Here is a 57,671-nt window from a genome sequence, read left to right on the forward strand (position 1 = left end):
CAGATCAACTTGGAACCACTCCAGAAAAAATTACCCTTAAGGGTATGAATCCAGGGGACTATTTTGTGGGAGTACAACAGGTAGAAGGAAATACGGGTTATACACTAGATTTGTTAGCAACACCCAATTCAAGCCGACCCCAATTTTTAGAGCCTTCTGGAATTCCAAATTATAGTTCCTATTATGGTTGGGGAATGGTTGATGCTGCCAAGGCTGTTGCTCTGGCGACAGGTCAAACGACACCTTATCCTGACTATCCCACCTCTACGCTGTCGGGGGATATTCCCACCTATGGTAACTTTGCAGATCTTAACGTGATGAATGTACCTGAAGTGTGGAATCAAGGCTATACCGGAGAGGGTGTAATTGTGGCAGTGTTAGATACCGGGGTGGATTTGAAACATTTTGATTTGGCAGATAATATTTGGGTGAATTCACAAGAAGCCAATGGTCAACCGGGAATTGATGATGATAATAATGGCTATATTGATGATGTCAATGGCTATGATTTTGTGGACAATGATCCTAACCCTAACCCCAATTTTAAGGAATTAGAAACTGATCACGGGACTCATGTTGCTGGGACGATAGCCGCCGCTGCTAATGGTGATAGCGCTTATTCAAATGGTCAATGGAATGTTAATGGAGTCGCTTTCAATGCTCAAATCATGCCTGTGAGAGTGATTAGTAATATGAAAAAGTTTGACGAAACCGTTGCTGAGGGAATTCGATATGCGGTTAAAAATGGAGCCAAAGTGATTAATATTAGTGCAGGAGAACATAGTCCTGATTCACAGCAAGGGCTAGTACCACAACCCCAAATCAAAGCAGAATTGGAAAAGGCGAAAGAACAAGGCGTTACTGTAGTCATTTCCGCAGGTAACGAACGTTCCAATTTTGCAGAAGGTTTAGTCACGTTACCAGCTTACCCCTCTCGCTTTTCTGAAGACGACCTTGCCATTTCGGTCGGTGCAGTTAATAGTAGCAACAGCAATAACCTGCAATTTGCCACTTTCTCTAACCCCGCAGGCGTTAAATCGTCTAATTTCGTCGTTGCACCTGGAGTTGATGTTTGGTCTACCGTACCCAAAATCATCTATACAACGAAGGGAGGAACTTCAATGGCTGCACCCTACGTTTCCGGGGTAATTGCCCTGATGTTAGAAGCCGATCCTAATCTTACTGTTGATCAGATTCAAGATATTTTAATTCAAACGGCTAATCCCCAAGCCATTACTGGAATTGAAATTTCAACGGTGATTCCGCCGGATGTAGCGATCGCATAATTAACAATAAAATGTCAGGGAATCGATCTAAAATTAATTAGAATTCCCTGCATTTTATCAGTCTAATCTAACTCTCGCCGCCCTTCTAACGCGCGTGCTAAGGTAATTTCATCGGCATATTCTAACTCACCCCCCATCGGTAAACCAAAGGCAATGCGGGTGACTTTAGTAAAGGGTCTTAACAGTTGACCTAAATATAATGTTGTGGTTTCTCCTTCAACACTCGGACTAATCGCAATAATCACTTCTTTAATTTGTTGTTGACTTACCCGACGAATTAACGGTTGAATGGTTAATTGTTCAGGGCCAATACCATCCATCGGAGAAATCACCCCCCCCAAAACATGATATTTTCCCTTATATTCCCGTGTTTTTTCTAAGGCGATAACATCACGGGAGTCGGACACCACACAAATTGTATCGGGGTCACGTTGGGGGTGACGACAAATCTCACAAACGGGTTCAGCCGAGAGATGGAAACAAACCTGACAAAAACCTACTTGCTGTTTCGCATCTAATAACGCCTGGGCTAAAGCTTGCACATCTTCATCAGGACGCTTAATTATATGAAGCGCCAACCGTTGGGCTGTTTTTGGCCCCACACCGGGTAAATGTTGCAATTGCTCAATTAATCGAGCTAAAGGACGAGTATAAACCGTTGGACTGCCTCCAATTCCAAACCGTAGTAAGCCCTTCATGGCTTTCTTAGAGTCCTAAAGGACTCACTACAAACCGTAGTCAGCCCTTCATGGCTTTCTTAGAGTCCTAAAGGACTCACTACAAACCGTAGTCAGCCCTTCAGGGCTTTCTTAGAGTCCTAAAGGACTCACTACAAACCGTAGTAAGCCCTTCAGGGCTTTCTTAGAGTCCTAAAGGACTCACTACAAACCGTAGTCAGCCCTTCAGGGCTTTCTTAGAGTCCTAAAGGACTCACTACAAACCGTAGTAAGCCCTTCAGGGCTTTCTTAGAGTCCTGAAGGACTCACTACATTTTACCGTAAAAATTCCCCCTCTCTGTCCCTAGACTATCTATTCGGTTTCCGCATAGAAACTATTCTGAATAAGTTTTGATTGTTTGAACCCGTGTGACTAAGCTAAAGACAACTCGCGAAAAACTAATATTTTAAATAGAGTGAATATGTTTGAATTAATCCCCTTTCATAAATTTCGTGATACTCCCAGTGTGCGTTTTTTTGATATTACAATTGCCAATTCAAACGCCCGTGATTTAGTCTTTCATGAAGGGCCAGCCATTAGCCCCAATAATACTGAAACCGGATATTGGCAATTTTATCTTCATCCCCATCAAGAAGATAATTTGTTAGCAGTAAGTGGGGGACGCACCTTTTATTTAGTTAATTTTGCTTGGAAAGATCCCTATCATATTGTTAGATTAGATGCGAACCGTCACATTTTGAGAATTCCCCCCGGAACCTTCCATCGTTCTGTTTCTGACCCCGATGGTTCGTTAGTTTTAAACCAAGCCGTTAGAGCAGCAGAAGCAACAATTCAAAGCGAGTTTCGCGTTTATAATAGTTTTGAAATTCCTCGTTTGCTGAAAGTTACTTCTAAATTCGGCCCCGAACCCATTTTACATGGCTTTGATCACGAAGAACGACAAGCCGCTTAAGTGAATTACTCAGTCATTCCTCTGTAAAATCAAAGGAATGGCTGGAAATTCAGATCACTAATGAATCTTGAATCTTTCTATTAAGAATTATTGACTCAGATCACAATATTTGAGGTTGATCTGTTCTAAATTTAGACATCTCAGATCCCCTTCCCATAGAGGTAATCCTGAAAAATCTGCTCCAGTTAAATCCGTGTTGAGAAAACACAATAAATTAATTAAATTTCCAGCAGCATAACCGTATGGGATTTTGATCTCTCGAAGTTTAATTAAAATCAAATTCAACTGTTCAGCAACATCTTCTGAACTTTTATATCGGACTAAAAGTTTTTGAATTAAAGGTTTAACAAAAGCCGAAATTTGATAATTTTGAACAGAAGCGTTTGCAGTTGTCTTGAAAATTGGATAATTTTGCAACATGAAAAATAACGGACAACAACGAGGAGTATTCTTTTGATTTTCACAGGTTAAATCTTGATAAAAATGTTCAATAATTCTTTCCGTAAGATAAGCTCTAATTAAATAGTTTTGAGTAAATCCTAAACTCTTTTTTTGAATTAGCGATCGCCGTTGCAAAGATTCTAAACTTTCTAATAATACGGGTTGAGAGACAGGCGGAAATAAATCCTCTACAAGTTGTGTACTAGAAACAGGTTTGCTTTCAATTGTTAACCAATACATTATCTTTTTTTCTAATTCGGACAAATGATTAAATTGCTGATCTAATATCGCTTTTATTCCATTAAAAATGATCTGATTTTCCTGTACAAATTCTGCTATACTATAGTTAAATATATCTTGAATTGATCCAGCAGCAATTTTTAATAAAAGCGGATTACCTGAATAATAAGTCACTAATTTTTTATAGTCTAATGAAGTTCCTTTAATCTCTTTAAGTTTTAAAGTTTTCTCTCCCGCTTCAAAATCTAAACCTTTTAACTTTAAGACTCGAACAGGTAAAGTATTCCCGGCTAAAACAGCAATTTTTTTAGGAGTTTCTCGACTGGTGATCAGAATACAACTTTGATGGTTAATTTCTCCCAGTTGTTGCAAAAGTTTCCGATAGTCTTCATATCCATTTCGGTAGTTCCCCGTTAACATTCTATCTTGAAAGACTGTATCAAACCCATCAAGAATAATTAAACATTTATGGTGTTGTAAATATTCAATAAACTGTAAAACTTTGACTTCGATTCTTTCAGAAAACTTTGGTGGGGGAGCATTAATTAAACAATTATCAAATATTTCTGTTAGTAATTCAGAGCACGATAAGCCTGTATTAAGATTATATAAAAACACAAATTCAAACTGTTGCTTAATTTCATGGGTTAGTTTAACAGATAACGCCGTTTTGCCAATTCCTGCCATCCCTACAATTGCAATTAAGCGACAATGTTCTTCTAAAATCCAGTGTTTCAGGGTCGAAAGTTCAGTGCTTCTGCCATAAAAACAGGAGACATCAATGGCTGCGGTTAAATGATAAGCGTTGGGAGACTCTCTCATTTTTTCTAATTCTAATCTTTCCGCTATTCTTTTCTTTTCACAGGAAGAACAATCATGAGTCGCTAATGGTTTTGATACAATGTCATACTGACTAGAACCCTGTTTTGATTGATGGGCGTAGCAGTTAATGACAGAATGTAAGTTGGCTTTAGTAACAGGTTTTCCTAAGATTTGAGAGAGCGATCGCCACAACCGAGAACCCACCACTTTAATATAGTCTGTATCGTAGTCGAAGGCTGTGGCAATTTGTCGATAGGATTTTCTTTGCCAAGACTCCCGCAACACCAGTTCTTGAGTATCGCTCAACCCATTTGATGGAAACAGAGGAGTTAATAGCGCTAAAACTTCATCAGGTGTCATCTCTGGCATAGTTTATTACCGTCGCACTCTCATTTGATTTGTATTTTATCACCTTTGATCACCTTTTTAACTGTTCTTCGTTTATCTTCAGGTTTCTTTACATAAAAGTGATCACCTTTTCTTACCGTCAATCAACAAGTGATCAAGTTAGTCTAAAAACAGAAAGCCAGAAACTCTAATAACTTAAGGAGAGTTAAGGATGAATAAGATTATGAAAACGATTTTTGGAGGAGCAAAAATGAAATTGCCAAAATTAATTTTCCTTAGTACCCTGGGGTGTTTAGCTTTTAATTTTTCCTTTTCTCCTTTAGTGAATGCGGGAGAAATATCCTGGGTATATGGCAGAAATGGTGCTTTGTCTAATAATCCAGTCAATATCAATAATGAACCATTCTTTGTCTGTCAAGTTAGCTTATCGGATTCTAAAGGTAATTTTGTTTTGCCTGGTAAACTATCACCAGGTCTTCAAAAGTGTCTCATTTCCTATGGCGGTCGGGAATTCGGTTATTCAAACTATAGAGTTCTCAATGTAGTTTCTGGTCAAGCAATTTGGGTAGCTAAAACTGGAAGTTTTGAGCCTGATGGTGCAATTATCGGCGGTCGTACTTCAGATGGAAACAAAATCTTTATTTGTGCTGTTCCTATTGGTGGTGGTTGGACAATAGGACGATATCATTCTGGTAGTGATCAATGCTATATACCTTATGGGGGTGATGAAAAATTTTTTACTGGAACTAACATGAAAATCTTAGTATTAAGATAATGATTGTGTAGCCAATCTAAAAAAGAAGCATCCTTGCTTTTACTGGTGGTGTAGGAAAAGGAAAGTTTCATATTTGAAACTATATTTTGTGAGAGATAACCCAATCAGTTCAGTCAATTGTAGGCAAAAATTAATCACAATTTTTCCAAACTATTCAATCAGTTCTAATTTCGATTATTCATAAATAGCCTCAAATCAATAGATGTTAAGGAGTAACTAAAATGTTTGAGCAACCTCGCCGAATTCTTTCATTTGATGGTGGCGGTATTCGTGGACTTTTAACTGCCGCAATGTTAGAAGAAGTTGAAGATAAGCTGAAAGCAATCAATCCTGATAAAGAATTGAGAGAGTATTTCGATATTATTGCTGGCACATCTTCAGGAAGTATTATTGCGTTAGCTGTTGCTCAGGGAATATCTGCACGAGAAATTAGAAGTTTTTTTAAATGCGACGGCGATAAAATTTTTCCTGACCCTAAATCTACGATATTCAGTTTGATTCAACGATTCTTAGAGCAAGATTTAGATTGGACAACCTTTAATCCTTTTAACATTTTAGATGTAGATAATGAAAATCTCAAAAAAATATTGACTCAGCCTGTTTATGATGGCAAAGGTTTAGAGGAGGTACTCAGAGAAAGATTCTCAGAACAGCTATTTGGAGAGCTTGAACCTTTACTGATTATCCCTAGTTATGATGTCTACAATCGTCGAGCCATGATATTTAAAAATAACGACGATCTCTACAAAAGTGTACCAATTTGGGAAATTTGTAAAGCTTCTTGTTCTGCTCCTGTTGCTTTTCCGGCTCATCTGATTGATAATGATAACTTTATTTATGGAGTTCAAAAACAAGCTAAAGAAGCTAAAAAAGCGGGGAAAAAGTCAAACTTAAAAGTTCCCAATGAAGGTCTTCCGTTTATTGATGGCGGTTTAGTTGCTAATAATCCAGTTCTTTGTGCCATTGCTGAATGTCGAAAAGTTTTCAAACAACTTCCCAATTTAGTTGTATCTTTTGGAGTTGGTGCAGGATTACATCGAATTACCATTCGACAATCCCAAGGATGGGGAGCTTTCAATTGGGCAAGTATTATTAGAAGTATTCCCTTAATGGATGTATTTGCAGATGGTTCTACTGATGCCACAGATTACATTGCTGAACAACTTCTTGAACATGAAACTGACTATGTACGATTTCAATCTTTTTTTGAAAAAGATGTCAGTACATTTAGTGCGGATAAAAAAAACATGATAGCTTTAGAAGAATCGGTTTCTGATTATATTACAACTAAAGATTATCAAGATAAAGTGCAAAAAGTCGTTGAAGAACTGACGTAATAAATTGGGGTTTTTAATCACCCTAATCTAGTCCAACCGTTTTACCTCAGCTATCAATATAATTCCCTTTTAATGATCCGACTTCTGAACCAGAGTTATCAACTAGAGTAGGGAATAAGTTAAAAGGGTTTTATTCGTTGATAGTTAGGGTCAATTCAGCCAGAGGATAACCCATCATGAAAATATTAACTTCATCATTATTAATTGGACTTGCATTAACTTTAGGAATCTCTAACGGTTCTTTATTAGCTCAACCCTCAGCACAATATAAAACCTTTGCTGAGTGGTGTGAGAATCAAAACCAATTAGGGGAGGAAACACAACATACGATTGAAGTGTTGTTACAAGTAGCAGAAACAACCGATTGTAATCAAGCTAATCAAATATTATCTCAATTGACAAGCCTTGACCTCATAAGCAATCAAATTAGCGATATTAGTCTCTTACCCTCTTTAACTCAATTGACTAGCCTTCGCCTCAGCTACAATCAAATCACTGATATTAAACCCTTATCCTCTTTAACTCAATTAACTGATCTTGACCTGAGCAACAATGAAATTAGAGATATTAGTCCCTTATCGCGTTTAACTCAATTGACTGATCTTAGTCTTGAAGCCAATGGAATTAGAGATATTAGCCCCTTATCGCGTTTAACCCAATTGGCTTATCTTAACCTCAGCACCAATGAAATTAGAGATATTAGTCCCTTATCGCGTTTAACTCAATTGACTAACCTTTACCTCTACAACAATGAAATTAGTGATCTGAGTCCCTTATCGCTTTTAACTCAATTGATTATCCTTTACCTCTACAACAATGAAATTAGTGATCTGAGTCCCTTATCGCGTTTAACTCAATTGACAGAGGTTCCCCTCAGTAGCAATCAAATTAGTGATGTTAGTCCTTTATCAAGTTTAACTCAATTGACAGACCTTGACCTCAGTGCCAATCAAATTAGTGATGTTAGTCCTTTATCAAGTTTAACTCAATTGACAGACCTTGACCTCAGTGCCAATCAAATTAGTGATGTTAGTCCTTTATCAAGTTTAACTCAATTGACAGACCTTGACCTCATCGACAATCAAATTAGTGATGTTAGTCCTTTATCGAGTTTGGCTCAATTGACATATCTTAACCTCGACACCAATCAAATTAGTGATGTTAGTCCTTTATCGAGTTTGGCTCAATTGACATATCTTAACCTCGACACCAATCAAATTAGTAACATTACACCTTTATCGAGTTTGACTCAATTGAAAGTGCTTCACATCAACTACAGTCAAATCAATGATATTAGCCCTTTATCAAGTTTGACTGAATTAAGAGAGCTTTACTTGCGGGGCAACCCAATAAAACAAAAAATATGCCCTTTACCTAATCCAGCACTTTGTTTTTTTTGAGATTAAAAAATGTGATCGCACTCCCTAAATACCTGTAAATTTTAGCAAAATCAGTCAATTCAATCAGAGAATAACCCACCATGAAAAGATTAACATCATCATTATCAATTGGACTTGCATTAACTTTAGGAATCTCTAACGGTTCCTTATTAGCTCAACCCTCACCACAATTTAAAACCTTTGCGGAGTGGTGTGAGAATCAAAATCAACTGCCTGAAGACACGAAACGTACAATTGAAGTGTTGTTAAAAGTAGCAGAAACAACCGATTGTAATCAAGCTAATCAAATTTTATCTGAAAAAACAGCACTTAGCCTATCTGTCTTTGATGAAGGTATTCCTTTCGCTAAAATTACTAAAATCAGTGATCTTAGCCCATTATCTAGTTTAAATCAATTGACAGAACTTACCTTGCATAACAATCAAATCAGAGATCTTAGTCCTTTATCAAATTTGACTCAATTGACTCACCTTAGCCTGACGACAAATCAAATCAGTGATATTAGTGCTTTATCGAATTTGACTCAATTGACAAGTCTTTTCCTGAGTGGTAATAAAATCAGTGATATTAATGCTCTATCGAAGTTGACTCAATTAACAGAGCTTGACCTAGGTTACAATCAAATTAGAGATATTAATGCTTTATCAAATTTAATTCAATTAACATATATTTATCTGGGTGTAAATCAAATCAGAGATATTAGTCCTTTATCGAATTTGACCCAATTAACAATGCTTCACCTCAATTCCAATCAAATCAGAGATGTTAGCTCTTTATCTAGTTTAAATAAATTGACTGGGCTTAACCTCATGGACAATCAAATTAGAGATATTAGTTCTTTATCCACTTTGACTCAGCTAGAAAGTCTTTCCCTAAGTGAAAACCCAATAGAACAGAAAATATGCCCTTTACCTGATCAATCAACTTGTGAATTTAAGTATTAAAAAATGCGATCGCTCACACACTCTCAAACACCTGTAAATCTTACCTAAAAAAAGGAAAACATCATGAAAGCTTACACTGACAAAGGAGAATTAACCCAAATCGGTTCCCCCAACCGTTGGGTTATATTAGGGTTAGGAACTGCCTTATTTATAATTTCAATGAGTTTAATTTATTCTTTGGTATCAAAGGACGGACTATTATTTATTGGCTTCTTTACTTTTCTAGTTGTCTCATTTATAATGATTGTAATTTATATCGCTTGGGCGGCTATTCTTAATCTCAAAAAAACTCAGATTACTGATCAGATTAACCGTCAACTAGCGGGAGATTTTATTAGCAACCCTGACAACTATTGGTATCACTGGAAATACACCGAACGAGATAGACAATGGATTGCATCTCATATTTTTTTAGAAGGACTGGGGATATTATTATTATGGTCTCCCTTTATAATAATTTTTATTCTAATCATTGAAGTTATAAACGGGAGAAAATTTCATTATCATCCGACGGGAAATTGGCTTCAAGATGTGATTAACTTACTTGGAGTAGAACTTTGTATTGGCTTCGGAATCGGATTAGTATGTTTTATCGGTGGGATTTTTCAAGCCGCCAAACGAAGCAAAAATATTTGTGATGTTTATATTGGTGAAAATGGGTTTTATGCGGATGGTGAATATTGGTGCTGGGAAGGAACTCCCTATCATTTATATGGCATCAATTTATCAAAACGAGTCTTAAAGTTTGAATTATTTTATCAATTGCTAGTACAAGAATCTGAACAAGATCAAGATTTTGTTCTGAACACTCGTTTATTTGCAGATGAACCCACTGGGGAGATTACTCGATCTATTTTTGTTCCTCTCGGTCAAGAACAAGCCGCTGGTCAGATCGTGCAAGAATTAGCGCCAAAATGTATTCCACGACCTAGAAGGAGGAGTAGTTATTATGATAGTAGCACTGACTATTATAGCTCTGGCGACTCCTATGATAGTAGTTATTCTGACTCTGATAATAGTTGTTCCTGGGGAGATTCTGGAGATTCTGGAGATAGTTGTTCTAGTGGCGATTAGTCGATTAACTTTTTCTTTCCCATGAGATTCTACATAGAACTCAAAAGTCCCCCTTTTTAAGGGGGATTTAGGGGGATCTAATCTCAGGGTACAAGCGGGGGTTTTCAGTATATATTATTTGTGTTTTCTAATCCATTTTTCAATCTCATCCAACGTTCGATAAATTTCCCGTACAGTTCCAAAATCAATTAATACTAATTTTCCATATAAGCTTAATATTTAACCCCAAAGACATCAAGAATATCAAGAAGTTGCCAGGACTAACCCTGGAAGACCCAGTAAACCAGGAAATCAAATAGCGATCGCACCTTTTTTGGTACAATAGCGGTGATTTGTTTGGTGCACCGAATAGCCGTTATTAACCGTGAGTAAAGATTTATTTGCCCGTGAAGCCTTGGCTCAAATTCCTAAAATTTTAACCTTATTGGATCGAAATCCCCATAGTCCAACTTATGGTTGCTTTGATCGAAATTTTTGGCATTATAAAATCAAAGATTTCGCTAATGGTAAAATGCAAGAATTAGTATTACCTCTGGCGTTAGTTTATGATCTTCCGATTTCCGATAATCCCTATTATCAACAACCTGCGATTAAAAACTGGGTAGAAGCGGGTATTATTTATACAACTGATACGGTTCATCCCGATAATTTTTGTGATCAAAATTTCCCCTTAGAACATTCTGCTAATGCAACGGCTTTTTCCCTATTTGCTTGTTTAGAAAGTTATCATTTATTAGGGTTAATGAATTATGAAGCGTTACAAAGTTTTGAACGTCGGGCGAATGGGTTAGCTTATTGTAAATTGAGCCAGAGTGCGAGTCAGGAGGCGTTAATTATTCTCTGTTTAGAACGGTTGGGACAAATGTTACAAACGTCTAAATGGCATCGCATTAAAGCTTCACGTTTAGATTGGTTATTCTCCTTACAAAGTCAGGAAGGATGGTTTAAAGAATACGATACTTTTGATCCCGGTTATCATAGCTTAACGATTTCTTTTTTAGCTCAATTGGATGATTTAAGAGGGGATTTACGCTTTAAAGAATCTTTGCTGAAGGCGGTAGAGTTAGCGTCTTATTTTATTCATCCTGATGGGTCGTATGGGGGTGAATATGGAAGTTTAAATACTTATCAATTTTTTCCGTATGGGTTTGAATTAGTCGGGGAATGGCTACCGGATGCGTTACGAATTAATGACCGATTTTTACAGGGTCTTAAGAATGGTTTATCAGCTTGTTATGGCGATGATTATTTATTAGGAAATTGGGTTTGGAATTATCTGCTGGCTTGGCGCGATTTTGTTCCTGGAAGACCCCAGCCTTTACCGCGAGATGTGGCGAGTATTGGTTTAAAGGAAGCAGAAATTTTAATTAAACGTCGTCCCCATGTAGAATTATATGTGGCTTTAAATAAAGGGGGCGTTTTTAAGTTATTTAGAGAAAATAAACTGATATTATCAGATACTCATTTTTCCCTACAAGTTCGTCAGGGTCGTCAGATTAAAAATGCTGTGGCGCATTTAATGAGCTCCTATACCATTCATGTTGAACAGGATGATGTTTTAATTGAAGGGGGATTAAGTTGGGTAAAACCTAATCAATTATCTTCGTTGAAATTAGTGTTAATGCGAATTTTAATATTGATTTTAGGGAGATTTTTCTCAAAGCAAATTCAGAGTTTAAATCCTTCTGAAATTGTTTGCGGAAAACAGGATGCACCTTTTCGATTTACACGACGATTTCGCTGGGAAAGAAATCAATGGCATATTATTGATGAATTATATGCTGATTCTTGGCGAGGAGTTGTTTCTGCTGGAATTGCTTGTGATCAAACGTCGATGGATATTCCTTCTAGTCGCACGTTTCAACGGGGACAATTACAACCTTGGTTAGATTTAACGGATGAAATTAGGAAGTTAACGCCGGGTCAATGTTTGAAATTAGAACGACGGTTTTAAGGGATTATTTATTCCTATAATATAATAGGGGTTTGGTGTCTGAGTGGTGCTTATAAATTCTAAAATAATGATGGTTTTTATTATTCCTATAATAAGGTTTTGGTGTGTGCGCGATGCTTATAAATTCTAAAATAATGATGGTTTTTACTATTATAATATGGGGTTGGTGCGTGCGCGGAGCTTACGCACCCTACGGATGAAGTATAATGATTAGTTTAGATTTTGTGAGGATTGTTTTAAGGGATGAAAATTACGAATAACCGATGGTTTCATCCGGTTTTATTGTTATTTTGGGTGGGACTGGGAATTTTATTGAGATTTATCGGTTTAGGAGATAAATCAGCATCGAGTATTGAAATTTCTACTTTAGTGTTTAGTTTGGGTCACGGACTGAAAACGATTCCGTTAGATCAAATGATTTCGGCGGATACTTTATTATCTCCTTTGCGGTTTGAAGCAACGACTCAACCGTCGGATGTGGTTTATCATTTGTTCAGTGAAAGTAATCATCCTCCGCTATATTTTTTGATCAATCATTTCTGGATGAAATTGTTTTCAACAGAAGGAGAATTTGTTTCTTTAACGGTAGCGCGATCGCTCAGTTCTATTTTAGGGGTTTTATCAATTCCGGCTATTTTTAGTTTAAGTTATTTTGCCTTTAAATCGTTGATTTTTGCTCAAATTACTGCTGCGTTAATGGCAGTTTCTCCTTATGGCATCTATTTATCGCAGGAAGCACGTCATTATACTCTAACGATACTCTGGATTATTGCATCTTTAGGCTATTTTGTCAAGGCGATCAGAAGTTTAGAGGGGGAAAAACCCTTATCTATTATTCAAGTCATCGGTTGGATTATGATTAATGGATTAGGAATAGCCAGCCACTATTTTTTTATTGTGTTCTTGGGTGCAGAAGGGTTAGTTTTAGGGGGATTGTGGTTAAAGAATTGGCAAAATAAATTAGGGATTTTAAGAACAGCTTGGCTAAGAATTTATGGAGTAATTTTAGGAACCTTTATCAGTGGGTTAGTTTGGATTCCAATTTTAAAAAGTATTCCCAATGATCAACTGACAGACTGGATTGAAACTGAATTTAAAGGCTTAGGATGGATAGAACCTTTATTTCGGTTACTCGCCTGGTTAATTACCCAGATCTTTCTATTACCCGTTGAAGGAACACCTTTGATGATTACGGTAATTTCAGCGTTAATTTTGTTAACAGTTTTAGTTTGGGTCAGTCCTGGAATTATTCAGGGAATTCGGTTCAATTTGACCGCCTCTGAAACTCAATTAGAAACTAAAATTTTTGGCGGTATTTTGAGTAGTATTCTGGTTCTGTTTTTAATTTTAATTTATGGACTTCAAAAGGATGTCTCTCTGGCGGCGAGATATCAATTTGTTTACTTTCCGGTGTTTATTTTAATTATAGGTTCTGCATTGGGTCGAATTTGGAAACAACCCGAAATCTTTAATCATTCTTGGGTTTCACTTCCGCCTATTTTACAAGCTAATAGCCAAAAAATCGTAATTGTCACCTTAATTATGGGATGTGTTGGTGCATTAACCGTTGGGGGAAATTATGGGTTTCAAAAATCCCAACAATCAGATCGTTTAGCCAGTTATATTATTAATGAAGCGAAAACACCTGTTATTATTGCTATGACTCAGCGAACCCATGCAGAAACTCGCGCTTTGATGGGATTAGGATTAGAATTTAAACGTCAGCAGGCTGAAAAATTACCTCAATTTCTGTTAGTCAAAAAAACAGATAATCCTTCGCCTATCGTAGCAACCGTTTTAACACAAGTTCAACGTCCCTTTGAATTTTGGAGGGTAAATTTAAAAGATAATACGGATTTTAGCCAATTTCGGTGTCAGGAAGATCCCCGTCCTCAACCGGATTTTAATGGATATCGATATCAACGATATTATTGTCGATAGTTGGGTTATGATTTGAGTTTAACAAACATAGGATCAGTTAAAATGCAGTTATATCTAACGCTTTCTCCCCTAAAATTAGCCAAACGTTTAACGATGGGAGTGGCATTTTTTACCCTAACGAGTATTGCTGTTCAAATTGGGAAATTTGTGTTTAATTATCGAGAAGATTGGACAGCCATGTTTAATGTAGACCGAGAGATGAATTTACCAACGTTTTATAGTGCGTTTATGTTAGCTTTTTGTGCTTGGTTATTGGGTGCGATCGCATCAGGAAAACAAGCAGAACTGGAACAACAAAAAACCTTAAACGATCCTGATGATAATACTCCGGTAAACTATCGTTATTTTCAACAGTGGAAATGGTTATCGATTATTTTTTGGTTACTAGCTTTTGATGAAGTAGCTACCATTCATGAAATCTTAATTATTCCTGATATTGCGGAAGCGTTAAAGTTACCTGCTTTTTTACATTCAATGTGGGTGATTCCAGGGACAATTATAGTTGCTATTTTTCTAAAACAATATTGGAAATTTTGGTTATATCTTCCCTTAAAAACTCGCTATCATTTTGCTTTAGCTGCATCTTTATATATTGGCGGTGCGTTATTCATGGAAATGCTAGGGAGTTATATTACCGTTATAGAAAATCAACAAAACCCGATTTATGCAGGAATGGCTATTATAGAAGAAATTATGGAAATGATGGGAGTGATTGTGTTTATGTATGGATTATTAGTTTATATTCGAGAATGGCAACAAACCATTGATGTTGAGATTAAAATTATGAGTTGATGGTTGACTATTCCCCATTTGTAATTCGTAATTCGTAATTCGTAATTCGTAATTCCCTAATTATGGAACAATTTCTTTATCAAATGAACCCTTTAACTCGGTTTTCTGACCGAGCATCTTATTATGCGAAATATCGACCAAGTTATCCTGATGAAGCGATTACAATGGTATTAGAGGGGTTAGGAAATACCTCGGAATTAATAGCAGTTGATATCGGTGCGGGAACGGGGATTTCTTCACGGTTATTAGCACAACGAGGGGTTAAGGTTTTAGCACTTGAACCTAACCCTCAAATGAGAGAAACCGCCACCCCCCATCCCTTAGTAGAATTTCGAGAAGCTACGGCGGAAAATACGAATTTAGAGGATCATTCTGTTGATTTAGTTACTGCTTTTCAAGCCTTTCATTGGTTTAACCCTGAACTTACTTTAAAAGAATTTAATCGAATTTTAAAACCATCAGGACGGTTAGCAATTGTTTGGAATCATCGAAACCGCAATGATCAATTTACTAAAGAATATAGCCAAATTTTGAAAAATGCAGCCAAAGATCCCCCTGTAGAAAAGGAAAAACGAAAACGAGTTATGGATAGGGCTCAAAGTTATTCTTATTTTACCAATTGGCGTTATCAAGCGATCGCTTCTCAACAAATATTAGATTTAGAAGGGTTAATTGGAAGAACTCAAAGTGCTTCTTATATCCCGACTGAAGGAGAAGCGGGTCAACAGATTATTACCGAGTTAGAAGCGTTATTTAAACGTTGGGTAGATGCTCAAGGATTTGTACATTTAATTTACCGTACAGATGTCTATTTAGCCGATGTTAATTTATAATAGAAGGATATGATATAATAGGAGAATTGTATGGTTGTGCAAACTAAACCTCTCCTCTATTCTCCAGAGGATTATCTCAAACTCGAAGAAACCGCAGAATCTAAGCATGAGTATCGAGATGGAGAAATTATTCCGATGACCGGAGGAACAACCAATCATAATCAAATTGCTGGAAACGCTTACTTTCAACTCAAATTAGCCTTAAGAGGTCAAAATTATCGATTATTTATCGGGGATGTCCGTTTATGGATTCCTGATTATCGGTTATATACCTATCCTGATTTAATGGTAATTCGAGGAGATGTAAGCTATCATGAAAATCGCACGGATACGGTTTTAAATCCCTTAGTCATTGTAGAAGTTTTATCAAAATCAACGGGAAATTATGACCGAGGAGATAAATTTAAGTATTATCGGTCTATTCCCGAATTTCAAGAATATATTTTAATTGATCAATATCAATATTCAGTTGAACAATTTATTAAAACAGAAACGGGAAAATGGCAACTCAATTTTTATGAGTCTGCTGAGTCTATTTTAACCTTAAGTACCGTTGAGTTTCAAATAAATTTAACCGATCTTTATGAACAAGTGAATTTTGAACAATCAGAGGAATAAAATTTTAACGTTTCATATTTCGCTTTAACTGGTCTAATTCATCATCCATTTCCCATTGTTTAAATTTCGATTCTAAAGGATCACCCGAAGAACTTGAACTACTATAGGATGTACTTTGATTCCACCCTTGAGTTTCCCAAGGATTTTGAGCTTTTTGTTGAGCCTGGGATTTCACACGGTTGGCTTCCATTTCTGCCGCTTTGACTTTAACTTCTTTGTGGCGTTGTTGCACTTGATAATAGAGTTCTTTGGATTTTTGAATCCGTTCTTTAACGCCTTGCATTTGTCCCCAACGTTGATTTCCCTGACGCAGTAAAGCCGCCTCTCGTTCTTGTGCTGCTGTCACTAAATCTAACCGATTGGCGGCTTGTGCTTTTTGTACCCGTTCATGCCATTTTTGAATATCCTGAGCAATTTCTAAAATTTCCGCTTGTAGCTTTTTTTCTTCTCGGTTCAACTCTGCAATTAACCGTAATGTATCCTCTTCTTGTTCCCGCAATTGTTCTTCTAGCGCTTGTAATGCTAAATTAGGATTATCTTTGAGAAACTCTTCTAAACGAGTCTCTAAAAATCGATTAAAATCTTCAAATAAACCCATAATTAAAAGTTAAATCTAAGGGGACAGGGGGAACAACTCTACCTAGATTTGATCCCCCTAAATCCCCCTTAAGAAGGGGGACTTTGACTGATCTACCGCTACAGTTTAGAACTGTTGTCCGACAAAAAGGGTGCGAACTTCCCCATTACGACGAATGACAGCTTCTTGGTTAGCGACTTCAACCAATGACCAACCACTGGCCCCAACGGTTTCACCCACATAGATGCGACGAGCGACGCCATTAATTTCAAACAAAGCCGCCGAACGATCTCCCAATTCCAAAATTCCTACTAAGGTATGGGTGGTTGCAGGGGCTGGGTTAACGGCTGTAGGCTGTTCTGCGGGGGGTGGAGTCACCGCAGGCGGTGGTGGCACAGGACTACTTTCGGGAACAGCTTGTTGAGGTTGGGGGGTGGGAGTAACCACTTCCACAGCAGGGGCAGGTTTGGCTTGCGCTTCCGGTTTGGGGGCTGGGGTGGTTGTTTTCGGAGCAGGTGCGGGGACAGAACCCGAATTCCGGCCACCGGGAACCGCCGTTGAGACAGGCGGCGCGGGTTGTTGTCCCTTAGACAAACTCTTCATCACCTCTTGTGAGAGAGAGGCTGTTTGATTGGACGCATCTTGAATCGCCCCCGCCACACGGTTAATTGCGGCGACGAGGTTATTGGTATCCATCACAGGAGCCACCTGAGCAACGGGAGGAGTCCCCGGAACTGGAAGGGTGGGTAAGGCTGTGTTAGGAACCGGAGGAGGTAAAAGGGGCAACCCTAACGGGGTTTGTTGATTCTGTTGTTGAATATTGCTCAGGGATCGCTCAATATAATTGGAAAATTGAATATCCGCTTTAGTTTTGGCATCTAAAACCGGTTCCGGGGCTATAGCGACAGGTTCTGGGGCAAATAACCGCCCTAAACCGCCCCGGCTTGCTAACCATAATAATAAGGTAATCAATAATGATGAAAACGCGGCGATGAGCAGAATCCGATCCAGGGATGGAGAGGATTTTTCCGCACTGGCATCGCGTAATTTTTCGGCGTCTTCTTCCTCCGACCGGGGCATGGGAGGCAGAATAATCTGAGGAACTTTAATCGATTTTAGCGAAACAAATTCCGGTTGTGCGGGTTCCTGGGGTAGCCGGGATTCTCCCTGCATCACACGTTCGACATCGGAAAAAATGTCGTCCATGAGTTCATCGGCATAAGCTTCTACCGAGATCGGTTCTTTGGCGATTGGCACTTCGGAGAATTCCAATCGGGTTTTACTCATCGTTTCTTGAGCCATTAATCGCTCCTCTCCCTGTAAATCGTTAACCTCGATTTATTGATGATACAGCTATATTATTGATATTTTTATATCATTCATTGTGGCGAATCCGATCTCTATCTCAGAGAAACTTTATGCAAATTTTAGAATATCTGTCAGTTTAAATACACATACCACAGAATTTTAAATTTGTCAACTTTCCTGGGAAAGATACCGGATACTCAAGTCATCCTTTTCGGGAAAACGATTTAGAAATCCATCATTTTCTTGGAGGCGATCGCGACACCCTTGCCAATATTCGTTGATTTGCTTATAATATTGACGAAGAAGAAAGGTTAAAATTAAGGGCATTCCCGGCAATTCTATCTGGAATTCAAGGTTTAATTAATCAAGCTAATTATATTTGTATTATTTTTTAAAATATCCGTAAAAAATTAATCCGATAGGCTTTAGCTACAGAATCTAATATTTTCCTTAAATTTTAGAAAAAATTACCCAATTTCTAGGAATTTACCCCGCCCATTTTCTGAAATTGTGGGATAATTTACCCTAAGCTGAAATCGTGAATTGGAGTTGCCTAAGATTCCCCCATGAAGAGGAACACAAATCACTGAATTCAAAAGTTTAGGAGGCAATGACTATGAAAATTCTAAAAACCCAGACCTTATGCGGGCCGAACTATTGGAGTATTGAGCACCATCACCTGATTATTATTCACCTCGATTTAGAAAAGGATAATCGCTACACCCCTGAAATTCCAGAGTTCTACGAAGGACTACTAGAAATCTTCCCCCATTTCAATCAATCCAAATATCAAGATTTCATGACAAATGTAAAAACCGGAATCTTGATGAGTGATGTCGTTCTACAAGTTGCGTTAGAATTGCAAACCTTAGCGGGAATGCCTGTGGAATTTGGTTGTACTCGTCCCAGTTCTCAAACCGGAGTCTACCGGGTCATTTTTCAATATAAAATTGCTGAAGCGGGACGCTATGCAGCCCGAGCCGCCGTGAGGTTATGCCATCGTTTAATTGATGATGGATATTATCGCAAAACAGAACTGCAACAGGATTTACAAGACTTACAAGAAATTTTCCTAGACGCTCAACTCGGCCCAACAACGGAAGCTATTGTCCGCGAAGCGGAATCTCGTGGAATTCCTTGGAGAGAATTACCCGCCCGCCATGTGATTCAACTCGGTTATGGCAAAAATCAACGCCGAATTCAAGCCTCACAAACCGATGGTAGTAATATTTTAGCCATTGAATTTGCTTGCGATAAAGAAGGCACAAAAACCCTCTTAGACGCAGCCCGTTTACCCGTTCCCAAAGGCACGGTCATTAATAGTTTAGATGATTTAGAAAATGCCATTGATAATATTGGGGGATTTCCCATTGTTTTAAAACCTTTGGATGGAAATCATGGTCGTGGTATTACTCTGGATATTCAAACTTGGCATGAAGCTGAAGATGCTTATCAAATGGCAAAAAATGAATCTAAAATCGGCAGTGTGATTGTTGAACGTTACTATAAAGGCAATGATTATCGCGTCTTAGTTGTCCAAGGAAAAGTTGTGGCAGTCGCTCAACGAGTTCCGGCTCATGTGATTGGAAATGGTCGTTCCACCTTAGTCGAATTAGTCGAAGACACGAACCGTGATCCTCGTCGCGGAATGGGTCACGAAAATATGTTAACTCGTATTGAAATAGATCGCCAAAGTATTGATATTTTAGATCAACAAGGTTATCATTTAGATAGTATTCCTAAATCGGGACAGGTTTGCTATCTTAAAGCAACTGCCAATTTAAGTACCGGGGGTATTGCCATTGACCGCACCGATGAAATCCACCCGGAAAATATTTGGATTGCAGAGCGGGCGGCTCAAATTATCGGTTTAGATATTGCCGGGATTGATATTAGCGCCCCCGATATTAGTCGGCCATTGCGAGAAGTGGATGGAGTGATTGTGGAAGTTAACGCCGCACCGGGGTTACGGATGCACATTCAACCCAATGAAGGCAAACCCCGCAACGTGGCAGCCCCGATTGTGGATATGCTGTATCCTCCCGGAACCTCCGCCCAGATTCCGATTACCGCCATTACCGGAACCAACGGTAAAACCACCACCACCCGTTTAACGGCTCATATTTTCAAACAAACTCAAAAAGTTGTCGGGTATACCACCACCGACGGGACTTATATTGGAGATTTTTTAGCGGAAGCGGGAGACAATACTGGGCCTGCTAGTGCCGCTTTAATTTTAAATGATCCGACGGTTGAAATTGCCGTATTAGAAGCCGCACGGGGGGGAATTCTCCGGTCTGGCTTAGGGTTTAATCGCTGTGATGTCGGGGTGGTGTTGAATGTGTCTGAAGACCATTTAGGGTTACAGGATATTAACACCGTTGAAGAAATGGCAGACGTCAAAAGTGTTGTGGCAAAAGTAGCTCACAAGTATGCTGTGTTAAATGCCGATGACCCGTTAGTCGCCGCGATGGCATCACACTTAAAAGCGAAAGTTGCTTATTTTTCATTGCAAGCTGATAACCCGATTGTGAATGAACACGTTGCCCAGGGAGGCGTTGCTGCGATTTATGAATCCGGTTATTTATCCTTTTTAAAAGGAGAACAAATGATCCGCGTTGAACAAATGGCCAATGTTCCCCTAACGTTACGCGGGTTAGCGCCCTTTATGATTGCCAATGCCCTCGCTGCGAGTTTAGCAGCTTATCTCCAGGGCGTGACCATTGCCGAGATTAGTCAGGGGTTGCGGACGTTTGAGATGTCGGTAGAACAAACCCCCGGACGGATGAATTTAATTCCCTATCAGTCTTTCCATATTTTATTGGATTATGCCCATAATCGAGCGAGTTTCCAGGCGATTCTGGAGTTTGTTCGCAATTGGCCCGATGGTAAACGGATTGGGGTTGTTGGTGCACCCGGAGATCGCCGTCAAGAAGATTTTATCGAATTAGGACGCTTGGCGGCGCAAATGTTCGAGCGCATTATTATTAAAGAAGATGAGGATAATCGCGGATGTCCAAGGGGAGACGTGGCTAAATATATTCAGATTGGGGTTAAGAAAGAAAATCCTGATTTTGACTGTGAGATTATTCTCCAAGAAACAGCAGCCCTGGAAACAGCCTTCAAGGAAGCTTCTCCTGGTAGCCTGGTTGTGATTTTCCCCGAAAGCGTTAAACAAGTTTTGGCGTTGCTTCAGTAACAGTAAACCCCAACAAAAAAATGAGGGTGTAGGGAATTCAACTCGAAAATAATCACTTCATCCCTATTCCCTTAATATTTAATAACTTCAAATGTTCTGGATATTCTGTTCTTTATTTCTTCTTCTCTCTGGTGATCACAATTGCGATGGTTGAATCAGATTTGAAAAAAGAGCTACATGAGATCGTCTAAATTGATTTGTTTTAATGTAGAGAAAATCTTCCCAGGAGCTTGATCCTTCTGTAGAGAGATGCAATCCTTCTAAGATTTAAGTAGGATCTTGATTGTAACACAAAAGTAACGAAACACCTCGATTTTCACCCTAAAATTTTTATTTTTAGAAAAAATTATCAGGGACAAGGGCATTAATTGAGCAAGCAATTTTGCTCTTGCACTGACACTGCTGTTAAATCAAAGCCTAGATGTCCGTTAACTTTTTTTTAATTTTCGTTAAAAAAGTCAAAATTTAATGATGATAATCGTAGAATATATAGGGAGGAGCAGATAAAAACCCTTGGTGCATCGAATACTCTGCCAGTGAGCGATAACCACGAGTAATCGAACCAAAAATGCTGGAACCTAGTTGATGCTCAACAAACACGAGACACAGGGAGATCAAGAACAACTTTATCCCATTGCATCCATTGATCGCAGATGGGTCATGGATTCGGATGTGGAGGTTGCATTGCAAGACAGCCAAGCCCTAATACAAGTTATTGCAGAATTATTGCAAGTTCCCTTGCTAATCAGCCGGGTGACTGATGGCCGAATTTATTATTACAATTCTTGCTTTCAAAACACCTTTGGATTTCTGATCGGCGAACCTTTAAATTTTACTGATTCCGATCTATTTGCCAATCTCACGGATCGAGAAATCCTGCTGGAAACACTGCGAAAAAAAAATTCTATTCAACAACAACCCCTACAAGTCAAGAAGGCTGATGGAGCGCTTTACTGGACAATGATCTCCATGCGGTTATTGACGCTGAATGGGGAATCATTGATTGTATCCACCTACTCGAATCTGATTCCAAATTTCTCCCATCATCCCCTACCGTCACGCCCTATCCCCAGTTTTGACCATTGGCAAGACGGGGTAATTTTAATTAATGCACAAGACCAGATTATTGAGTGGAATACCACAGCCACACAGATGTTTGGTTATGACAAATCTCAAGTTCTGGGTAAAACCCTAGAAGCCTTAAATTTTCCCCTGTTTCATCATCTGGTTACTGACCTCTGCGCTCAAAATCATTGCTATAACTGTTCCGGCTGTACCCGTGACCTGCCCTGGCAACGCCAAGATGGAACATTAAGCCAGTGTCGGACAACGATTTTACCTTTACGCAATGAATTTGGCCAGTTAACAACCCTGTTAATCAACGTTCAGGAAATCTTGGCAGAAATTCCAGCCCTTCCAGTTCAACATCAACTCTTAGCCACTTTACAATCCAAGGTCAGTCAGCAGGCGACCGTTGCTTACCTGGGTCAACAAGCTTTGATTCAGTCCGACCTGGGCACCTTGATGAATGAAGTGGTTTCTGCCGTCGTCAAAACCCTGGATGTAGAATATTGTAAACTCTTAGAACTCATGCCCGGTGGCCATGCGTTTTGGTTGCGGGCGGGCGTCGGTTGGCGACGGGGACTGGTGGGGAATGCCCGGGTTAGTGCCCATGTCACCTCTCAAGCCGGGTATACCTTATTCAAAAATGAACCTGTGATTGTGGATGATTTGCGGGTAGAAACTCGATTTTCCGGGAGTCCCCTGCTGCATAATCATCGAATTATTAGCGGGATGAGTGTGGTGATTTCCCGTTGGGGCCAAGACCAAACAGTCAGCCCAGAACAATTACAGTTTCCGGTATCCATGACCTGGGGAGTTTTAAGTGTCCATAGCCACAACCCTCGTCAGTTTACCCCAGAAGATGTTCATTTTTTGGAAGCCATTGCCAATGTGTTAGCTGCGGCCATTGAACGCCATCGGGCCGAAGAACGGTTACATTTAATGGAACGGGCGATTGATAGTAGTAGTAATGGAATTGTGATTACCGATGCGACTCAACCGGATAATCCAATTATTTTTGTTAATTCTGGGTTTGAGCAAATTACCGGATACAGCCGAGAAGAAGTTTTAGGAAAAAATTGCCGATTTTTACAAGGGAATGATCCTAACAAGCCAGAAGTTGAAGCCATTCGCCGAGGGATTTTAGAAGGAACAGAATGTCATGTAGAATTGCGGAATTATCGCAAAGATGGGACGTTTTTTTGGAATGAACTTTCCATCGCTCCGGTGTATAGTCCTAAAGGGCATTTGACCCATTTTATTGGCATCCAAGCAGACATAACTAAACGCAAACAATCTGAACAAGATTTAGTTTCAAAATCCCAAGCTTTGGCTCAGTTTAGTTCCCATCTCAAAAATTTACATCGAATTACCACCTATAACCATCAAAATTTAGATGAACTCTTTCGGGATTATCTTCAGGCGGGTTGTGAAATTTTTCAATTGTCGATTGGTTTTATTAGCCGATTAGAAAACAATCAGATTATTATCGATACGGTTCATTCCGATTTAAATTTAATTCAACCGGGTAGTATGATCTCTTTAGAAGAAAGTTACTGTAAGCAAGTGATTCAGACCCAGACGACCCAAGTTCATACCCAGATGGGGAAAAATTCTCAATTCAATCAACTTGAAAGCTATCAAAGATTTCATTTAGAAACCTGTTTAGGAACACCCTTATGGGTTAATGGCGAGATTTATGGCACATTGGGGTTTGCTTGTTTAGAAGCTAAAACCATTACTTATGAATCCCATGAACTGGAAATTTTAGAATTAATGGCTCAAAGTATTGGTCGATTTATTGCTGCTAACCAAACGGAACAACAACGGGCAAAAGCGGAGTTAGCTTTGCGAGAAAGCGAAGAACGCTATCGCCGTTTAGTCGAATTGTCTCCCGAAACCATTGCTATTCATAATGGAGAAGAATTGGTTTATATTAATATGGCTGGAGCCAAACTTTTAGGAGCTAATCGTCCTCAAGATTTAATCGGTCGTTCTATTTTTGATTTTCTTCCTCCTGATTATTTGACTTTAATTCACTCTCAAATTCAAGACCCAATCAACAAACAGCAACCTTTAGATTTAATAGAACAAAAATTAACTCGGTTAACCGGAGAAGTAATTGATGTCGAAATTGTAGGAATTCCAGCAACGTATCAAGGTCAATTGGCGATTCAAATTATTATTCGGGATATTACCGAACGAAAACGATTTGAAGCTCAACTGATGTATGAAGCTTTACATGATGCCCTGACCCAACTTCCAAATCGTAGCTTTTTTAATGAACGTTTAGCCCAAGCCTTAAAACGATCTCGAAAAGAACCCAATTATCAGTTTGCTGTTTTATTTTTAGATTTAGATCGGTTTAAAGTTGTAAATGATAGTTTAGGACATTTGATTGGAGATCAACTCTTAATTGAAATTTCTCACCGCCTTCTCTACTGTGTTAACCCAGTTGATACCGTTGCTCGTTTAGGGGGAGATGAATTCACAATTTTGATTCATCAGATTCAAAATATTACCGATGCGACGAGAATGGCGGAGAAAATTCATGATGAATTAACCCAGCCGTTTTATATCCAAGGACATGAGATTTTTACAACGGTAAGTATTGGCATTGTTCCCAGCCGAGGTTATTATCAGCAATTGGAAAATGATAGTGAATCTTATCAGTGTTTATTGTATAATAATCCTGAAGATTTTTTACGAGATGCCGATATTGCCATGTATCGGGCAAAAGCCAAAGGTAAAGCTCGATATGAAGTATTTGACTTAACGATTCATAGTCAAGCGATGTCAATGTTGCAGCTTGAAACGGATTTAAGACAGGCGATTTATGGGCGAATGCGAATCGGAACTCCCCCCCATTCAGAATCCTTAACCTTAACGCCTTCAGAAAATCCTCATCCCAAGGTCTTACAAACGACAGAACATTTATTAGAATCTTCTCCACCTCAACCCATAAATCTCAAGGGTTTTAAAGTTTATTATCAACCAATTGTTTCTTTATCTACGGGTAAAATTACAGGATTTGAAGCCTTAGTCCGTTGGTTTCATCCCAAACGAGGTTTAGTCTCACCTGCGGAGTTTATTCCGGTTGCAGAAGAAACGGGATTAATTATTCCATTAGGGGCTTGGGTTTTACGCGAAGCTTGTCATCAACTGCGAGTTTGGCAAGAACAATTAGCTCAAAAATTTGCGGGTTTTCATACGGCTTTAACAGTCCAATCTCCTAGCAAAAAACATCATCTTGAGGCTAACATTTATCCGTTAACCATGAGTGTTAATTTATCGAGTAAACAGCTTTGCCAACCCAACCTTTTAGAACAAATCGATCAAATTCTAGCAGAAACAGGTTGTAATCCCAGTGATTTAAAGCTAGAAATTACTGAAAGTGTGATTATGGAAAATTTAGCCACCTCATTTATTATTCTAGCCCAATTAAAATCTCGCAAAATTCATTTATCCATTGATGATTTTGGGACGGGGTATTCTTCCCTAAGTTATTTACATCAATTCCCGTTAAATAGTTTAAAAATCGACCGCTCATTTGTTAATCGTTTAGATCAAAAAACCAGCCCCTTTAGTGGAAAAACCAGCCAACCTTTACAAATCGTTAAAGCTATTATTTCTTTAGCTCAAAATTTAGAATTAGATGTGGTTGCTGAAGGCATAGAAACCCGTGAACAACGAAAAATTTTACATCAATTAGGCTGTCCCTTTGGACAAGGCTATCTGTTCGCTAAACCCTTAGAAGCTGAACAGGCAACACAACTCTTATTAGCAGAGGTCAAAGGTATCGTATGATTACACTGATTTTATACAGTAAACCGGGCTGCCATTTGTGCGAAGGCTTACAAGAAAAATTAGAAAAAATTCAAGCCTCCTCCCAAAAGTTAGGAGAATTTCAATTAGAAATTCGAGATATTACAAGCCGGGAAGATTGGTTTCAAACCTATCAATATGAAATTCCTGTGCTGTTTAAATCGACTGATAGTGATAACATAGAACAACGCATTCCTCGCCCCTCACCCCGGATGTCGGTCATACAGCTAGAACAACTCTTACAAAAATATTGGTAAGTCAGTGGAACAGGCATCTTGCCTGTTTAATGCCTGTTTCACATAGCCAGCTTCCCCCTGATATGATGCAAAATAAAATCAGTCCAGTCGTGAGGATTGCTAACAGATGAAGCTCAAAGAGTTACTGGCAAAAGCAGGAATATCAACACCCTTTCAGTCTCACCCCGCTTTAGAGGAAGAAATCAAGGGGTTAACGACCAACTCTATCGCTTCTGGGCCAGGAGATTTATTCTTAGGAATGCCGGGAACCCGTGTAGATGGGGGAGAATTTTGGCCCAGTGCCCTCGCCTCTGGTGCAGTAGCTGCCTTCATCTCCCAAACCGCCGCCGAGAAAACCCAAGACCGCATCGCAGCCGAACACCCCTGCATTATTCCCACCCCGGATATGACCCAAACCTGCGTCCAAATTGCAGCAGCGTTTTATGATTATCCAGCCGAAAAATTACAATTGCTGGGGGTGACAGGAACCAATGGGAAAACCACCACCACCCATTTAATTGAATATCTCCTCAGCAATACTAACCACCCAACGGCCTTACTGGGAACCCTTTACGTCCGTTGGCCCGGATTTCAAGAAACGGCAACCCATACCACCCCCTTCTCCGTTGAACTTCAGGAACAACTGGCTGATGCGGTGGCGGCGGGTTGTGAATTCGGGGTGATGGAAGTCAGTTCCCATGGGTTAGACCAGGGACGGGTTCTCGGTTGTCCGTTTCAAGTGGCGGTGTTTACCAATTTGACTCAAGATCATTTGGACTATCACCCGACGATGGAGGATTATTTTGCAGCCAAAGCTTTATTATTTAGTCCCCAATATCTTAAGGGTCGAGCCATTATTAACGCCGATGACCCCTATGGCCAACGGTTAATCGCTCAATTGGGAGATCAAGCTTGGAGTTATAGTACCCATGACTCAAATGCTGATTTATGGGCGGATCAACTGTGTTATGAACCTACAGGGGTGAAGGGGGTTCTTCATACTCCCCAAGGAGAGGCTGAGTTTTATTTACCGTTGGTCGGTCAATATAATTTATCGAATTTGTTAGCCGCTTTGGGGGCGGGGTTAAGTTTGGGCTTAGATTTAACCCGTTTAGTCGAGAAAATTGCCGAGTTTCCGGGGGTTCCGGGCCGTATGGAACGGGTGCAAATTAGCCCCAATCAAGATATTAGCGTGATTGTGGATTATGCCCATACCCCCGATAGTTTAGAGAATTTATTGAAGGCGTCCCGTCCGTTTATTCCAGGTCGGATGATTTGTGTGTTTGGTTGTGGGGGCGATCGCGATCGCACCAAACGACCGAAAATGGGGAAAATTGCCGCAGAATTAGCGGATCTGGCCGTTGTCACCTCAGATAATCCCCGCACCGAAGATCCTGAGCGGATTTTGCAAGATGTTTTAGCCGGAATTCCCGACAATATTAAGCCTATTGTCATTGCTGATCGGGCTAAAGCCATTCATCAAGCCATTTTGGATGCTCAACCGGGAGATGGCGTTTTAATTGCGGGAAAAGGTCACGAAGATTATCAAATTTTGGGAACCGAAAAAATTCATTTTGATGACCGAGAACAAGCCCGTGATGCTTTAGCTGATCGTCTCCCCTAATCCAATTTAGACCCTGAAACTGTCTTTTTTAGAGGGTTGAGGTTGAAGCGTTCGTCTAGTCTTCCCCTCAACTCTCTTTTTTTGTTTCAAGATTTTACTAAACTTTTACAAAAAAACTCACTAAAGTATTCAAATCTTAACACTACACTTGATAAGATAAGATGGAGAACCGTTTAAAATCAGGTTCTAATTACAAATTAAACTGTCGATTTTCCACTAGGGTTCATTGACTAACTCATTTGACCAGAGATTGTATTTTTTGATTTAAAGCACTACTACCACTGACTAAGAAGAGAGAGTCTAATGGAAATATTAATTGCCTATTACACAGTAGGAGTTTTAGCTTCGTTTTCGGTGTGCTTTAAAGCATTCATCGAAGATTCAACAACACCATTAACAGATCAAAGTTCGTGGGGGGTTTTAGCATTAACATCAGTATTTTGGCCGATTACAATCCCAATTTCTTGGCTAGAATTAGTCACGAAATCACAAATGTCAATTGTATCCTCTTCTAATGATAAGTTCACTAATTCTTTCTATGACTATCAACCCCAAATGGTCAGGGTGAAACCGTCTCCGTCCCCAGATGTTCAATCTTTATCTAAAACGATTAATTCCAATCATCCTCGATTTTTACCCTTGGGTTATTTACTCCGCCAAGCGGGGTTAATTACAGAATTTCAAATTAAAGTTGCTTTAAAAGCACAAAAAACCCACCTCAATCATTTACGCTTAGGAGAAATTTTAGTTGATCAAGGCTTGATTGAACCCGAAACGATTAAGTTTTTCGTAGAAGATTTACGGAATCTACATCAAAATCCCCATCAGAAACCGTTAAGTGAATATTTAAAATTAGCTAAACTGTTAGATGATCAACAAATTGAGGAGATTCTCACGGAAAAACCACAAACTAATCTTCAATTTGGTGCATTAGCGGTACAAAAAGGATGGGTAAAGCAAGACACGATTAATTTAATATTGCACTATCTGGGAGATCAATCTCAAAAGGCTCTACAAGGTTAAAGAATGAAGGGTTTGTAGAGAAATTTGGTGAGTTTCCTAGCTCTCGTTTTTAATCCCCCTTTAGAAAGTGAATCTGAAACCTGTTAGGGTTGCATTGTGGCTTGTCTAAAGATATAAACAGAAAGAATAACTAAGAAAATTCTAAACATTAAACTAACGGTTTTATCCGATAATTTAGGCAAAAACCGGGTACTAATTTGCGCTCCCAATAATCCCCCTAATCCTAATATAATTCCTTGAATCCATAAAACATTTCCTTGAATAGCGTGTCCAGCACAAGCAGAAATAGCGGTAATGACAATCACTCCTAGACTGGTTTGAATTGCAACTTTAATCGTTTCTCCTAATAAAACAATTTGCAAAGGAACCATAATAATTCCACCCCCCACTCCAAATAATCCAGCTAGAATTCCCGCAGTCCCTCCCGTTAAAATTCGAGCAAATACTGGATTAAAGAGGATATTTTGATGAGAAGAAATAGCAGAATCAGAAACTTGTTGTTCTTCTTTTTGTTTTTTCTGGGCTGTTATTTGTTGCCGCACTTCTACTAAATAAACATTTAATAATAATAAACATCCAAATAAAAATAATAATAATCTGGAGGAAACTAATTCTGCCAAAAATACCCCTATTTGTGCGGTTAATATAGCCGGAAATCCAATACCAATCACACGATTGAAACTAAGATATCCCATGCGCCAATTTTGTACACTCCCCGAAATTGCGGTAATCACAATTGATAAACTACTGGTCGCAACGGCTTGAACCGGGGTATAGCCTAATGCGACTAATAACGGGACTAAAACCGTTCCTCCACCAATTCCTAAAAAGCCCGCTAAAATTCCTGCAACGAGTCCCGCCGTCGCTAAAATCATTAATTCAAAAGAGGTCATCTTTAAGGATTCCGTAGTTGATCAATAAACTGGATTTCTCTCAGTGATTTGTTGATTATAATCAAGTTTTGTACAGAAACCGATTTTCTATAAATTTGGGTTTCAGGAAATAAAGATTTTTAGCGACCCCAGATAAATTTTCCATGTTGGGATAAAAATGGAGGTTCAGTTTTAGAAAAAGTTTATAGAAGTTAAAAATCTCCCTAATGCTGTTAACTCAAAAAGGGAGATTTTTCAGCTTACAGGAATTTATGATTTACTATTACCATTCCCATTACTCGTTGCTAAAATCCGTTCCGTTAACTTTTCAGGAACTTCTTGTAAATGATCGAATTGCCAATTGAAATAACCTACTCCTAACGTTAAAGAACGCAATTCTACAATTAAATCCTGCATTTCCGCCTGGGGAATATAGGCAGAAATTTTATCCCATCCTTTCCAGTCTGACATCGCTTCATAGCCTAAAATTTGCCCCCGACGCCCGGTAATTAACTGAAACATTTGGGAGGTAAAATCGCTCGGTGCACAAATTTCAACAGAAGTAATCGGTTCTAATAAAACGGGTTCGCATTTTTCCATTCCTGACTGCATGGCTAACCGAGCAGCTTGTTTAAAAGCTTGTTCGGAACTATCCACAGAATGATAGGAACCATTAGTTAATGTTACCGCCACATCAACAACAGGAAACCCTAAAGGCCCCTGGCTTAAATATTCTCGCACCCCAATTTCAACACCCGGAATATATTGACGAGGAACCACACCCCCCACAATCCTTTCATCAAAATTAAACCCTTCCCCACGGGGTTGAGGTTTAATATCTAAATACACATCTCCAAACTGTCCATGACCGCCACTTTGATGTTTATAACGACCGTGAGAATTTGTATTTTTGCGAATGGTTTCTTTATAAGGAATCCGAGGCAAATGAGTGACCATCGGTAAATTATATTTACGCCGTAACCGATCTAATGTCACTTGCAAATGAATTTGACCTTGACCCCATAAAATAATTTCATGGGTATCTCCATTTTGTTCCCAACTTAACGAGGGATCTTCATCTAACATTTTAGATAAAGCCGCACTAATTTTAACTTCATCTTTGCGGTTTTCTGGGGTAATTGCCCAGCCATAAACCGCCGGTAATAAAGTTGCTTTCGGTAACGGATTTTTTAATTGATTAAGTTCCGTTGTTAAGGTATCTCCGGTTTGAATTCCTTCCATCCGCGCCAAAGCCACAATATCCCCGGTTTTTGCCCCTTGTACGCTTTGGGTTTGTTGTCCCATCAGCCGATACATTCCCCCCGGTCGTACCCCATTTAAGGTCTGGCCTTCGGTGAGTTCACCCTGCCAAACCCGCACCAGGGAAAGTTTACCGCCTTGGGGGGTGTAATAGGTTTTGAGCACTTGGGCAATAGGCCATCCTTCGGAAGATTTCAGCCCCCGTCGTTCTGCGGTAATGGTAGGTTCTGGAGCTTCCCGAACTAAGGCATCTAATAATGCCCGTACCCCATGATCTTGTTCCGCTACCCCAATTAATACAGGTACAATTAAATCCGCTCCTAATTCCATTTTTAAATCTTTGACAATTTCATCTTGAGGCGGTTCAATTTCTTCTAATAATTCTTCTAATAGATGATCGTCAAAATTGGCTAACTCCTCTAACATCGCTTGACGGGCAGCGTGTTCAGCATCCTTGAGCGATTCGGGAAGGGGGACAGGATCAGAGGGAGCACCCGGATGATAATGATAGGCTTGTTCGGTAATTAAATCAATAAAACCGACCAATTGTTCACCATTTCCAATGGGATATTGTTGAGGAATAATAGGACGAGTGGAAACCGCTTTTAAAGCATTCAAGAGTTCGCTAAAACTGGTAACACAACGTTCCTCATCGGTACAAACCCGATCCATTTTATTAATAAAAACCAGATGGGGAATTTCCCAGTCATCCAAGAATTTGAACAGGGGAGATAAGGTTAAAATCCGGCCGGGATCAGGTTCACAGACGACAATGGCTAACCCCGTTCCGATTAAAGCATTATAGGTTTCTTGGGCAAATTCTACAGAACCCGGACAATCTAAAAATGTAAAGCGAATGCCGCCATATTCGGTACAGGCGGCATTAACTTCTACACTCATATTGCGATCGCGGGCTTCTGGGGAACTGTCCCCAACCCTGTTACCATCTTTTGCCGTTCCTTTGCGAGTGGTTACTCCGGTCACAGACAAAATACTTTCTAAAAGTGCGGTTTTCCCGCTTAAATAGGGGCCAACAATGGCGATATTACGGCAGTTTGTGATAGTTTCTGGCATATCTATTGCTCCACAAATATAAGTGACTCATTCTGAGGTTTTATCCTCAAAAAATCAGGATCAACCGTTGAGGATGGAGTCCCAAAAATTAAGGAATTGTTAAATTTAACGAATCCGTTGACTGTAGATAGACATCTATTGAATCGCTTTAGTTGGGACTTGGTACTACTCCTTTAAGATTCCGGTTTCTTGATTCGCTTACTTTTTAATTTATAGTGTTTTTGCCACAAGTTAACATCTTGTTCATCAAAAAAAACATTATGAACTTATTACAAGATTTGTAAATGAATATTAAGGAGACGGTTGAGGCAGGTTTGGGTCAAGGGTTTAGGAATTGAGAATGGCTCTGGGTTTGAGTTTCATCAGGTTTCAAAACGCGGTTTAAAGAGCTATCAATATCAACAGCTTATCCCACAACCCGATAAACAAAATTAAACGTTGCCCAGCTATTAATATCTAAAGCCAAATCATCCGTAATCACTCCCATTTTTTCTAAGCTTTGTTGACTGCCTCGATTCAAATCTTGTAAAATAGCATCAGCAATATCCAAAGGATTTGAGATTAAGTTGAACTTCAATAATCCCTCACTTTTTTTAATGCTTTTATCTAAAATTGTTAAGGTTTCCACAAAGGGATTTTGGCTTAAAATCACCTGGGTTTCTGCTAATCCGGCTGGACTTTTAACCAGTTCTCCGATAATTTCCGTAGAAGAGTTACCACTGTAAACTGTAGCGGGAGGGACACTCATAGATTTACCCGGTGCAATTTGTTGTTGCTGAGGATCAAAACCTGAATGAAATAGATAGGTTTGTCCTTCACTATTAACATAAAACAGTAGAAAATAAACGGGAAACTCTCCCTGATTTTGCAGTTGATATTGTAAACGACTCCCTACAGAAACTGTCACAATTCCTTGATTTTCGGAAGCCGAAGGAAAAGATGGGCTTAAAGTTGAAATAGAATTAACAGATGGAGGAGTTTCTGGATTAATTTTGTTTAAAATTCCAGTTGTTTCCCGTTTAATTAAAACTTGAGATTGAGGGGCTAATAAATTTAAAGTTGCTCTCACTTTTAACTGCGAAGAGCGTTCATTTTCTGTTAATCTTAATAACTTAATGGCTAAACGGGTTTTGAGTTGGGGAATTAACCGATGTACCGCCACTTTTACCGCCTCTCCTCCTTCACCAATGGTATCGGGAAGCAACACTGAACCCTTGGAGAATAAGCCATAGCGTCCTTGAAAAATCGGCGATAAGGGAGTATTTAAAGCTTGGGCGATGGTCGTATCCGTAACGCGACTGAGTAAATAATCCGCAGGTTGATCACTCGCTACAATTGTCATCCGAGAAAACCCGGAAAATGCACTGGTCGCATCCACCCGTTCAATTCGATTTAATTCAGGATCTAAGGCAATTTTTAAATTAATTTGCCTCGGTAAAATTCGAATAAATTCTTGTAGTTTTTGTCCAACTTCTAACCCAAAAGATAAGTTTAAATCCGTCGTTTTGATCTGTGCTTTGGCTTTTAATCCCGCGCGAGAACGCAGTTGTAAATAAACCGGATTTTCTAAAGAATTAGACTCTGAAATAATCGTTAATATTGTATTTAAACCCAATGAATCTAATACAAACGTTGGTAGCCCTGTTAATGAAACTTGAGCGGTTTTCCCATTCTCTTCAACCCCCGTTATTACCCCATCAACAGGTAAAGCAGGAACCCACAAACTCCCTAGAGAAACATCTGATTCAGCTTGAGCAGGATTTAAGCTTCTGCGGAGTTGAGGTTGCTGACACGGCCCAACTATTTGTTCAACTTCTCCCGCCACTCGGCGGATTTGGGCCGTTAAATTCGGGAAGGGACTTGCACCCCAAAAAGCTTGGGTTAAAGTATAAGTAAATAATCCGGCATTAAAGCCATCCCATCGGCCTTCTGTGGCGACTTGGGAAGGTTTAGATGCGGCTAAGACTAATCCGGGTAATTGACCCGGTTTTCGGTATTCTAATTCTTCTTGTGAAAGGTTGAAACGAGATAACAATTGATCTTGTAAATCCAGTTCTGCGGGATTAATTTCCAAGGTTGTTGGACTTGAGACGGCACGAATTTTAAGCGTCCCTTGTTGATGATGTCCAGGATAAATAAAACTTGTATCTAAAACCGTAATGACTTCAGAGGTCGGTAGCGATCGCAATAATAACCATAAAGTATCTTCTAAAATATCATTAACCGTTTCCTGTTCTGACACTTCGGCATCAACAGGCAGATAAGAATATTGAATTTGAGGTGAATTAGAAACAAGAGGATGACGGGGAATACAACTACCATAACCACTAAAATGAAACAGCACCACATCCCCCATTTGAGCTTGTTCAATTAAATGGGAAATAAAGGCGGATTCAATTTGGTTACGAGTTGCAGCTTCGTTGGTTAAGGTGAGAATATCATCAGGTTGAAACCCAAATTTATACATTAATAAATTGCGTTGCAATTCCACATCCGTTAAACAGCCTTGTAACGGTTCTTCAATGCGATTTCCACTGGGATATTGATTAATTCCCACCAATAAAGCTAACTTTCGTCGGGTTGGCTGTGCTAAGGCTTGATAGGAACGATCATAAAGTCTTCCCTGAATCCCCAGCGCCGCCAGCAGTAAGCCAGCCTGTTGTAAAAATTCCCGTCGTTTTAATCCCATTACCAAAAATCAGTCATCAGTTATCAGTTATCAGTTATCAGTCATCAGTCATCAGTTATCAGTCATCAGTTATCAGTTATCAGTAGAGACGTGCCATGGCACGTTTGTGCCAGTTATCAGTTGTTTTCGTAACTAGGAGCAAGATCAAGAAAAACTTTATTAATTCCCTAAAATCTTGATAAACCTGCTCATAAAGTCTTTGGTTTTAGAGTTTGGGTTAATCGTTGTTAATTAATAACTATTTAACCATCAACCCTTAACTCTTCCACTGATAACTGATAACTGATAACTGATAACTGATCACTGATGACTGATTACGTCACCTTCATTGCTTTAATCAGTTCATTGGCAACTTCGGGGCGGGAAAATTGCGGGGGTGGAAGTTCACCACGACGCAGTAATTCTCGCACCTTAGTTCCTGATAAATGAATGCGCTGTTCTGGGGTACTGGGACTGGTTTTGCTGGTAGCCATACCTTCAGTCACAGTACAATAAAAAGCGTGTTCAAACATCATCGGAGTAATACCTAATTCCCCAGGTTCAAACTCATCGAAAATATATTGAGCATCGTAAGTTCCATAATAATCCCCAACCCCGGCATGATCTCGACCCACAATAAAGTGAGTACAGCCATAATTTTTCCGCACTAGGGCATGGAAAATCGCTTCACGGGGGCCTGCATAACGCATGGCGGCGGGATTAATCGCTAAAATAACCCGTTGTTTAGGATAGTAATGGTCAATCAAAATTTCATAACACCGCATCCGTACATCTGCCGGAATATCATCGGATTTGGTAGCTCCCACTAAAGGATGCAAAAACAATCCATCAACGGTTTCTAAGGCACATTTTTGAATATATTCATGGGCCCGATGGATAGGGTTTCGAGTTTGAAATCCGACAATGGTTTTCCATCCTTTTTCTCGAAACATTGCCCGTGAGTCTGCGGGGTCAATTTGATATTTCGGGAAGTAGGGATGGGGTTGACGTTCTAATAACCACACTGGGCCAGCGAGATTAACGCCCCCTTGATCATAAACAACTTTCACCCCTGGATGTTTTTCGTCTGTGGTGCGATAAACGTTGAGGGCTTCGGTTTCCTGATCGTAGGTATATTTTTGGGTGAGTTCCAAAACGCCCACAAATTCCCCCGTCGGGGCATCTAAACGAACTAAACCCCCTTCAGTCAGGGTTGAGGCTACCTCTTCAGAAACCGATAGAGTAATGGGAATTGACCAAGGCAAACCATTACTCAAGTGCATTTGGTTGACGACGGTTTTATAGTCCGCCTGTTCCATAAACCCGGTGAGGGGACTAAAACCACCAATAGCAATTAATTCTAAATCAGAGAGCGAGCGCTCATCCAACTGAACTCTGGGTAAATGTTCCCCTTTGTCCAAAAATTCCTGCCGTTGGTCAGGAGTGGCAATACGGTTAATTAAATGTCCACCATGGGGAGCAATGGCGTCGAGATGATGACTCAAGGATACCTCTCTAAGTTGACTACAAAGACAACAATTCTTAAATTTTCTTTATATTTCTATCCTACCCTGTTACGCGAGTACAGAACAGCTTAATAACTGCAACAGCCACTCCATCAACATTATTGATAAAGTGGCTATTTTTCTAAGATACAGACGCGCCATCGCTTGTCTTTACGGAGTTAGGGTTGAAATTTTTTAAACGCTAAGGTCACATTATGGCCTCCAAACCCAAAGGAATTCGATAAGGCGACGTTAACGGTGTGAGCGCGACTGGTATGCGGAACATAATCTAAATCACACTCTGGGTCAGGGTTATCTAAATTAATCGTTGGAGGAACCCGATCCTCAGCAATGGCCATTGCCGTCGCCACCGCTTCAATGCCTCCAGAACCCCCTAATAAATGACCCGTCATCGACTTTGTGGAACTAACCACCACCTGATAAGCACTTTCACCTAATACCTTTTTAATCGCTGCCGTTTCTGTAGTGTCGTTAGCAGAGGTACTGGTTCCATGAGCATTAATATAACTAATTTGGTCAGGGGTTAATCCAGCATCCTTCATCGCCAAGGAAATCGCTCTAGCTGCGCCTGCTCCACCGGGAACGGGGGAGGTCATGTGGTAGGCATCACAGGTCATGCCATAACCGACTAATTCCGCATAAATGCGAGCGCCACGACTTAAGGCACAGTCTAATTCTTCTAAGAGCAGAATTCCAGCGCCTTCTCCCATCACAAACCCGTCTCGATCTTTGTCAAAAGGACGACAAGCTTTGAGGGGTTCTTCATTCCGGGTTGATAGTGCCCGTGCCGCCGCAAATCCAGCCACCGATAAAGGAGTCACCGCCGCTTCGGTTCCCCCACAAATCATCGCTTGAGCATAGCCCCGTTGAATTAAACGAAAGGCATCCCCGACGGAATTTGAACCCGCCGCACAAGCGGTTACAGAACAGGAATTTGGCCCTTTAGCTCCCGTATGAATGGCTGTGAGTCCCGCCGCCATGTTGGCAATCATCATCGGGATCATAAAAGGACTACAGCGATCTGGGCCCCGATTTAAATAGATCTCTTGCTGATCTTCGAGTACCTTGAGTCCGCCAATACCAGTTCCAATAATGACACCCACCTGTTCTGCATTTAGGTCATTAATGACGAAGCCCGCATCTGCGATGGCTTGTTGACTAGCCGCCACCGCAAATTGGGCGAAGCGATCCATCCGTTTAGCTTCTTTGCGCGAAATATAATCACAGGGGTCAAATTTTTTGACTTCCCCCGCTATGCGACAATCATGCTTTGACGCATCAAATAAGGTGATGGGGCCGATCCCATTCCGTCCGCTCATTAACCCTTCCCAATAGTCAGCTAGGGTATTTCCGAGCGGAGTAATTGCCCCTAAACCTGTTACAACAACGCGCTTAACATTCATCGTAGTCATGATTTTCGTCGATTCAAGAATTTAATCACCTAAAATGCAGAACAAAGCGTGAGAAGATTAGGGGTCGATGAAGGCTTTACAACCCTCACCTCCCATTCAGAACCGTGCGTGCGACTTTTACCGCACACGGCTCCTAGTCTAGCTGTCTGCTGTCATCAGAACATCCGGTTTCTTTTGGGTTGTAAGACCCATCAGTTGCCGTTTTAATATCGTGACAATGGCGATGTAGTAATTGTAGGTTCTTATATTCATTTTTCCCTTTTAAAGATGTGGGTTGAATATGGTCGGTTTCTACAACATCCTCTGGGGTAAAATATTGTCCACAGAGATTACATCTGCCTTTCTGTTTTTTAAGTAGAAATGTCACTCGTTTTGGTACATCATAGGATGTACCTATTCTTGTATTCCAGTACGTCCAGTTTCCGTCATAGGGTGATGCGTCGGGTCTTACGGTTACATGACGAGTAATAGGTGTTTCTGCATGAGTGAGTAGCTTAAAACCATCGTTGGTTTCAAAATTCCATGCTCTATTATCGTTTTTCTTGAAGTATTTGGATAACTTCTTGCGACCTGCTTTACCGCATCTGCTGACTGTCCATGCTCTTAATCTTTGCCATGTTTTGTGGTCTAATGAGGAGAATGTCTCTTTGGAGCAAACTTTGGAATGGTAGTTACACCATCCTCTTATGATTGGATTTAGGCGTTTGATTAATGCGTATTGAGGTGCAGTTTTGTGGTTTTTAATCACATCTTTCATCTTATCGGCATGAGCTTTAATTGACTTTTTACTAGGTTTTATTAGGGTTTTGAATCCTAATAATTTGGAGTTTTGACTTCCTGTTTTACTGGCGTGGTGTTTACCCACTGGGTATTGCCGGAAGTTCCATCCTAGAAATTCAAATCCTGGTTTAACCATTTCGCCCTTAACTTCAATTTCTCTCAGCGTGTGACAAATTCGGGTTTTTGAGGGTTTAAGCTCTAATCCTATAGGTTTTAACCATTCTTCAATATCAATTTGGCATTGTTGAATGACTTCTAATTGTGGGCTGATTACCACGAAATCATCGGCATATCTAATGACTTGAGCTTGAATGCGGCTATTCTTTTTAGGGAATTTGCGCTTGATTAATTCAATCATTCCATCCAATGCGATGTTAGCCAGTAGGGGACTGATGACACCTCCTTGCGGTGTGCCTGCCTCTGTTGCTTCAAATATGCCGTTATCCATCACTCCAGCTTTTAACCATTGTTTGATTTGAGCTTTTATTATTGATGGACAATCAATTTTAGACAGTAGGTAATCATGATTAATTTGGTCAAAACATTTAGAGATGTCAGCATCTAAGATGTAATATTCACCTTTATTGATGCTTTGGAAGATTCGTGACATCGCGTCATGGGCTGAACGTCCGGGTCTAAACCCATAGCTTTCACCCTCAAATCTGGCTTCCCATTGGGGTTCTAAAGCCAATTTAACCAAGGCTTGCCTAACTCTATCATTTATAGTCGGTATACTTAGTGGGCGTTTTTCCCCGTTGGGTTTGGGTATCCATTTCCTTCGGAGTGGTTTGGCTTTTTGGTATTTTCCCAGGTTTTCAGCTAGTTCTAACCGTTGTTTAGGTGTAATGGATTTTATTCCATCAATCCCGGCTGTTTTCTTGCCTTGATTATCCTGTGTTACCTTTCTAATTGCTAGAAGTCTGGCATAATATGACTTGACTAGAAGTTTCTGGAGCTTTCGAGCCTTTGCATTTTGTCCCGATAATGATGCCTGGTAAATTCGTGTTTGTATCTTAAATACTACCCGTTGGACTTTCGCCCAATTAATAGAATTCCATGTACCCGTAGTCTTGGTTATACTCGTTTTCACCGTTTTAAATACTAATCACAACCTTACCTAACAACTAAACCGGAGACTATCAGCGTATCCTAAACATTACATTTAGGTATTAGCTTCTGACTCCATCTCTCATCCTCACAACATCCGCTTTAGATTTGTAGCTACCTAACAGTATTCGACCTCTGTAGGAGTATATGAGGACTTTTAACGTTCCTTGAAAATGGGTTCATTGCCTTTAGAATCATCCTCTCCACCGGGGTACTTTCGGGAGTCTTAGTAAGTGTTTTGGAGATAACCTTACCATTTTTTTTATAGAGGTAGTTTTGAGACCTCTACCTATTCCCCTTGCTCATTTTGAGCGCAGCGTATCAAATCAATTTCGCTACTTAATGTTTACGATGGTTCAAGTCGGATGTTCACTTTCGTTATTCATGGGCAATTGGCTAGAGAACTTCTTAGATATTGGATTTATATCCGATTTCCCGTTACTCCCAGCTTCAGTGCTTTGATAATCAGTCTGACACTGTGGGAATTGCCGTATCTCTTTGATAATAACTACTACTAATCATTATCATTGACTCCGAGATTGACCTTCCTTTAAGGTCACATTTCCAAAGTTAAGGCAGGCTCGATTGGATTTATTGTGTACCCATTGTCTATACCTGTCTCCCTGTTTACGTTTTGGGGTATTATCCCTAGACTTTGACAGGAACGCCTCGCACCAAAACTAACATTATAACAGTAGTTTAATTAAGAGGGGTTGGGATTGCCTAAGCCAGACAGTCGAACGCAGCAAAATTTCCGTGAGACTGGTGGAAGGCTAATCCTTCGCTTATTCTGTTGATTTTACTTCAATTGCAGATTAAGCCGATGCTTTGGCTTGGTGGTCGATGGAATTTACTCCTCCTTGGCCTTGATGTAGTCTATAGCGTCTTGAACGGTCTTAATTTTTTCAGCATCTTCATCGGGAATTTCGGTCTCAAATTCTTCTTCCAATGCCATGACCAGTTCTACTGTATCCAGGGAATCCGCGCCTAAATCTTCGGCGAAAGTCGCCGAAGGAATAATTTCCTCTTCCTTAACATCTAATTGTTCTGCAATAATTCTTTTTACTCTTTCGTCAGTTGTACTCATATCCTATTTTTCCTTTTTGGATGCCGCGTATACCATCTTATCGGAAAGGGGGATCACCGCAGCAACGATCTCAGAGATTTTTTGGGGGTTGACTTTTCCCGACCTCCATTCCCCGGTTCCCTATTGACAAAATTCAACGGCAGTCTTAAAAGAGTGAGTCATTTGAGGATAATCAATCTGGGGTCGGGCAATAATAATTAAAGGAATATTTAATTGGTGAGCTAAATTCATTTTTAGATCTTCGCCTCCTGCTGATCCAGAAGCTTTTGTGACGACCAGCGAAATCTTCCAATGTTGCCATAATGCCCGTTCTAATTCTAAACAGAGGGGGGGACGAATTGCTATAATTCGATCGGGGGTAAATCCGGCTTTTAAAGCAGCATCCAAAGCCATAAGAGACGGTAAAATTCGAGCAAATAAGACGGCTTGCTCTTGCCATTGGGTAAATTGGAATAAACTGCGGTATCCCAAGGTTAGTAAAACTCGTTTTCCTTTTAAATAATCCCCGGTTAATAAAGTTTCAAAACGGTCTAAATACAGAAGATGAGTTGAATTTTCAGACTTTATAGCTGGACGTTCATACCGTAAATAGGGAATTTGATGGGTTTGGCTAATGGCAATTGCTAATTGAGAAATTTCTACAGCATAGGGATGGGAAGCATCTAAAATGCGATTAATCTTATAATTTGTTAAAAATAAGTTAATTTGGTTGGGTTCTAATTTTCCCACCCAAATCGTTAAAAATTCTGATTCGGGATAGAGACATTGTGCTGATTCTGTCGTTACACTAATAATACAATAGATTTGGCATTGGGCGATCGCCTGAGCCAATCTTGCACTTTCCTGGGTTCCTCCAATTAACCACACTCGATCAATGGATTTTAGCATAAAACTAGCTTGAATTCTGCTCTTTAACTCTAATTTTATCATAAACAAATGATGACAGAAAAAATAGATTCTCTCCCCATTCCTCCCCATTTTGATCCCCAGCGTGTGGGAGAAGTTTGGCGTGTTCGGTATCAAATTCGAGCCCAGGAAGCCGAAGAATGGGCAAAACAGTATAAGATTCAACCTGCTAGTCAGGATCAACTTAAAACCTGTTTAATTTTAATTGATGTTCAAAATACGTTTTGTATTCCTGAATTTGAGTTATTTGTAGGAGGCGCATCGGGAAATGGTGCAGTAGAAGACAATATTAGATTGTGTGAATTTATTTATCGAAATTTACACAAAATTAGCCATATTATTGCTACCTTAGATACCCATACCGCCTTCCAAATTTTTCATCCTATTTTTTGGATTAATCAACAAGGTGAACATCCCACCCCTGCAACGTTAATTTCCGTTGAAGATATTCAAAATCACATCTGGAAAGTGAATCCAAAAGTTATCAATATAATTTTAGGTGCAGATGAAAACAGCCTAGAACAATACGCCTTACATTATGCCCAAACCTTAGCAAAAAAAGGTCAATATCCCTTAACAGTATGGCCCTATCATTCAATGTTAGGAGGGATCGGTCATGGGTTAGTTTCAGCCGTTGAAGAAGCATTATTTTTTCATACGATTTCCCGATGTTCTCAAGTTCAATTTGAGATTAAAGGAAACCATCCCTTAACAGAAAATTATTCGGTTTTGCAACCGGAAGTTTTAGAAAATATTCAAGGAGAAATAATAGCTCAAAAAAATAAACAATTAATAGAACAGATTTTAAACTTTGATCGAATTCTGATTGCGGGTCAAGCGAAAAGCCATTGTGTTGCTTGGACAATTGACAATTTATTAACCGAAATTCAAGCCAAAAATTATAATTTAGCCCAAAAAGTTTATTTATTAGAAGATTGTACCTCTCCTGTTGTTATTCCCGGTATTGTCGATTATACTGAACAAGCAAATCTCGCATTTCAACGATTTACCACCGCCGGAATGCAGATGATTAACTCCTTTAATCTACTTGAGTAACAATGCAATTTCTCCCTTGTTGTTTAGCTTGATATAAAGCTTGATCAGCAGATTTAATTAATATAAAAGTTGAGTTTTCTGGCGTTGGAATTAAACTCGATATGCCGAAACTTAGCGTAAGTAACTCACTCACTTGAGATTGGGAGTGGGGAATATTGAGAATCCGAATAGAAGTTTGAATATCTGTCGCAATTTTCCCTGCTTCTAATAGATTCGTCTGGGTTAGAATAATCACAAATTCTTCACCGCCATAACGAGCTAGTAAATTTCCGGGATGTTGAATCACTTGATCAATTGCTTGAGCTACTTTTTTTAAACAGTCATCTCCTTCTAAATGACCATAGGTATCATTATAAGCTTTAAAATAATCTACATCACATAAAATCAAGGAAATTGGTTTTTGTTCCTGTAGATGTCTCTGCCATTCTATATTTAAAAATTCCTCAAAATAATGACGGTTAGCAATTTGTGTTAACCCATCTAATTTAGCCCAACGAGATAAATCAAGCTCTATCTTTTTACGGTCTGTAATATCTCGAATGGCGATGGAAAATCCGTCCCCTAACCTGACAGCAATAAAATGATACCAACCTTGAGTATCGTCACTGTGATAAAAAATATCATCAATTAAAGGAGTTCCCGTTTCTACTAAATTAACAAACTTTTCAAATAAGCTAGAATCTATTTTTTTCAATAATTTTTTTAAAATAATTTTACCCATTAACTTAGAGCGATCTTGCTTCAAAATTTGGCCAATGATTGGATTCACAACTAAACAACGGAAATCCATAATTTTTCCGGTCATTGTGTTTCGGATAGATTGAAACGCAGCAATTCCATCCATTGACGTATTTAAAACACTTTGAATTAAAGCACGAGATTGATATAAAATTTCTTCTGTTTCTTTACGTCGTTGAATTTCTTCTTGTAATTGCTTTTCTTTGGCGAGACGGTGTTGAATTTCCTCTTTTAACCGTTCTTCTTGGGCTTGACGATATTCTATTTCTGCTTGTAATTGTTTTTTTTGTCTTTGAATAATAAACTGGGTTTCAATTCGGGCAATAACTTCTTCCACTTGAAAGGGTTTATTAATATAATCAACTCCTCCTAATTGAAACGCTCTTACCTTATCCCAAACTTCATTTAAAGCACTAATAAAAATAATAGGAATTTCCTGAGTTTGAGAATCTTGTTTCAGTTTTTGGCAAACTTCATAGCCATCCATTTCCGGCATTTTTATATCTAATAAAATTAAATCAGGGGGGGATGATTGTATGGCCCTTAAAGCGGATATTCCATTAATAGCTTGACGAACTTTATACCCTTGTTGCTTAAGAATTTCTGATAAAACTTTTAAATTTTCAAGTTTATCATCTATAATTAAAATACCACCAAGTTGTTGTTTTTTATTAGCTCGAATATTCATGGATTTTTATTTTTTCAATAAGATTAAAAATTTGATCAACTCTATAATTAGAAACTAAATCGGTTAAAGCTTGAGACAGATCAGCTTGTCCCAACGGAATTTCTTGAATTAGATCTAAAACTAACTCATAATCTAAGTCAAGGCTGGCTTGATAAAGTTCATCTATCCATTGAGAGGGCATCCCTTTCAAGCTTTCAACAGTAAGTATAGAGTTTGAGGGATTTAAAAAGTTTAGGGAGGTGTCCTCCGCATAGATATATTCAAGACCTAGATATTTTGCAATCATCTCAAAAATATGGGATTCTTGAAAGGGTTTTCTCACAAAATCGTCACAACCCATTGAAAGTACCAAGGCTTTTTGTTCTTCTAAAACACTAGCAGTAATCGCAATAATCACCGTAGCATTTCCTTTTAAGGTATTTTTAATTTGTTTTGTGGCTTCATAACCATTCAAAATGGGCATAATCAGATCCATTAAAATTAAATGGGGTTCCCACACATCCCAAATTTCTACAGCTTCTTTGCCATTTGAAGCTTCTTTTAATTCTAATCCCAAGGGTTTCAGCAATTCTATTAATAATTTACGATTACAGAATTTATCATCAACAATTAATATTTTATAGGCAGGTTGATTAGGAGCTAAACCCACTATTTTTCGAGATGAATTTTGATTAAATAAACAAATATCATCAACAAATTTAGCGTGAATATTAAAGGTAAAGGTTGTGCCGACTCCGACTTGGGAATTAACTTTAATTTTCCCACCCATCAGGTGTACAAATTTTTGACTAATCGATAAACCTAACCCCGTTCCTTCATCAGCTTCTCTTCCCCTTTGAGTTTGAGTAAAAGCCTCAAAAAGCTGATCAATTTCTTCGGAATCAATGCCGACTCCCGTATCTTGAACTGCAAAAATCAGTTGTAGGTTTGAGGGATCAATTTTATGACAATTAACGGTTAGCTGCACGCCTCCTTGATGAGTAAATTTGAGAGAATTATTGAGTAAATTAATCAGAATTTGGCGAAGTTTAATCTGATCAGTACAAACATATTGAGGAACAGCTTTACAACAGCTAAATGTTAAGCTTAAACTCTGATTTTTAGCCTTGAGAGAGAACATATCTTCTAAATCTTGAAGGAGATGATATAGATCAAAGTTAGCCTCATTAAGGGTGATTTTGCCTGCCTCAATTTTAGCTAAATCTAAAAGCTGGTTAATTAAACTTAATAAATGTTCTCCACTTTGTAAAATAATCTTCACTTGTTCTTGGTGTTCAGCAGAAAGAGTTGTACTTCGATTCATTAATTGAGCAAAGCCTAAAATCGCATTCAAAGGCGATCGCAATTCATGACTCATATTAGCTAAAAATGTACTTTTAGCTTGATTCGCCACTTCAGCAGCCTGTTTTGCCTGTTCTAATTGTGTAGTTCGTTCTAAAACTTTTTGTTCCAGAGAAATATTTAACTGTTGTAATTGTCGATTTAATTCGTGTAATTTTTGATTTTGTTCTACCAGTTGTTGTTCTTGAGCATAGCGCCTTAATGCCTCTTGAACTGTTAAAATTAAGTCCGTTTCATCCCAAGGTTTGCTAATATAACGATACAGACTTGCTTGGTTGACTACATTGCCAACAGATTGAGCATCTGCTTGTCCAGTCAACATAATTTTTAACATTTGGGGATAACTTTGATGAATTCGGATTAATAACTCATCCCCTTGTAAACCGGGCATAATTTGGTCAGAAATAACTAAGGCGACTTCTAACCCTTCCTCATGCAATTCTTCAATAACTTCTAATGCTTCTTCGCCACTTTCTGCTGATTCTAATTCATAATGTTGAGGTAAATTCCGTTTAAGTTGTTCTTTAAGACTTTCTAAAATAACAGATTCATCATCTACACATAAAATTGCCAGTTGTTTAGCCATTGTTCTCAAGTTATTATCGGAAGAAATTCAAGCAATAAAAATCTCTAAATGTTGATCACTATCCTAAAGCCGATGCAATCGTTTGTGCTAACTCTTCTTCTGTCCAAGGTTTATAAAGACAACGATATAAATTAGCATATTTTTCAGCCCGTTTAATCGCAGCTTCATCCGCTTGTCCCGTCAACATCACTGTAATAATTTTGGGAAAACGACGATGGACTTCAATCAGAAATTCATCTCCTCGCATTTCAGGCATTAACCAATCCGAAACAATAATTAATACTTCAATATCTTCCTGTTTTAAATCTTCCAGAATATCTAAGGCTTCCGGGGCACTTTCTGCACCTTCATAGATATACTCCTTTCCAAATCTCCGTTTGAGTTGTTCTAGGAGACTTTCTACCACAAACCGTTCATCATCTACACAGATAATAGCTTTTTCTACCATTGGCTTTTCCTTTTTAAATTTTAATTGAATTGATTTTTTTGATAAAGATGGCTAATTAAAAGTAAACTTTACTCATTTTAACATAAACAGAACTAATCTCGAAATTTTGGTTTAGGTTCGAGGTAAGGAGATCGTAAAAATAGTGTTTCCGGGTTGACTTTGAACGGTAATCTGACCTTGATGTTTATCAATAATTTTTTGAACAATATCTAATCCCAAACCACTACCTTCTCCCCAAGGTTTTGTTGTAAAGAAGGGTTCAAAAATGCGTCCTTGAATATCCGCCGGAATCCCACAGCCTGAATCGATGATTTGAACCCGAAACTCAGTTTCTTCTTGGAGGACGACAATCTTGAGAGTTCCCTGACCCTTCATGGCTTGAATACTATTATGGATTAAATTTGTCCAAACCTGCATTAATTCATCAGGATAACAATCAAGGGGATGGGTAATTTGATAGGTACGATTGACTTCTATGCCACGTTTCAGTTGATTGTGATAGAGTTCTAAAACCGTATCAATACCTTCAGTAATTAAGACGGATTGTTTTTGACTATGGGGATCATAACGAGCATAACTTTTGAGAGCAAAAACAACTTTAGAAGCTCGTTCAATTGCTGTAATCATGGTTTGATTATTTCGTTGTAATCGAGCTAGATTATAAGCTAAATTTAATAACCATTCTTGTTCAGGATGTTGAACCAAGGGTAAAATAAATTCCAAGTTATCATAAATACCAATATCAATTAAAATATCAGCGATTTTTCGAGGAGATTCGATTTGATACTCTTTTAAGTGTTGAGCCAGTTGACGTTTATATTCACGCTGTTCTCGTGTCGAAATTTGCTGGGGGTTGTTTCGTGAAAAATCTAATACCTTAAAAAACAGCACTTGTTGCTCAGGATCAAGTTTTTGAGAAAGTTTGGGTAATTCAATTAAAGATTCAATTAAAGCTTGATTATTATTATTAATAGCCGCTTGAATTGCACCTAATGGAGTATTGATTTCATGGGCAATTCCAGCTACCAATTGTCCTAATGTCGCCATTTTCTCAGATTGAACCAGTTGACTTTGAGTGGCTTTTAACTGTTGCAGGGTGTGAGAGAGTTCTTGCGTCCGTTCTTTGACTTGATGTTCTAAAGTTTGGTTATATTCAGCCAGAATATGTTCGGCTTCTTTAGTCGATGTAATATCGGTAATGGTTCCGACATATCCTGTAATTTGACCTTCACTATTTCGTTCAGCAAGTGCTTTTCCATAGACCCAAATTGTACTGCCATCGGGTTTAAAAAACCGATATTCATACTGAAAAGGAACACCTTCATGGACAAATTTTAACCAATAGGAAAGAATACGATCTCGATCTTGGGGATGTAAAGTTTTTGTCCAACCCATCCCCATTGTTTCCGCTTGACTCAGACCAATCATGGCAAAATGTTGATCATTTCCATAGATATAATTCCCTTCAATATCAGCCCGAAAAATTCCAACGGGTGCGGCTTGAGCTAAACTTGTATAACGTTGTTCACTAATTTGTAAAGATTGGTTCAGATTTTGCAGTTGAGTTAAAGTGGTTTGCAATTGTTGAATCATGTTATTAAAAGAACGAGTCAGTTCTCCTAATTCATCTTGACGATTCGCTTCTTGGGGTAAATCCCATTGTCCGGCTGCAATATTCTTAGATGCTTGATTGAGTAGAATAATAGGAAATGTAATCCATCTAGCGGTTAAAATTCCAATGATAATTGCTATAATAAAGGTGACTAAACATAAAAGTAGTGTTGTTCGATTGTTGGCTTTAATTTGATCTAAAAAATCATGTTCAGGAACGACCAAAACAATCATCCATTCTAATTTCTTATTATCACTAAACGGAATAATATTTAAAAAATAGTTCTCTTTATTAATTAAAAAATTAAGTTTTTGAGGGTTATAAATTTTATGTAGGCTTTTAAACTGTTTCAATAATTCTTGTGTCGCTGATTGGGTGATTTTATTCCTACTTTCTGTTGCCAAAAACAGTTGATTTTGACTGCCAATTTTTCTAAAGGGTTGTTCTCCGGTAGAACTAGCTAACAAATGACCTTGGGGATCAAGAATAAAAACTTGTCCTGATTTGCCAATTTTTAAACCTTTTAAAAAGGTAATAATTTGGTCAAGCCGTAAGGTAGCCAGAAAAATTCCTTCAATTTGTTGTTTTTGATTGTAGATGGGTTCTAATGCACTAATTAATAAGCTGGGCTCTAAGATAGAAACAAATACATTACTCCAGGAAGCTCGGCGTTCTTTTATCACTTTTAAGTAAGTGGGATGTTGACGTAAATCATAGTCTTTTTTGATTAATTCACCTTGAGTCCGATTTCCTTGAGAATCGAGTTTAAACGTATAGAAATTTTTGCCAACATCATCCCCGACAACATTAACTTGGAAATCACCATTCAGGCGTTTTTCACCTGACCGTTGTTTATTTTGATTCGTCGCAATGGCAATAAAAGTAATATCAGGATATAATTGAACTTGCCGCCAAAGGTATTTTTCCCAAGGATATAAATTAGTTGTATTTAAAAAACCTAATTTAATTTGATTATAATTAGTTTGGTTAATTTGATCGGGAGTTTCTAAGAAAAACTGTAAATTTTCTTGAACACGATTACTCACTTGGTTCATTAACTGCTGGGCTAAATTTTCAACAGCTTTTTGTCCATTTTTAAATGAAAAATAACCCACTAATCCAACCGTAGCGGTAATTTGTACCACAAAAGGTACAATTAAAACTGTTCTTAACGGCAGTTTACCAATGGTTTTTGCTACAAATTGATTCCAAGGTAAAAGTAACATTATTCATTATTTCTATAAAGATAGTTTTGTAACCTCCCCAAACCTGCAAAAAGTGTCAGTAAGGGTGAGGTTATCGCAGAGCATTGAAATTGTTTTGAGGACGTTTTAAGGAGAAGCTGAAGGAACTTCGGGTTCAGGAGATGAAATCGTGGGGGAAGAATTTTGATAGGATTTATTAAAGCTCATGGCAACTAATGAAAATCCTAAATATGCAGGTAAAATAATGGCAGTTATAAAAGCAATCACCGTTAACCAAGCTCCTAAATTACTGGAAGAACCATAGGTTGAACGATAGGGATCAGCTTTAATTTGGTAAGGGTTTTCGGCATGATCGAGTCCTCTTGGACGCTTAAACCGAACCCGTCGATCATCTAATTTTTCCACTAAAATCCAACCCATTTCGGCTTCTTCCTGACATAACCGTTTAAAGATAGTTGGATTCCGAAATACATCTCGACTTGCTCGCACAATTTTATACTCCCAATCCCGAACTAAAGGTTCAGGAGATTCAGTGTTAGAATAGCCGTTAGGTTGTATAGATTTTACAGGCATTTGTTTAGTATCTTCTGAGTCGTAGCGAGTCAATGTTTCTTCCTCCTCCTGTTCTAATTGTGTATCAGTTTGTATGGAACAGAGCCAACTCGCGAGTAAAACAGCATCAATTCCTAGGCTACTGACCATAAGACTTAATAGGGCAACTTCGCTCATAATTAAGTTTGAAATAAATATCCTTCAATCCAAAAATCCTTACCTACAGAACCCCAGGTCATTCGTTCTAATAAAAGTGCTTCTGTCATCTGAGTCAACCCTAAATCTGCGACCGGAGATGGTGCTGTTTTGCCCCCAATAATTTTAGGGGCAATAAACGCTAAGATTTTATGAATACTGCCATCTGTGATCGCCTGGGCGGCAAGGGTTCCTCCACATTCCCACAACACCGATAAAAACTGACGTTTATAGAAATAAGCCATGACTTGGGCAGGTGTCAAGGGCGATAATTCCGCTACCTCTACCCCCTTATTCTGCAAAAACTGTTGGAAATCTGGATTTACACCCTCCTCTGTTATAACTAAAGTTTTCGCTTCTTGAGTGTCCCATAAATGGGCTTGTTTGGGTAAGTCTAAAGTTCGACTCATGACCACTCGCAAAGGGTTAGGTTTTCCGGCTTCGTGGGTCGTTAGCCAAGGATTATCTCGTCGGACGGTATTTCCTCCCACAATAACCGCATCACAAGCAACACGCAACTGATGAACTTTTTGTCGAGCTTCGGTTCCCGTCACCCAAGAACTATGACCCGTTGTGGTGGCAATTTTTCCATCTAAGGTCATGGCATATTTCAAAATTCCCCAGGGTTTCTGATGCAAAATTCGATAGACAAAAGCTTCATTTAACTGTTGACAATCTTGTTCTTCAATGCCAACAATGACCTCAATTCCTGCATCTTTTAACCGTTGAATTCCTGTTCCTGAAACTAAAGGATTCGGATCAACCATTCCCACCACAACTTTAGAAACTTCAGCTTGAATTAAGGCTTCTGTACAGGGAGGTGTCCGCCCAAAATGATTACAAGGTTCTAAATTAACATAAACCGTTGCTCCCTTGGCTTGTTCTCCGGCATTTCTCAGGGCAAAAACTTCAGCATGGGGTTGACCTGCACCCGGATGAAACCCTTCTCCAACAATTTTTTTATCCTGAACGATGACACATCCAACTAAGGGATTAGGTGCTGTTTTGCCTAAGGCTTGACAAGCTAACTTTAAGCAATATTGCATCATTTCTTGATCAAAATTTAAGGTCATAATTCAGAACGATTCAAATAATCTAACTAAGCAAAACTTAATTATAAAAGCAAGAATTTTGCTTCCAGAAATTTAATAATTATTATCCTCCTAAACGCTGCATAATCCAATCTAAACGATGGTCGGGTTCATTTTCTGGTATATTATTGGAAGGTTTAGAAGCTAAAAAAGTAACGTTATCGTCATGACCAAAATGGTTAACAGTAGCTCGTAAGCGTGAGGATAAAAATTTAGTAATAGCTCGATAAAATCTCAACGAAAATAAAACATCCTCTTCTAATTTTTGAGCTAAAAGTAATCGAGGAATGGATAACACACAACACTCTTCAACCGCTTGCACCGTAGCCGAGGGTAAACGTCCATCCACAAAAGACATTTCCCCTAATATTTCACCGCCACCAATTTTTCCCACCACTTGATTTCCTAAAGCTGCCACACAAACATTGAGGGTTCCACTCAAAACAATATAAAGCGCATCTAAGGGTTGATCTTCTTCAATTAGAACAGTACCCGCTTGCAGGACTTCTCGTTTTCCTTGGGTCACGATCCAATCTATATCTCGATCATTTAATTCCCCTAGAATCAGTAAGGCATTAGTCATAAATTTATGAATTTTTAGAGAAAAATAAGTCCTTCCTAGAAAAACCGTTAAATCACCGATTTTTCGATCAGAACAAATGATAAAGTTCCCTATGGCGCGTTCTCTGTTTTCGGTTTCCGATTCCCTCTGCTCTATTCCCTGTTTGAGTCCCCTTAATATAATTGTAGCATTAATTGTTTCCGATATTCTTTAGTCAAGGGATGGTCATCTCCCAGTAAATTAAAAATAGTCAACATCGCTTTTCTAGCCCCATCCTCTTTATATTTGCGGTGGGTAGATACAATCTCTAAAAACAAAGATAACGCCTCTGAGTAGTCTTCCGCTAATGTTAATTGACAAGCTTTTGCATAGTTCTGTTCCAGTTGGCTTTCTCCCGAAGCAGTAGCATCTGTTTTGAGTTGGATTAATTGTTTTAAAGCCTGAGCTTTGGGGAAGAAATCGCGCTGATCTTCTCCAATGGTATTTAACAGTTTTTCAGCATTTTCAAGTTGATTGAGAAGAATTAAAAAATTAGCGGCTGCTAACACCACTTCTAAGCGATTTGGATAGTGAGAAAATAGCTGATCTAAAAGTTGTTTGGCGGTGGGAAAGTTCTTTTGAGCGATCGCAGTTTTTAAAGCTTCTAAATCCTGCTCAAAATTAGATTTTAAATTGAATTGGCTGAGGGTTTGCCGAATTTGAGCTTCTGTTAATGCTCCTACAAAACCGGGCTGCATTTCTCCTTGAATCACAATTCTGACATCCGGTACACCTTCTACCCCATATTGACTTGCTAACTCAGGATTTTGATCAATATCAATTTTCGCTAAAATAAAATCATATTCGTTCACCAACTTTTCTAAAATGGGTTTTAAAATTTGACACGGGCCACACCAAGTTGCATAAAAGTCTACAAATACAGGGCTTTTATCGGAAACTTTGATCACCTCTTGCTCAAAGTTAGATTGATTAACGTCAATTGCATATCCCATCGGATAAATCCTCCCAGTGATTTTGTTTTCTATTTTATCGTAAATGTTCAGAGTTATCCTTTACAATTTCTAAAAAACGGTTTTCCTCCCTTAAAACTTGAGACTGTAATGAAGACTAATCTTAAACTGATGAGCGGGTTAACGGCTATCTTTATTTTTGCTTTTGGTTGCCGTTTATCTGCTGTTGATACTCCTGGAAAAAATTCTTCTGAAATCACTAAAATTTCTAACATTTTGCTAGAAGGTTCTGTTTTTTCTTCTCCAAACTCTTCAAGCTTTATTATCCCCGAACCTCCCCCTATTAATTCCGCCGAAGAAACAGCTTTTCAAGCCAGAGGGTTAGCGATTAGAGAGAAATTAGCTGCGATTAATTTAGATGAAAAAGATGCTTGGTGGCGACGAATTAAACTCGGTGATCCCCATAAATATTTACTCCCCATTATTTTAGCACGATTAAGTCTACAAAATGAACCCGCAGGAAATAATTATGATCCCCAACATAGTTGGGATGTTTTATTAAAACTGGATCAAGATAAGCCGGATCTCTATCATTTTCGGGCACCGTTAGATGTGCGAATCTTCTTTTTATTTAAAGAAATGATGCCGTTAGATGTGAAACTTGCCTATCGTCGTCAATTAGAATCCCCCAGGGTTTTAGAATGGACAGAAGCAGGAACAGAAAACCATACATTTATGCAACGAGCATCGGGTTTAGCCTTGATGAATAACAGTGGTTTTCCCGTTGGAGATCCAGCCAGTGCTGCTACCAATGAAGCGTGGTTACGCTCAGAATTGAATAAGTTTTTAACCATTGGTCAAGGTGAGTTTCATTCATCTATTTATTATGGTTATAGTATTAGCGGGTTATTAAATCTCTATGATTTTTCTCAGGATCAAAAATTACGAGAATTAGCCAAAGGATTATTAGATTGGTATGCCGTTAATATGGCATTACGTCTGAGTTGGGGAACCGCAGGAGGAGCAGAAAGCCGAGGATTTGATCGCAATACTTGGAATAATGGGTTAACGGCTGTTGCTTGGTTATGGTGGGGAGATCAACCAGAATTAGCTCAAAAAATGGATGAGAAATATGCTTGGTTAGCTTTACCTGCCTCCTTAAGTTCCTATCGTCCGCCGGAAATTTTAAGGGCGATCGCTCGTAAAGAAATCCCCCTACCGTTTGAAGCTAGAGCTAGTCATCCGGCTTATTATAGTTATCACGAAAGTAACCGTCTTTGGGAAACGTTTTATATCACAAACAACTATAGTTTAGGGACTTTATTAGAACCCGCCAGAGTCTATCAAGTAAAGGGAACGATTCGCGCTCAATATGCTACCTATAAATTAGTGGTGCGAGATCCAAAGGGTCAACAAAACGCCGTGATTAATTTAGGAGGAACTTATCATGGTCTTCAAGCCACAGGTCGAAGTCCGGGGGATCAATTAGTACAAAAACGGGGAGCCGTTATCTTTCAATTAATCTTAAATGAAACGGATTTAAAAGCGGGAGTTCCTGCTGCTTCTCATCTGGTTTTACCTCAAGATTATGGTCAACCTCAACGCTATAAAAATTGGTATATTTGGAAACTTCATAATATTTGGTTAGTGGCTCGACCTTGGGGGGATAAAATTGAGTTGAAATCTTCAATTTCTGAGAAACAACCAAATTTACAAGCTTTAGCTGCACAGGGAAATAAAACCGCTTGGATCACTGATGTTGCTGCGGTTGATGATTATCCTAATTTTCAACAGTTGAAAACGGGATTAGATCAAACTGAAATTCAAGATCAAAATTGGAAAAGTCAAGGAATATTAAGTTATAAAAGTTTAGCGGGCGATCGCTTAACCCTAACTTATCAAAAAAATAAGGCGATCGGAGATGCTGTGATTAATGGAGAAAAACAAATTTTAGAAAATTGGCCCGTTTTAGAGAGTCCTTATATTCAAGAAAAGCTGTATAGTGGCCTACTGGAGGTTAACGTCCCTCAAAAACCTTCCTGGCGACTGCGAGGAACCCTGATGGGGCCAACTTGGGAGACAAAGAAGTAAAATTAAATTACAAATGTATTGAATTTCATCCTAGATTCATATACAATTTATCTAGTTTCACAGGATGACTGGAATTCTAGTCCAGTTAACTATCATAGAAGTTACGCAGAAACCGGGTTTCTAGGATTTCGTGCATCAGTCTTGAGTCAGATTGTTTTTTTAATAAAAATTGATATCAATTGAGTTGAAGTTGTTAACAATGGAGAGATTTATGTCTAAAAAATGGATCGGCGGAATTTTGGTTTTTCTGGGTTTCATGATGTCTCCGTTGTGCTGGTGGAATGATTTAATCTTTAATTTACCGATTGCTTACGGGTTTGGATTTGTTTTTAGTAAATTGTCTGAAGATTTATTTTTTCCGAGTTCTATTTTTGGATATTGGCTCTCCAATTTAGCGGGAATTCTTTTAATGCAATATGGAGCCCTAAATGTTGTTGAAGCTTCCTCCTCTGAACGAAATCTTAAGAAAGATTTAGCAATGGGTGTTTTTTCTTCAACTGCTTTTACTGTAGTAATGGTACTCTTAGTTCAGTCTAATGTAATTGACCTGTCCCTGTTACCGCATTAAACTGAAAATATGTGCAGTTTGAGGACAAAATGATGTCTGATTTTAATCCCCATAAACCGTCATTGAGGAACTGGAGTTCTGTTCAAAACTGGTTCATCCTGCATTGGCGGTTTTTAGTATTAGGAATTTCTTTACCCTTACTGTTGTTTGGAATTCTAGCTTTAAAAGTAGGCGAAAGTTCCAGTGGTCTACCTTGGGATTTATCAATTTTATTCGCCCTTCATGCTATGGAGCAACCTCAACTCGAAAGCTGGGCGATTATCTTAACCTTTACTTGTACTTCTCTAGGAATCGTTTTCCTAGCAGCTCCGGTTATTTTAATTTTAGGGTATCAAAAACAATGGCGATCGCTTTTGTATTTAATTTTAACGCTTTCAGGAAGTGGAATTCTCAGCCAATCTGCTAAAGTTTTCTTTCATCGAATGCGACCTCATTTGTGGCAATCTTCCTATCCTTTTCCTTCAACTTTTTCTTTTCCCAGTGGTCACGCACTCTTGAGTATGACCTTTGTAACCGTCTTCATTTTACTGACTTGGAGAACAAAATGGCGAGGGTTAGTAATTGGTTTAGGCGGATTATTTGTCCTTGCAATTGCTTGGACAAGACTGTATTTAGGTGTTCATTTTCCCAGTGATATTTTAGCGGGTTGGTTTCTGGCTATCACTTGGTCAATTCTCAGTAGTTTATTATTAAATATTCACCAATTTAATCGAATTGTAGATACTCAATCTTCTACTGTTCTCGAAAGTTAACTCCAGATTTTACCCATGCCCAGATATCAATTATTTTTGAAGCCAGCTAACCTAATTTTTTTGTTTTTATTACTTTTAATCTTCTTCAATCCTCTGATTATTGTTAATGCGGGGGAACGAGGAATTTTAATGGTATTCGGTAAGGTTCAGTCTGAAATTTTGGATGAAGGATTGCATTTTATTATTCCTGTATCTGAAACCGTACAAAAGATGACTGTCCGTATTCAAAAACAGGAAATATCAGCCGAAGCTTCCTCAAAAGATTTACAGGAGGTGTTTACGGATGTGGCATTGAATTGGCATATTATCCCTGAAGAAGTTAATTTAGCGTTTCAACAAATTGGGGATAAACAAGCTATTATTGAAGCAATTATTAATCCCGTGATTGAGGAAATTCTCAAAGCGGTTATGGCTAAATATACCGCCGAAGAAATTATTACTTGTCGGGAAAATGTAAAATCAGAAGTGGATCATTTATTAACAAGCCAATTAATTAATTATCACATTCAAGTCGATAATATTTCTCTAGTTCATGTTCATTTTTCCCAACGGTTTACTGATGCTGTGGAAGCCAAACAAATTGCTGAACAGGATGCTAAAAAAGCTGGATTTTTAGTTTTGAAAGCAATTAAAGAAGCAGAAGTTAAGGTCAATTTAGCCAAAGGAGAAGCTGAAGCTCATAGTTTACTGCAAAAAACCTTAACTCCCGAAATTTTGCACCAGAAAATTATTGATAAATGGAATGGAAGTTTACCTTTAGTGGTAGATGATAAATTCATTCATGGATTTAAGCTAGAATCCTGATTGAATCATCAGTTTCCTGAATAGAGATCCGTTTAGCAAACATTTCTTTGCGTTAACTGTAAATTAATCTCATTTAATAATAACATTTTTTCAAAGGTTTGAGAAATACGAGTTTGAAACCGTTGACAATGTTTGATTTTTAAAAAAGGTCGAATCAATTCTAATTCTTTACGAGAAGGTTGACGATAATCAACAATCCGAATCGCCTTTAAAATTCCTAATTTTAATTCTTTTTTAACCATTAGTTCAGAAATTCCGGCGGCTACATGACCTTCTTCGACAACAGATTTTACCATTTCTCCGGTATTTAAAACTAAAATAACCTTTAATTCACTGAGATTAATTCCCCAATTTTGTAACGCTTCTTCTAACCGTTGTTGAGTTCCTGAACCCGGTTCTCGCATGACCCAATCTGTATTTTTAAGCTCTGTTAAATCAACTTTTTCTCGGT

At 38.8% G+C, this 57,671-nt stretch carries 44 protein-coding genes (2 of these 44 cut by a window edge); 22 read left to right on the forward strand and 22 right to left on the reverse strand.

Annotated elements, in window-relative coordinates; translation table 11 throughout:
* A protein-coding gene (locus tag IQ236_RS01575) for a S8 family serine peptidase (protein ID WP_193867651.1) crosses the window boundary here: on the forward strand, positions 1-1,286 show its 3' portion. It extends 1,204 nt beyond the left edge of the window; 1,286 of the gene's 2,490 nt are visible here — the last part of the coding sequence; its start codon lies off the left edge, out of view; it ends in the stop codon at positions 1,284-1,286.
* A 62-nt stretch (positions 1,287-1,348) separates the two neighbouring features.
* On the opposite strand, the gene recR is transcribed toward IQ236_RS01575, so the two are convergent.
* On the reverse strand, positions 1,349-1,984 hold the full coding sequence (gene recR, locus IQ236_RS01580) for a recombination mediator RecR (protein ID WP_193867652.1): 636 nt from the start codon (positions 1,982-1,984) through the stop codon (positions 1,349-1,351).
* 440 nt (positions 1,985-2,424) lie between these two features.
* On the opposite strand from recR, the gene IQ236_RS01585 reads away from it, so the two are divergent.
* Positions 2,425-2,916, forward strand: coding sequence for a redox protein (locus IQ236_RS01585; RefSeq protein WP_193867653.1), 492 nt, complete (start codon positions 2,425-2,427; stop codon positions 2,914-2,916).
* A gap of 87 nt (positions 2,917-3,003) precedes the next feature.
* Here the strand turns inward: IQ236_RS01585 and IQ236_RS01590 are convergent, their stop codons facing one another.
* Complete coding sequence (locus IQ236_RS01590; protein ID WP_193867654.1) at positions 3,004-4,788, reverse strand: NACHT domain-containing protein; 1,785 nt, start codon at positions 4,786-4,788, stop codon at positions 3,004-3,006.
* A 202-nt stretch (positions 4,789-4,990) separates the two neighbouring features.
* Between IQ236_RS01590 and IQ236_RS01595 the strand changes: the two genes are divergently transcribed.
* From IQ236_RS01595 to IQ236_RS01640, 10 genes are all read left to right on the forward strand, one after another.
* Positions 4,991-5,542 carry a DUF3421 domain-containing protein gene (locus tag IQ236_RS01595; protein ID WP_193867655.1) on the forward strand — a complete coding sequence of 184 codons (552 nt, stop codon included), beginning with the start codon at positions 4,991-4,993 and terminating at the stop codon, positions 5,540-5,542.
* Positions 5,543-5,763: 221 nt separating this feature from the next.
* On the forward strand, positions 5,764-6,879 hold the full coding sequence (locus IQ236_RS01600; protein WP_193867656.1) for a patatin-like phospholipase family protein: 1,116 nt from the start codon (positions 5,764-5,766) through the stop codon (positions 6,877-6,879).
* A gap of 176 nt (positions 6,880-7,055) precedes the next feature.
* Positions 7,056-8,279 (forward strand): leucine-rich repeat domain-containing protein, encoded by a 1,224-nt coding sequence (locus IQ236_RS01605; protein WP_193867657.1) that lies wholly within the window; start codon positions 7,056-7,058, stop codon positions 8,277-8,279.
* An 80-nt stretch (positions 8,280-8,359) separates the two neighbouring features.
* Positions 8,360-9,223, forward strand: a complete 864-nt coding sequence (locus IQ236_RS01610) for a leucine-rich repeat domain-containing protein (protein ID WP_193867658.1) — start codon at positions 8,360-8,362, stop codon at positions 9,221-9,223.
* A 63-nt stretch (positions 9,224-9,286) separates the two neighbouring features.
* Complete coding sequence (locus tag IQ236_RS01615; protein ID WP_193867659.1) at positions 9,287-10,297, forward strand: hypothetical protein; 1,011 nt, start codon at positions 9,287-9,289, stop codon at positions 10,295-10,297.
* Positions 10,298-10,661: 364 nt separating this feature from the next.
* Complete coding sequence (locus tag IQ236_RS01620; RefSeq protein ID WP_193867660.1) at positions 10,662-12,251, forward strand: hypothetical protein; 1,590 nt, start codon at positions 10,662-10,664, stop codon at positions 12,249-12,251.
* 243 nt (positions 12,252-12,494) lie between these two features.
* Positions 12,495-14,192 (forward strand): glycosyltransferase family 39 protein, encoded by a 1,698-nt coding sequence (locus IQ236_RS01625; protein WP_193867661.1) that lies wholly within the window; start codon positions 12,495-12,497, stop codon positions 14,190-14,192.
* 42 nt (positions 14,193-14,234) lie between these two features.
* On the forward strand, positions 14,235-14,984 hold the full coding sequence (locus IQ236_RS01630; protein ID WP_193867662.1) for a hypothetical protein: 750 nt from the start codon (positions 14,235-14,237) through the stop codon (positions 14,982-14,984).
* Positions 14,985-15,046: 62 nt separating this feature from the next.
* On the forward strand, positions 15,047-15,817 hold the full coding sequence (locus IQ236_RS01635; protein ID WP_193867663.1) for a class I SAM-dependent methyltransferase: 771 nt from the start codon (positions 15,047-15,049) through the stop codon (positions 15,815-15,817).
* Between the two features lie 30 nt (positions 15,818-15,847).
* Positions 15,848-16,435, forward strand: a complete 588-nt coding sequence (locus IQ236_RS01640) for a Uma2 family endonuclease (protein ID WP_193867664.1) — start codon at positions 15,848-15,850, stop codon at positions 16,433-16,435.
* A gap of 4 nt (positions 16,436-16,439) precedes the next feature.
* On the opposite strand, the gene IQ236_RS01645 is transcribed toward IQ236_RS01640, so the two are convergent.
* From IQ236_RS01645 to IQ236_RS01655, 3 genes are all read right to left on the reverse strand, one after another.
* Positions 16,440-17,033, reverse strand: a complete 594-nt coding sequence (locus tag IQ236_RS01645) for a TIGR04376 family protein (protein ID WP_193867665.1) — start codon at positions 17,031-17,033, stop codon at positions 16,440-16,442.
* Positions 17,034-17,138: 105 nt separating this feature from the next.
* Positions 17,139-18,314: a hypothetical protein gene (locus IQ236_RS01650; RefSeq protein WP_193867666.1), complete on the reverse strand. Its 1,176-nt coding sequence runs from the start codon at positions 18,312-18,314 to the stop codon at positions 17,139-17,141.
* Between the two features lie 174 nt (positions 18,315-18,488).
* A complete protein-coding gene (locus IQ236_RS01655) occupies positions 18,489-18,647 on the reverse strand; it encodes a hypothetical protein (RefSeq protein WP_193867667.1) in 159 nt (52 codons plus the stop codon).
* 289 nt (positions 18,648-18,936) lie between these two features.
* Here IQ236_RS01655 and cphA point away from each other — a divergent pair, with 289 nt between their 5' ends.
* The 5 genes from cphA to IQ236_RS01680 all read left to right on the forward strand — a co-directional run bounded on the left by cphA (position 18,937) and on the right by IQ236_RS01680 (position 29,289).
* A complete protein-coding gene (gene cphA / locus IQ236_RS01660; RefSeq protein ID WP_193867668.1) occupies positions 18,937-21,519 on the forward strand; it encodes a cyanophycin synthetase in 2,583 nt (860 codons plus the stop codon).
* Positions 21,520-22,104: 585 nt separating this feature from the next.
* Positions 22,105-26,388: an EAL domain-containing protein gene (locus IQ236_RS01665; protein WP_193867669.1), complete on the forward strand. Its 4,284-nt coding sequence runs from the start codon at positions 22,105-22,107 to the stop codon at positions 26,386-26,388.
* Complete coding sequence (locus tag IQ236_RS01670) at positions 26,388-26,663, forward strand: glutaredoxin family protein (RefSeq protein ID WP_309235918.1); 276 nt, start codon at positions 26,388-26,390, stop codon at positions 26,661-26,663. The genes IQ236_RS01665 and IQ236_RS01670 overlap by 1 nt, the downstream gene beginning before the upstream one ends.
* Positions 26,664-26,769: 106 nt before the next feature.
* On the forward strand, positions 26,770-28,266 hold the full coding sequence (locus IQ236_RS01675; protein ID WP_193867670.1) for a UDP-N-acetylmuramoyl-L-alanyl-D-glutamate--2,6-diaminopimelate ligase: 1,497 nt from the start codon (positions 26,770-26,772) through the stop codon (positions 28,264-28,266).
* A gap of 303 nt (positions 28,267-28,569) precedes the next feature.
* Positions 28,570-29,289 carry a hypothetical protein gene (locus IQ236_RS01680; protein WP_193867671.1) on the forward strand — a complete coding sequence of 240 codons (720 nt, stop codon included), beginning with the start codon at positions 28,570-28,572 and terminating at the stop codon, positions 29,287-29,289.
* Between the two features lie 83 nt (positions 29,290-29,372).
* Here IQ236_RS01680 and IQ236_RS01685 read toward each other — a convergent pair whose 3' ends face one another.
* The 8 genes from IQ236_RS01685 to IQ236_RS01720 all read right to left on the reverse strand — a co-directional run bounded on the left by IQ236_RS01685 (position 29,373) and on the right by IQ236_RS01720 (position 41,963).
* Positions 29,373-30,182: a sulfite exporter TauE/SafE family protein gene (locus tag IQ236_RS01685; protein WP_193867672.1), complete on the reverse strand. Its 810-nt coding sequence runs from the start codon at positions 30,180-30,182 to the stop codon at positions 29,373-29,375.
* Between the two features lie 249 nt (positions 30,183-30,431).
* Positions 30,432-32,495 carry an elongation factor G gene (locus tag IQ236_RS01690; protein ID WP_193867673.1) on the reverse strand — a complete coding sequence of 688 codons (2,064 nt, stop codon included), beginning with the start codon at positions 32,493-32,495 and terminating at the stop codon, positions 30,432-30,434.
* Between the two features lie 406 nt (positions 32,496-32,901).
* The gene (locus IQ236_RS01695; protein ID WP_193867674.1) at positions 32,902-35,184 is read right to left on the reverse strand and encodes a caspase family protein; all 2,283 of its coding nucleotides are present in this window, start codon (positions 35,182-35,184) and stop codon (positions 32,902-32,904) included.
* 314 nt (positions 35,185-35,498) lie between these two features.
* Positions 35,499-36,668 (reverse strand): sulfate adenylyltransferase, encoded by a 1,170-nt coding sequence (gene sat / locus IQ236_RS01700; RefSeq protein WP_193867675.1) that lies wholly within the window; start codon positions 36,666-36,668, stop codon positions 35,499-35,501.
* Positions 36,669-36,847: 179 nt separating this feature from the next.
* Entirely contained in the window at positions 36,848-38,101 is a 1,254-nt protein-coding gene (gene fabF, locus IQ236_RS01705; protein ID WP_193867676.1) for a beta-ketoacyl-ACP synthase II, read from the reverse strand.
* A 133-nt stretch (positions 38,102-38,234) separates the two neighbouring features.
* A complete protein-coding gene (ltrA, locus tag IQ236_RS01710; protein ID WP_193867677.1) occupies positions 38,235-39,971 on the reverse strand; it encodes a group II intron reverse transcriptase/maturase in 1,737 nt (578 codons plus the stop codon).
* A gap of 867 nt (positions 39,972-40,838) precedes the next feature.
* Positions 40,839-41,075, reverse strand: coding sequence for an acyl carrier protein (gene acpP / locus IQ236_RS01715; RefSeq protein WP_193867678.1), 237 nt, complete (start codon positions 41,073-41,075; stop codon positions 40,839-40,841).
* A gap of 120 nt (positions 41,076-41,195) precedes the next feature.
* The gene (locus IQ236_RS01720) at positions 41,196-41,963 is read right to left on the reverse strand and encodes a cobalt-precorrin-6A reductase (protein WP_193867679.1); all 768 of its coding nucleotides are present in this window, start codon (positions 41,961-41,963) and stop codon (positions 41,196-41,198) included.
* Between the two features lie 48 nt (positions 41,964-42,011).
* On the opposite strand from IQ236_RS01720, the gene IQ236_RS01725 reads away from it, so the two are divergent.
* A complete protein-coding gene (locus tag IQ236_RS01725; protein WP_193867680.1) occupies positions 42,012-43,037 on the forward strand; it encodes a cysteine hydrolase family protein in 1,026 nt (341 codons plus the stop codon).
* On the opposite strand, the gene IQ236_RS01730 is transcribed toward IQ236_RS01725, so the two are convergent.
* From IQ236_RS01730 to IQ236_RS01765, 8 genes are all read right to left on the reverse strand, one after another.
* Positions 43,021-44,463: a GGDEF domain-containing response regulator gene (locus tag IQ236_RS01730; RefSeq protein WP_193867681.1), complete on the reverse strand. Its 1,443-nt coding sequence runs from the start codon at positions 44,461-44,463 to the stop codon at positions 43,021-43,023. The genes IQ236_RS01725 and IQ236_RS01730 overlap by 17 nt on opposite strands.
* Complete coding sequence (locus tag IQ236_RS01735; protein WP_193867682.1) at positions 44,447-46,390, reverse strand: response regulator; 1,944 nt, start codon at positions 46,388-46,390, stop codon at positions 44,447-44,449. Before IQ236_RS01735 ends, IQ236_RS01730 begins: the two co-directional genes overlap by 17 nt.
* A 58-nt stretch (positions 46,391-46,448) precedes the next feature.
* A complete protein-coding gene (locus tag IQ236_RS01740; RefSeq protein ID WP_190519884.1) occupies positions 46,449-46,838 on the reverse strand; it encodes a response regulator in 390 nt (129 codons plus the stop codon).
* A gap of 111 nt (positions 46,839-46,949) precedes the next feature.
* Positions 46,950-49,676 (reverse strand): ATP-binding protein, encoded by a 2,727-nt coding sequence (locus tag IQ236_RS01745; RefSeq protein WP_193867683.1) that lies wholly within the window; start codon positions 49,674-49,676, stop codon positions 46,950-46,952.
* A 105-nt stretch (positions 49,677-49,781) separates the two neighbouring features.
* Positions 49,782-50,384, reverse strand: a complete 603-nt coding sequence (locus tag IQ236_RS01750; RefSeq protein ID WP_193867684.1) for a hypothetical protein — start codon at positions 50,382-50,384, stop codon at positions 49,782-49,784.
* A gap of 2 nt (positions 50,385-50,386) precedes the next feature.
* Positions 50,387-51,475: a bifunctional diaminohydroxyphosphoribosylaminopyrimidine deaminase/5-amino-6-(5-phosphoribosylamino)uracil reductase RibD gene (gene ribD / locus IQ236_RS01755; RefSeq protein WP_193867685.1), complete on the reverse strand. Its 1,089-nt coding sequence runs from the start codon at positions 51,473-51,475 to the stop codon at positions 50,387-50,389.
* Between the two features lie 82 nt (positions 51,476-51,557).
* Positions 51,558-52,076: a cyclic nucleotide-binding domain-containing protein gene (locus IQ236_RS01760; RefSeq protein WP_193867686.1), complete on the reverse strand. Its 519-nt coding sequence runs from the start codon at positions 52,074-52,076 to the stop codon at positions 51,558-51,560.
* 152 nt (positions 52,077-52,228) lie between these two features.
* Positions 52,229-53,047 carry a tetratricopeptide repeat protein gene (locus tag IQ236_RS01765; protein ID WP_193867687.1) on the reverse strand — a complete coding sequence of 273 codons (819 nt, stop codon included), beginning with the start codon at positions 53,045-53,047 and terminating at the stop codon, positions 52,229-52,231.
* Between the two features lie 108 nt (positions 53,048-53,155).
* Here IQ236_RS01765 and IQ236_RS01770 point away from each other — a divergent pair, with 108 nt between their 5' ends.
* The 4 genes from IQ236_RS01770 to IQ236_RS01785 all read left to right on the forward strand — a co-directional run bounded on the left by IQ236_RS01770 (position 53,156) and on the right by IQ236_RS01785 (position 57,220).
* Positions 53,156-55,096: a hypothetical protein gene (locus IQ236_RS01770; RefSeq protein ID WP_193867688.1), complete on the forward strand. Its 1,941-nt coding sequence runs from the start codon at positions 53,156-53,158 to the stop codon at positions 55,094-55,096.
* A gap of 211 nt (positions 55,097-55,307) precedes the next feature.
* Positions 55,308-55,664, forward strand: coding sequence for a hypothetical protein (locus IQ236_RS01775; protein WP_193867689.1), 357 nt, complete (start codon positions 55,308-55,310; stop codon positions 55,662-55,664).
* Positions 55,665-55,696: 32 nt separating this feature from the next.
* On the forward strand, positions 55,697-56,416 hold the full coding sequence (locus IQ236_RS01780) for a phosphatase PAP2 family protein (RefSeq protein ID WP_228041368.1): 720 nt from the start codon (positions 55,697-55,699) through the stop codon (positions 56,414-56,416).
* A 15-nt stretch (positions 56,417-56,431) separates the two neighbouring features.
* Positions 56,432-57,220 carry a prohibitin family protein gene (locus IQ236_RS01785; protein WP_193867691.1) on the forward strand — a complete coding sequence of 263 codons (789 nt, stop codon included), beginning with the start codon at positions 56,432-56,434 and terminating at the stop codon, positions 57,218-57,220.
* 32 nt (positions 57,221-57,252) lie between these two features.
* Here the strand turns inward: IQ236_RS01785 and IQ236_RS01790 are convergent, their stop codons facing one another.
* On the reverse strand, positions 57,253-57,671 hold the end of the coding sequence (locus IQ236_RS01790; protein WP_228041369.1) for a LysR substrate-binding domain-containing protein. It continues 571 nt past the right edge of the window; the window shows 419 of its 990 coding nt (coding positions 572-990); the start codon falls outside the window, past its right edge; the stop codon is at positions 57,253-57,255.

Origin of the sequence: Planktothrix mougeotii LEGE 06226 (genome assembly GCF_015207485.1) — a bacterium.
In the GTDB taxonomy this organism is placed as follows: domain Bacteria; phylum Cyanobacteriota; class Cyanobacteriia; order Cyanobacteriales; family Microcoleaceae; genus Planktothrix.

Coding starts and splice junctions, on each gene's coding strand:
- recR (WP_193867652.1), bottom strand. CDS start 1,984: ATGAAGGGCTTACTACGGTTTGGAATTGGAGGCAGTCCAACGGTTTAT.
- IQ236_RS01585 (WP_193867653.1), top strand. CDS start 2,425: ATGTTTGAATTAATCCCCTTTCATAAATTTCGTGATACTCCCAGTGTG.
- IQ236_RS01590 (WP_193867654.1), bottom strand. CDS start 4,788: ATGCCAGAGATGACACCTGATGAAGTTTTAGCGCTATTAACTCCTCTG.
- IQ236_RS01595 (WP_193867655.1), top strand. CDS start 4,991: ATGAAAACGATTTTTGGAGGAGCAAAAATGAAATTGCCAAAATTAATT.
- IQ236_RS01600 (WP_193867656.1), top strand. CDS start 5,764: ATGTTTGAGCAACCTCGCCGAATTCTTTCATTTGATGGTGGCGGTATT.
- IQ236_RS01605 (WP_193867657.1), top strand. CDS start 7,056: ATGAAAATATTAACTTCATCATTATTAATTGGACTTGCATTAACTTTA.
- IQ236_RS01610 (WP_193867658.1), top strand. CDS start 8,360: ATGAAAAGATTAACATCATCATTATCAATTGGACTTGCATTAACTTTA.
- IQ236_RS01615 (WP_193867659.1), top strand. CDS start 9,287: ATGAAAGCTTACACTGACAAAGGAGAATTAACCCAAATCGGTTCCCCC.
- IQ236_RS01625 (WP_193867661.1), top strand. CDS start 12,495: ATGAAAATTACGAATAACCGATGGTTTCATCCGGTTTTATTGTTATTT.
- IQ236_RS01630 (WP_193867662.1), top strand. CDS start 14,235: ATGCAGTTATATCTAACGCTTTCTCCCCTAAAATTAGCCAAACGTTTA.
- IQ236_RS01635 (WP_193867663.1), top strand. CDS start 15,047: ATGGAACAATTTCTTTATCAAATGAACCCTTTAACTCGGTTTTCTGAC.
- IQ236_RS01640 (WP_193867664.1), top strand. CDS start 15,848: ATGGTTGTGCAAACTAAACCTCTCCTCTATTCTCCAGAGGATTATCTC.
- IQ236_RS01645 (WP_193867665.1), bottom strand. CDS start 17,033: ATGGGTTTATTTGAAGATTTTAATCGATTTTTAGAGACTCGTTTAGAA.
- IQ236_RS01650 (WP_193867666.1), bottom strand. CDS start 18,314: ATGGCTCAAGAAACGATGAGTAAAACCCGATTGGAATTCTCCGAAGTG.
- IQ236_RS01655 (WP_193867667.1), bottom strand. CDS start 18,647: ATGCCCTTAATTTTAACCTTTCTTCTTCGTCAATATTATAAGCAAATC.
- cphA (WP_193867668.1), top strand. CDS start 18,937: ATGAAAATTCTAAAAACCCAGACCTTATGCGGGCCGAACTATTGGAGT.
- IQ236_RS01665 (WP_193867669.1), top strand. CDS start 22,105: ATGCTCAACAAACACGAGACACAGGGAGATCAAGAACAACTTTATCCC.
- IQ236_RS01675 (WP_193867670.1), top strand. CDS start 26,770: ATGAAGCTCAAAGAGTTACTGGCAAAAGCAGGAATATCAACACCCTTT.
- IQ236_RS01680 (WP_193867671.1), top strand. CDS start 28,570: ATGGAAATATTAATTGCCTATTACACAGTAGGAGTTTTAGCTTCGTTT.
- IQ236_RS01685 (WP_193867672.1), bottom strand. CDS start 30,182: ATGACCTCTTTTGAATTAATGATTTTAGCGACGGCGGGACTCGTTGCA.
- IQ236_RS01690 (WP_193867673.1), bottom strand. CDS start 32,495: ATGCCAGAAACTATCACAAACTGCCGTAATATCGCCATTGTTGGCCCC.
- IQ236_RS01695 (WP_193867674.1), bottom strand. CDS start 35,184: ATGGGATTAAAACGACGGGAATTTTTACAACAGGCTGGCTTACTGCTG.
- fabF (WP_193867676.1), bottom strand. CDS start 38,101: ATGACTACGATGAATGTTAAGCGCGTTGTTGTAACAGGTTTAGGGGCA.
- acpP (WP_193867678.1), bottom strand. CDS start 41,075: ATGAGTACAACTGACGAAAGAGTAAAAAGAATTATTGCAGAACAATTA.
- IQ236_RS01720 (WP_193867679.1), bottom strand. CDS start 41,963: ATGCTAAAATCCATTGATCGAGTGTGGTTAATTGGAGGAACCCAGGAA.
- IQ236_RS01725 (WP_193867680.1), top strand. CDS start 42,012: ATGATGACAGAAAAAATAGATTCTCTCCCCATTCCTCCCCATTTTGAT.
- IQ236_RS01730 (WP_193867681.1), bottom strand. CDS start 44,463: ATGAATATTCGAGCTAATAAAAAACAACAACTTGGTGGTATTTTAATT.
- IQ236_RS01735 (WP_193867682.1), bottom strand. CDS start 46,390: ATGGCTAAACAACTGGCAATTTTATGTGTAGATGATGAATCTGTTATT.
- IQ236_RS01740 (WP_190519884.1), bottom strand. CDS start 46,838: ATGGTAGAAAAAGCTATTATCTGTGTAGATGATGAACGGTTTGTGGTA.
- IQ236_RS01745 (WP_193867683.1), bottom strand. CDS start 49,676: ATGTTACTTTTACCTTGGAATCAATTTGTAGCAAAAACCATTGGTAAA.
- IQ236_RS01750 (WP_193867684.1), bottom strand. CDS start 50,384: ATGAGCGAAGTTGCCCTATTAAGTCTTATGGTCAGTAGCCTAGGAATT.
- ribD (WP_193867685.1), bottom strand. CDS start 51,475: ATGACCTTAAATTTTGATCAAGAAATGATGCAATATTGCTTAAAGTTA.
- IQ236_RS01760 (WP_193867686.1), bottom strand. CDS start 52,076: ATGACTAATGCCTTACTGATTCTAGGGGAATTAAATGATCGAGATATA.
- IQ236_RS01765 (WP_193867687.1), bottom strand. CDS start 53,047: ATGGGATATGCAATTGACGTTAATCAATCTAACTTTGAGCAAGAGGTG.
- IQ236_RS01770 (WP_193867688.1), top strand. CDS start 53,156: ATGAAGACTAATCTTAAACTGATGAGCGGGTTAACGGCTATCTTTATT.
- IQ236_RS01775 (WP_193867689.1), top strand. CDS start 55,308: ATGTCTAAAAAATGGATCGGCGGAATTTTGGTTTTTCTGGGTTTCATG.
- IQ236_RS01780 (WP_228041368.1), top strand. CDS start 55,697: ATGTCTGATTTTAATCCCCATAAACCGTCATTGAGGAACTGGAGTTCT.
- IQ236_RS01785 (WP_193867691.1), top strand. CDS start 56,432: ATGCCCAGATATCAATTATTTTTGAAGCCAGCTAACCTAATTTTTTTG.